A 57,671-nucleotide genomic window follows, 5' to 3' on the forward strand; every position below is an offset into this window, starting at 1 on the left:
GGTAATGACCATTGCCGATGTGTTTGAAGCGTTAACGGCTTCTGACAGGCCCTATAAAAAAGCCAAAACCCTGCACGAAACGTTTTCCATTATGCAACGCATGGTGCAGAACAACCACCTTGACCGTGATCTGTTTAACCTGTTCCTGGAGTCTGGTGTGTTTCTTGAATATGCCAGTACCAACCTGACACGGGCGCAACAGGATGTGGTGGATGTGACACCGTTTTTGGTGCCACCCAGTGAAGGTATGGGGGAAGAGGTGGCGGTGTAGGGGGGAAGGGGTTGTCGCGGAGTTTGATGGAAGAGGTGGTGGTGCGTAGGTTTTTGCGGCGTGCCGCCGCCTCAGCCTGTTGATTTTTGTTTTGTTTGCCGCTCCGCTTGGGTTAGGGGGCCCCTTGTGCGGCCCCCTGACCCAAGCGGAGCGGATAAATAATGAAAAACCACAAGCGTCTGCGGCGGCACGCCGCACTACCCTAAGCGGAGCGGCAAACAAAAGAAGAAAAGAAGAATGGTGAGGCGCTTGCGCCGTACTAAACTTCGTGCATTGCCAAACGGAATAAACCAATGTTCCCCAACAAACAGAACCCCGCCCTGCATAACTCATGCAGGGCGGGGTTCTTTCAAATCCAGCAAAAAAGGTCGTGGCGTTATTCCACTTTCATCCCTTTTTCTTTAAAGTAGCGGGCTGCACCGGGGTGCAGGGGCACTGTCAGGCCGTCCAGCGCGGTTTGCAGGGTAATTTCTTTCCCTTTGGCGTGGGAGGCATGAATGGTATCCAGGTTTTCAAACATCCCTTTGGTGAAGGCATAGATAACGTCGTCGGAAACGCCGTCATGGGTCAGCAGCACAGCCTTAACAGCCGGGGTTTTGATGTCTTTGTCAATGCCAGTGTAGGTTCCGGCAGGAATGGTGCTTATCACAAAGTAGGGGTGTTCTTTCACCAGTTTCGCCAGGTAGGCATCGTCAAAGCTTACCAGGGTTACGTCTTTGGAAGTAGCAAGGTCCATAATGGAAGCGGTGGGGAACCCGGCAACCACAAAGCCTGCGTCAATCTGGTTGTCTTTGAAGCGGTCAGTGGTGGCACCAAAGTCAAGAAAATCTACTTTCATTTGGTCGTAGGTAAGGCCTGCTACCTGGAACAGCGCGCGCACGTCGGCTTCAACGCCTGAACCGGGGGCACCCACGCCTACGCGCTTGCCTTTAAGGTCGGTAAGGGTGTTAACCTTGGAATCTTTCGTTACCAGAAGTTGCACGTGTTCCGGGTACAGGGCAGCCACGGCGCGCAGGTTTTTCATGGGGGCTTTGAACATCATTTCCCCATGGTAGGCCCAGTAAGAAATGTCGTTCTGGGCAAAGGCCACTTCAATGGCACCGCGGCCCAGCAGGTTGATGTTGGCAACAGAAGCGTTGCCAGTTTCAGCCGTGGCCTTAATGGCGGGGTTGTTGCTGGCTGCCTTGGCAATGGCCCCGCCAATGGGGTAGTAAGTGCCTGCGGTGCCGCCAGTGGCAATGGAAACATAGGCGGCCGCCCCGGCAAACGAGGCAGCGCCCAAAAGGCCAGCTAGTGCAGCAATACAAAGCAGGGAAGCGAATTTAAGTTTTTTCATCATCAAGCTCCCACAGAAGAGGTTAAGGGTTTTGCTTCATTACGCTTTTTGTACGTTTGAAATAAGTGGATAACAAGAAGAATAGTAAAACCTGCAACATCTGTCAAAGTTCCTGGGGTGAGCAGGCCCAGGGCACCTAACAAAGCAAGGCCGCGTAGGGCAAGGTTCAGGTGAGTGCGGTAAAAGCCAATGGTGGCCATGGCCAGCAGGAACACCCCGAGCATGGCGGTGCATACAGGCTGCACCATGTCCAGCATGGAATCTGCCCCAATGAACAGCAAAATGGGGTTGAATACGTAAATATACGGCACAATAAGCCCGGCCAGGGCCAGCTTGAAGGCAGTTATGCCCGTGCGCATTGGGTCTGCCCCGGCAATGCCCGCCCCGGCGTAAGAGGCAAGGGCCACAGGCGGGGTAAGGTCGGCGGCAATGCCAAAGTAGAACACAAACATGTAGGCCGCCAGGGGGGGCACACCCATTTGCAGCAAGGCAGGGGCTGCCATGGTGCTGGTAACAATAAAGTTTGCCGTGGTGGGCAGCCCGGTGCCCAGGGCAATGCTTGCCAGCATGGTCATTATCATGGTGGGCAGCAGCATACCGCCTGCCAGTTCAATAATGCCGTTGGCAATGCGCAGGCCAGCGCCCGTTAAGGTGCCCATGCCTACAATCATGCCCACGCAGGCACAGGCGCAGGCCACAGCCAGGGAACCGCGTGCGCCCATTTCAAAGGCTTCAAACATTTTTTTAGGGGTAAGGGCCGTTTCCTTGTTGAGGTAGGAAAGGGGAATACACACCAAAATGCCGTAAAAAGCCGCTTTGAGCGGAGTATAGCCAGCAAGCAGAAAGTAGATAATGGCAATAAGGGGAATAAGCAGAAAGCCCCGGGTGCGCAGCAGGTCCCAAATGTGGGGCAAGCGGTCTTTGGGCAGGCCCACAAGGCCAAGGCGCTGGGCTTCAAGGTGCACCTGAATGATAACGGAAGCATAGTACAGCAGGGCAGGAATAACCGCTGCCAGGGCCACCTGCAGGTAGCCAATGCCCAGAAACTGGGCCATAATGAACGCGCCGGAACCCATGATGGGGGGCATTATTTGCCCGCCAGTGGAGGCAACGGCTTCCACTGCGCCCGCAAAATAAGGGCGGTAGCCCACGCTTTTCATCAGAGGAATGGTGAACATGCCCGTGGTGCACACGTTGGCCACGGAAGAGCCGGAAACAGTGCCCATAAGCCCGGAAGCAACAACCGCCACCTTGGCAGGCCCGCCTGTGGACCACCCGGCCAGGGCCAGGGATAGGTCGATAATGAATTTGCCGATGCCGGTTTTGTCCAGCACGGCGCCAAACAGGATAAAGATAAATACGAAGGTGGAAGATACTTGCAGCGGTGTGCCAAAAAGCCCTTCCGTGCCCAGGTACATGTGGTTGATGATGCGCTCAATGCTGAAGCCCCGGTGGGCCATGGCTTCCGGTAAGGATTGCCCGAAATAACAGTAGAGCAGCGCAGCAATGGCCAATAGCGGGAGAATGGGATTGGAAATGCGGCGGGTAGCTTCCAGCACAAGGGCAATAAGCACAAAGCCCATTATGATGTCCATTTGGGTGGGCAGGCCTGCACGTTCCGTAAGGGCCATATAATTTACCACAAGGTAGCCACAGGCCGCTACCCCCGCAGCAGCCAGAAAAAAGTCGCTTATGGGAATGCTGTTGTTGCCGCGCTTGCGGTACATGGGGAAAAGCAGAATTGTCAGGGTAAGGGCAAACGCCAGGTGAATGGCCCCTTGCTGCTGAATGCTGAGCAGCCCGATGCCCGCCGTGGTAAAGTGGAAGGCCGCCATGGCAAAGGCCACAAGGCTGATGAATATTTTCTGCCATCCCCCCACAATGCGGAAGCGGGATTCAGAGTCGTATTTACGGATGAGCTCGTCAAAGTCAATGCCCTCTTTTTTGGGCTGCTCCGTGGGAGTTTGTACCTGTTCAGTCATAAGGCTTCCTTCAATAATAAAACGGTGAAACAAGGGAAATGCTGATTTATTCCGTTTGGCGGCGTTGCTTCACTTTTTCTGAAACAGTCGAGGACAGAAGAGTTGACTCGGCCCGTCCTGGGCCTCGGCCTTCGGCTCCCGCCCTTCGGGCGGTTTCCAATTCCGCTTTCATGCGGAATTGTCACTCCTGCTTCAAAAAAAGCTTGCGCACAGGGCCTGTGTCCCCGACCTTGCCAAACGAAATAACTGCGCGTTTCCCAAAGACCATTTAATCAGTGTTTCCTAAGAAAAACACTACGCATGTGTTGTCTCAAGGTATTCTTACGCAGTAAAAATATCAAATATTATTACTGTTTTTTTGGCTCCAGTCCTGCCAGAACATGCCACAAGGGGCGTTGTTGCACGGTTATGTGCAGCCGGGCCAGGGGCATGGTGCGGTAAAGCGCATGCCAGCCACCAGGGGAAACCCTGGCTTCATTTGTACCTAATTCTTCTGTACCTACCCGGTACCACACCTCTGGTTCTGCCCTTCTGCCACCTTGCAGAATCATCCAGGGGGGGGTGGAATAAAAGCGCCCCGGTGTGGGCAGGGCAAAAGGCAACCCTGCGTTATGCGATTGAATACGCGTGCGCCACGGCCACAGCAGCCCGTGCAGCGGTGCCAGAAATTCTTCCACCGGGGTGCGCTGCACAGAATGAATCATGCGGGTGTGCAACTCCTGCCCAAGGGGGGCAGGCAAGGAAAAGCCAAGGGCTTTTTGGTTGCTTGCCTGAATAACGGGAACAGGCCACAAAGCAAGGCACACACAAAGAAGCAGAAAAAATAGTGCCCCCTGGGCCAGAAAGACCAAGGGAAGCTTGTGGGGGGAGCACCGTTTACCCAAGCCCAGTCTTGTGCCATAACGGGGCATGCGGCTTTGTAGTGTTACGCCGTGGTTTTTTACATTGCCCAGGGGTGCTTGCATGCCGATGTTCTCTATTGTTCCTGCACTGGCGTATATGCTGCTTTTTTGTCAGGCAAACCGTTTGTTGGCACGTGGGTGCTCACAGTGCCTGAACCGGGCCTATAGCGTCAATTGTAGCATTTTGTACACCAAAACGCCACATCTATTTCAGCGCCATATTTCCCGTTTTTTCCATGCAGGGAAGAAAGCGCATTGGCATGCCCCGGCTGACCATGGCCTTGCCCCTGAGGCAGGCTGTGCCACGGTACAGGGCGGGCAGGGTGCCATAGGCTGTATTGTCCATGCTGCCTTATGCTTTGCCCTGCTGGCTGTGCCGGCAGGCAGTTTACCTGCCCTGTGGGCCTGGCCTTATGCAGGGGGAGTGTTGCTGGGTATACTGTTGTGGGCAGCAGTTTTGCAGCCGTACCCTAAAAGTGGCACGGCACGGGCTGGGGGTATGCCAGGGCTTGCAGGCAGGCCATTGCTGCTGGCCTTTGCAGGGCTGGTGCTGGTGTGGGGGGGGCTGGGGCTGTGCAGTTGGCACCGGGGGTTACCAGGCTATTTTTGGCACCTGGATGCATTTGTAGCGCACCCTTTGTGGTGTGAAGTTTCCCCACCTGGCAAGGTGAGCCTTGCCGTGGTTTTGGTCGGGCTGTGCAGCCTGCTACCCCGGTGGCCCAGGCAGGAGGAACAGACCGCAGTGCAGCCGTTGCCCGTGGCCTATGTTGCCTGGGTGGTGTTGTGGCAGGCTGTGGTGGTTTCCCTGTTGGTTCCGTTCACTCTTGGGCAATGGCTTGGGGGAAGCTGGTGGATTGTGGCAGATTTTTTCCTGTTTTGGGGCAAGGTGGGGGTTTTGGTATTTGTTGTTTCGCCGTGTTGCGTGCGCTGGCTGGGGCCGTGGGGTGGGGCTTGCCTGCTGGTGGCAGGGCTTGGGGGCATGTTGCTGTGGGGGCTTAGGTAATGTGCAGGTTCCATGGACCCTGCACGTTTGCATAATACACAAAGCGCCTGCTGGTTTCCCGGCAGGCGCTTTGTTTGTTATGATGGCTCGGCTCCGCTATTCAGGTGAACAGCGGAGCCGGGCAAGGGCGTGTTATTTTTGCAGGCGACCCAGCAAGGAGCGCAGTTCTTGCGCCATGCGGGAAACTTCCTGCACAGCAGAGGCAGATTCCACCATGCCTGAGGCAGTGTCTGTTGCAATGTTATTGATGGCGTCAATGGATGCGTTGATTTCTTCCGATGTGGCAGACTGTTCTTCTGCTGCCGTGGCAATGCTGGCAATAAGGGCAGAGGTGCCTTGGGCCAGGTGCAGAATTTCTTCCAGGGCTGTGCCGGAAACTCCGGCCCGTTCCGTGGCAGAAGCGGCAGCCCGTGCTGCTGCGCCCATGCGTTCAATGTTCACGGAGGTGGAATTCTGAATGCCACGAATGTTGCCGCCCACTTCAGTGGTGGCACTCATGGTTTTTTCAGCAAGCTTGCGCACTTCGTCGGCAACCACAGCAAACCCGCGGCCAGCTTCGCCAGCGCGTGCTGCTTCAATGGCAGCGTTCAGGGCCAGCAGGTTTGTTTGGTCGGCAATGTCGGAAATAACGTTCATAACGCCGCCAATGGATTCTGCCTGCCTGCCAAGCTCTTCCATGTTCTTTTGCATTTCCATGGCTGTGGTGTTCACTTCCTCAATGGCGGTGACCACCTGGTGTACCAGGTGTGCCCCTTCTTCAGCCTTGCCACGGGTGCTTTCAGCCTGCTGGCTGGCATCACTGGCGCTGCGGGCCACTTCCAGCACAGTGGCATTCATTTCTTCCATGGCTGTGGCGGTGGAGGCAGCCCTGTCGCGCTGCACGTCTGTTCCGTGGCTTACTTCTTCCACCTGGGCAGAAAGCTGTTCGGAAGCGGCGGCCATGCGGTTTGAAATGTCTGTGGCCTGGTTTGCCACATCAAGAATAACACGCTGGGTTTCTTTGATGGTTGTCAGGTCTGTAATTAAAAGCATCATGGCTGTAAGCTGGCCCTGCTTGTCTTGCAGGGGCAGGCTGGAATACTGCACATCCATGCGCTTGCCGCCGGGGTGGGCCACAGTTTCATTGGTGGCAGGCTTGTTGGTTCTGAAGGCCTTGTCCAGGGCGCTCTGGGCAGTGCCGTCGTCCTCGAGATTAAACATTTGCTTACAGGTTTTGTTGCGGTAGTCTGTGCCAGCAACATCCTGGGCGCCCTGGTTCATGAACAGTATTTTATGGTCCGGGTTCATAATGACCACAGGGGAGGGAATGCCGTTGATCATGCGGCAGAAGCGGTTGCAAATGCCATTGGTAGCCTGGATAAGCCCGGCGAATTCACCGTTGAGCTGGCTGGAGTCAGCCTGGGCAGTTATGTCGCCATTAATGATATTCGTTTCAATAGCGGCGTAGCTGTGGGTCACTTTTTGCAATTCAGCCGGAATGGTGCGCAGGGCATTGGCAAGCACGCCCAGTTCGTCTTTGCGGTTTACGGTAAAGACAGTGTCAAATTTTCCTGCTGCAATGTCTTCAGCAAAATTAACCCCTTGTTGCAGGGTGCGTACCACAGGGCGGATAAGCGCTATAATAACCAGCGCTCCCAAAATGGCAGAAATGGCAATAACCATGAGGGTATCGTTGCGCATAGCAACAAGAGGGGCAAAAATTTCGCTGGTAATGGCGCGAACAACCACTATAATGCCGGATTCTTCATCTTGGGCAAACACAAACAGGGAAAGGTTGTTGTTAATGTCCACCCCTTCCAGGCTACCCGTGCCTGTTTGGGCAATTTTTTGGTAGGTGGGGTGGGCAAAAATTCTTTGGTCAAAAACATATTTTGGGTCTTGGTGGGCCACCACGTTGCCGCGGTCGCTCAAGAGAAAGGCAGAACCACTTTCCCCAAGGCGAATGGGTTTGATGAAACGTTCAAAAATATCTGCAATGAAAACAGTACCCAAAACAACGCCCACTTTTCTGCCTTCATTCATTATGGGGGTGGAAATGGCAATAACTGTTTTACCAGTACTTTTGGTAACAAAGGGGTTGGTTGCCTTTGTTTCACCGCGCATGGCTGTTTGGAAATAATCGGCATCTCTGGAGTTTACGCCAACGTGGGTTGGGTCGGAGGCGGCAACAATGGTGCCGTCCATGTTGAGCACATCAATGGTGTCCATGTGTGGGTAGGATTCGGCCAGAACATCCAACAGTTTTGCGAGGTCTTGTTTGGCCTTGGCAGCGTTTTGGTCACCACTGAAGAATTGTGCCAGGCGCGAGTCTGTGGCAATGCGCAGCATGTCGGTTTTGCCGTCCACTATCATGCCAGATATGGCGCGTTTGGCTGCCTCGGCTTCCCCCCGCATGGCATCCAGGGTGTCTTCACGCATGGCAGCTTCCGAAGTGCGGTAAGAAAGGTACCCTGTTGTTCCCACCAAAAGCGTGACAAGCACAACAATGGGAAGAATGAGTTTTGATTGTAAGCCCATTATAATCCTCCAGAGAGAACGTTTAGACAGCAGGGGCATGCCCTTGATTTTCTGTTTTGGGAAAAAGAATGTGAAACGACCAGTTACAATATTATCGGCAAAAATCAGAATAATAAAGGGGGTAAGGAAAATATTTTTAACTTGGCAGCAATAATTATAGGAAGTCGCAAGCAAAGGCTTGCGTTACTTGAGGTAACCAAAAAACAAGCATGTTTTCCCTGACCTGGGGAAAACATGCTTGTTTTTTGGTTTGTTGTGGAAGCCAATGGAAGGTTCCCATATTATACCAAGCTGTTGGAGATGGTATCGAGGAAAAACTTAGTGCTTCCCTGTAGTATGCAATGCTTCCACCCCAAGGGCAACAGCTTTCAGGTTTACTTCCACCAGTTTGGCGGGCATGTACTTGCGAATGCCCGCTTCCAAAGCTTCAATGCTCACGGGAATAAGGCCGGAAGCGCAAGCCGCCGCAATAAGAGCCGTGTTGCCGCTTTGCTGGGAGCCAGCCTGCAACCCTATGGTTTTTATGGGGAAAAACCAGGCCTTTTCGGCCACTTCGGCAACGGATTTTTGAATGGATTCCATAGGGGGCAGCACAGCTTTGCCCGCACTGACACTGGGAGGCGGGGTGAATTCAGTGGAAGAAAACACAGCTCCCCCGGTGCGCAGGTAAGCCAGGCCACGCAGGGTTTCCAGCGGTTCAAAGCCAAGTAGAATGTCGACTTCACCAAGCTGAATGCTGGGGCTTTGCCACCCGCCAATGAGGATAGTGGATTCCACCACCCCGCCGCGCTGGGCCATGCCGTGAATTTCGCCAGCTACCACAGGCAGGTTTTGGTCAAGAATAATGCGGGTAAGCAGGGTAGTGGCGGTAAGGGTGCCTTGCCCACCTACTCCGGTAAGGTAAATCCGCAGCTTCTGGCTCATTCTGTACCTCTTTTGCGGGCTTTGAACGCCGGGGAAAGTTGCATGCACACCATGCATCCGGCACAGAGTTCTTCATCAACAGCCACACCTTCAGCGTTTTTGCAAAAGGCCTGGCAGGCAAATGTGGCAAGGCATTTTTCAGCTGCTTCGCCCTGTTCTGCCACAAAAGCCACCTGGGTGCGTGCTTTTTTCAGCGTACGGCGGGCAAACAGCACGCATGGTTCTTCCACAAGTAGCACACGCACACCGTTTTGGCCTTTCAGCTCTTCCAAAGTGCGCTGCAAGGCTTTTTGGTTGTAGCCACGTACTTTTTCCACACGGGCAACGCCCATGCTTTTTACGATGGCTTCAATGTCAAGGTGGGCGGCCTGTTCCCCAAGCACTTCGGCGCTTACCCCGGGGTTGGGCTGGTGGCCTGTCATGGCGGTGGTGCCGTTGTCCAGAATAACCACAAGCAGGTTGTGCCTGTTGAACACCGCGTTGGCAAGGCCCGTTAGGCCGGAGTGGAAGAAGGTGGAGTCGCCAATAAAAGCTACCACTGGCTTACCGGAAACATGGGCAAACCCGCTGCCGCTGGAAATGGAAGACCCCATGCAAAAGGCAAAGTCTGCCCCGGAAAGGGGGGGCAGCACACCCAGAGTATAGCAGCCGATGTCGCTGGAATACATGGCGTCATCACCAAAGATTTGGCGCACAGCGTAAAAGGCAGAGCGGTGGGCGCAACCAGCGCACAGGTTTGGCGGGCGTTGGGGCAATTCTTCACAGTGCAGGCCGCAGGCATTTTCCACCTTTTCATCTAATATGGCACCCAGGGCTTCTGCAATTTTTGTGGTGGAATATTCCCCAAGGCGGGTAAGGGGGTCATGCTTGCCATGAATGGCAAGGGGCAGCCCTTGTTTTTGGGCCAAGCAGCGCAATTCTGCTTCAACCAGGGGTTCCCCTTCTTCCAGCACGAGCAGGGCGTGTACCGAGCGCATGAAGAGTTCTATTTTTTGCTCGGGCAGGGGCCAGGTCATGCCCAGTTCCAGCACGCGCACTTTGCCTTCCCAACCATGGGCCATGAGTACGTCGTGCAGGTAGGCACGGGAAACGCCAGAAGCAATAACCCCAACCTTGGCATTGCCTGCCGTGGTGTTGAAGGGTGACTTTTCTGCTATAACGCGCATATCTTCCATGTGTTGTAGCAGCATGGGGTGGCGTGCCCTTGCTGTGGCAGGCACGGGCACAAAGCGGCGCACATTGCGGGAAAAAGGCACAATGGGGGCTGGTTCGCCAAGGGGGCCAAAGGTTACCGGGCCACGCATGTGGTTTATGCGGGTGGTGGTGCGCAGTAGCACGGGCTGTTGTGTTTCCCGCGCCAGCAGCAGGGCGGCTTTCGTCATGTCTTTGGCTTCCTGCGGGTTGGCAGGCTCAAAACAGGGCATGGAGGCAAAACGGGCATAATAACGATTGTCTTGCTCGTTTTGGCTGGCATGGCAGCCGGGGTCGTCTGCGGAAAGCAGTACAAGCCCGCCGGGCAAGCCTGTGTAGGTCATGGTCAGCAGGGGGTCTGCTGCCACGTTCACTCCCACATGCTTCATGGTAACCAGGGTCAGGGCACCTGCAAGGGCAGCGCCGCCGCCTACTTCCAGGGCCACTTTCTCGTTTACAGAGTATTCCAGGGTAAAGCGTTGGCAAGCCCGCAGCTTGTTCAAGGTGTCTGGCACTTCAGAAGAAGGGGTGCCAGGGTAGCAGGCAACCATGTTCACGCCTGCTTCCAGCGCGCCCCGCACAATGGCTTCGTTGCCAAGAAGCAGGTGGCGTTCACCAGCCTGACCGAGCAAAGGGTGGTTCATAGTGTTGTCCTTTTTGGAAATGGTACAAACGGAAAAACGGAATGCGTTAACGAGCCATGCCAGGGTGGCCTATTCTGCCATTGACTTTTTCAGGCCGGGTATTGCTGCCGCAGGTAGCCGTACATGGTACGGTAAGTGGCTTTTGTGGCAAAAACAGCGCCCACAGGGAAAAGCTGTGGGCACAGTGTTGATTCATTATTTCTGTAAACAGGGCACGCCAGGAATGTTATTTCATTTCACGGCTCAGGGAAGCAATTTTTTGCTCCCAAATCATATTTTTGGTGGGGTCTTTGGGCATGCTCAAAAGCTGTTTGTACGCTTCAACGGCGGCGGGCTTATTGCCAGCCAGTTCTGCCAAAATGCCTATGCGGTTATACAGGTAGGCCAAGGCCCCCTTGTTTTCCGGGGCATCTTTTTTGGCTGCCAGTTCAGCAGCGGTGGCTTGCAGCACTTGTACGGCTTCAGCCAGTTTATTTTGCCCGGCCAGGGCGCTTGCTTTGCCAAGGGCTGCTTCAAGGCCAAAAGAAGGTTGCAGTTTTGCAATGGCTTCCCATGCGGCCAGTACTTCTTCCTGCTTGTTTGCTTCCTGGGCTGTTTGCACCTGGGCAAGGTAGGCGTTAAAATGGAACTTGGCCGGGGTTTTGGCAATAAATGCCTTAATGGCATCCATGCGTTCCTGGCCCTGCTTGGTGGTTACAATATCGCCAAATTCTTTTTGTGTGGCCAGTTCATTGCGTTGGCGGTATGAATCGTACATCCAGTAGGCGCCAATAGCCAAAATAAAGCAGACAATGGCACCGGCTATCAGCCGCGAATGCTTGGTAATAACATGCAGGAAAGGGGAATTTTCTTTGCTTACTTCATGCTCCACCTCATTCAGAAGTGAAGAGGCATGGTGGTCCGGCTGCTGCGCCATGGTGTATGCTCCTTAATAATTCCGGCCCACGCCGTGGCGCACGGAAAAGTAGTGAAATAAAACTATTAAAAATAGTTTTGTGGCTAAGGCCATATTCTGCCTGCGCAGGCAGGGCGGAACATGATGAAAAAAGCACGCAAAACGCAATTGTGTATGGTTTTGCACAGGCAGGGGGATAAGTAAACTGCCTGCCGGAAAAAGTCAAAGGCCACGCAGGGCGAAACAGCGGGCCACAAAGGGGGCAGCGCCGCCCGTGGCCTGCGGGGGGGGCGCATAGCTGCTTCTTGCCAGTTTGCCCTGTTGTGGTATAGTCTTATCCGATAAAGCTCATGAAGACCATGCATTTTCCACTGTTTTTCATGGGGGCGAACTTGGCGCACCCTTGGTGCCATTATTGTGCCAGCCTTGTAACAAAAATTTGTGGTGCCTGTACCGCTGTTCTGGCGGTTTTTTATTGCCTGTGCAGCAAGTGCCATATGAGCGTTTCCCTGGCATAGGTTTTTAAGGAATGAATGACATGCCTTGTGCTTCTTTTTTTTCAGCAACAACCATGCTGCTTGGTGGCAGTTTTAACCCACTGCATGTGGGGCACTTGCGCATGGTGTTTGAAGTGGAACGTGCCTTGCGTCCTAAAGAAGTGGTGTTTATTCCTTGTGCTTCCCCCCCGCACAAGCGGGCGGAAGGTCTTTTGCCCTTTGCCCTGCGCCATGCCATGCTGGCCCAGGCAGTGGCCCTTCAGCCGCGTTGGCAGGTAAGTACCATTGAAGCGGAACGGGAAGGCCCTTCGTATACCTTTGATACCTTGCTCGCCCTCAGGGAAAAAACACAAAACCGGCCTGGCTTCATTTTTGGTAGTGGGGAATTGCGATTATTGCCGATATGGAAACGATGGCAGGAATTGCTGACCCTGACAGATTTTATTGTGCTGCCCCGGGGCGGAACACAGGCCATGTTTGCAGCGGATGTATGCAGCCTGTGGCCTGAAGCTACCCCAGCCCCCCCGCCGCCAGGGGTGGCATGTGCCTTTGCCGCAGGGGGCGGGCACCTGTATTTTGTGGAACAGCCGGAACTTGCCATTAGTGCTTCCCTTGTGCGGGAATACTGGCGGGCCAGAAATCCGCTGGACTATTTGGTGCCTGCCTGTGTGCAAACCATGCTGGAGCAGGAAGAGGCCGCTGCTGTGGCGGCATGGGGAGCGCGGGCTAGGAAACGCTGATGTATTCCGTTTCACTGCGTTACTCGTTTTTTTGTTGGAGGGACAGGGCCAAAGAGCCCGGCCCCCCCTCTAAAAAACTCGGGCCTTGTTAAACGAAAAACTGAGCGTTTTCAAAACACCAGCTACGCGGTGCTTTTTTGAGGCTATTCCCAAAACGCGCAAAATATAGTTTTGTAAGGGGTTTTCTTGTGGGCGGCGCGGGTTTATGTTGACCTGTACGGCCCGGCCTTTTATATACGTTGCAACAACTGGTTATGGGGCACAATGCGTACGAAGCATACAGCCCGGAACATGGGGAAGGATGAATGCGGTCCGGCTAAGAAGCCGGGAAGCATTAGAGCAATTTGGCTTGCAAAATTGCCTTGCGTAGCGTGTCGTTTGTTTTAACAATCACCTCTTTTTGCCTCTTGTTTTGGTGAAACGTTTGTACAAGAACAAAAAATAGTCGGATAGGATTAGGGAAGGATATATGGGGAGCCTTGTAGTACCACAAGACGTAACGCAAAACATTGCAAGGGCGAAAGCGCTGTTCCGGCGTGATGAAGTCCTGCGTGGTTTTGACGCCCTTATTCTTGCCCTGGACGCGTATGAGCCAGCAAAGCTCATGGGGCGTTCCCGTTTTGAAGTGGAAGTGCTTATTACGGAATGTATGCAGGAAGTGAACCGAAACCCTTCAGTGCGTAAAATACTGGAAGCGCTGACTAAGTCGCCCAAGGCGACTGTTCCGTATGCACCGGGGGGCGAGGCAAAACTCAAAGCTTTGTTGCCTGTACTGCGCAAGGCCATTGCCGAAACAGCCAACCAGAAAGAACAAAAAGAGCAGGAAGAACGTGACCTGCGTAAAAATACCTTGCGTGACAAAGGCATAGCCTACTTAAAGGCCAAAGACCTGCCCCGTGGCAAGGCAGCCCTGCGCCGCCTGGCAGATGAGTTTGGCGACGAGCAAGGCATTTATGTGCTGGTGGGGGGGCATCTTCTGGAAGCTGGTCTTTTTTATGATGCCGTTGAATTTCTGGAACTCTCCATAGAAAAGTTCCCACGGGACAGCAAGGCCTATGCCCTTGCCTCCAAATGCTACCTTGCCCTGCGGGAGTTTGGCAGCGCAGAAACGGTGTACGTAAAGGCCATAAAGACGTTTGGGAAACACCCGGTTACCCTGACCAACCTTGCCAAGCTTTACCTTGCCTGGAATAAAAAAGATAAGGCCTTTGAAGCGGCCCAGGCAGCCCTTGGGCTGGACGCCAACAATGCAGAGGCTAAGGCTATTTTTGAAAAGCTCTCTTAGGAAACGCTCATTTATTCCGTTTGGCGGCGTTGCTTCCTTTTTTGAGAAACAGTCGAGGACGGAAGAGTTGACTCGGCCCGTCCTGGGCCTCGGCCTTCGGCTCCCGCCTTTCAGGCGGTTCCCAATTCCGCTTTCCTGCGGAATGGTCACTCCTGCTTCCCAAAAAACTCGCGCCTTGCCAAACGAAATAACTGAGCGTTTCCCGAGTGCCTGTAATACTGTCTTTTCCTTCCTGTTTTTGCCAATGATCACCAACGCAAGGAGCATGTCATGAGCGATTTTACTGTGGTTTTTCATGTGGACAAAATTGACGGTTCCCTGGCGGTTGCAATGAACAACGCCATTAATTACGCCAATGCCCTGCCAGGGCAGGCCTACCACATGGTGTTAGTGGTCAATTCAGCCGCGGTGAAGGAATTGGTGGCAGAAAAGGCCGCGCTTTTGGAAAAGTTGCAACCAGCCTTGGCCCTTGGGTTGGAAGTACGTGCCTGCCAGAATGCCCTTGCCGCTACAGGCACAGCGGCTGAACAGCTTTTTGCCGGGTGCCAGGTGGTGCCTGCGGGCATTGTGGAACTGGTACGCCTGCAAAAAAAGGGCTATGCCTATATTAAGCCCTAGCCCCGTACTCTTGTTCATGCTTGATGGGGAACCGCTGCGTGCAGGGGTTCCCCATTTCTGTTGTTTGCCTTGGCTACACTTCCCGTTTATGCGTTAACCAGCCCCCAAACAACAGGGTTTGGTAAAAGCGCACCGGGGCGGTAAAGCCTGCGTCTTCCAGCAGGGCCAGTATGGTTTCTTCCGGGAGAAAAGCCACATCATTCTGCATATGCAAAAAGTCTTTGTGCATCTGCTCCGGGGCAAGGCCATGGGCGCAATAGCCCGTATGCCAGGCCGCAAACAATGCTTCGTGCTGCGGTGTGCCCGGCGTGCCGAACAGGTCTGCCACCACAAAGGGGGCACCCGGCTTCAAGCGGTGGGCAATATTTTGGAAGTAGGTCAGCCTGGCCTTGGGTTCTTTAATGAAATGGGCCACAAAAATAGAAGACGCTGCATCATACAGGTGCGGTGTTGTGCATTCTTGCAGAAAACCCTGAAAAAACGTGACGCGCTGCGCCATGCTGGCAGCAGTTACTTTTTTCTGGGCCAGGGCCAGCATTTCAGGGGAAAGGTCCACCGCCAGAAATTCCCAACCAGGGAATAGCCCCCCCAGAGTCACTACCTCCTCCCCTGTGCCTGCCCCTACAGAAAGAAACCGCGCCTGGGGCGGTAATTCCGGCGTGGCGCTTTGTAGCAGGCTGGGCAACATGCTGTGCAGGGCGTTATACCCTGGGCAGAACAGGCGAATGCGCTTTTCATAGCGGGTTGCCATGGAGTCGTCAAAATGCCGTACTGGGTTGAAGGGCTTGAATGGTTGCATGGTCTTTCCCTAATGGCCCTGCATGGAAAGCAACCTCTCCAGGACTTTTAACTCTGCGGAATAGAGCTCTGCTTCATGGCGGGTGAGGCGGGTGTATTCTTCTGCAAAGGCTGTGCTGAGGCGGCCCAGCAGTTCACGGCTTTTTTGGGCCAGGGCGTAGGCTTCGGTGTCCACTTCCGAGGCGGTGTGCAGGCGGGCGCACTCTTCAGCTACGCGCACAGCCGCAGTGCCATAGCGTTGCATAAAGCGCTCCATGGTGCCCAATTGGCTGGCATCTTTTTCCAGCACAGCCAGTATGTTGTGCATGCTGGCATGAATGCTGTCTACGTGCACCTGTTCACGCGGGGCAAGGCGGGTGCGTGTTTGCAGCAGTGTTGCCGCCATTTCCCAGTAAGGAACAAGGCGTTTTTCCTGTATGGTGCCTGCCAGGGGGGGGCTGGTGTTGCCAATGGGGGCTTTGCCCACCATAACCTTGGTAAGCTGGCTGTTAATATCTTCCATGCTGTCTAGCAGCCGTTGGCCTTTTTCGTCCCACTGTTCCGGGTTGGGCAGACGGGCCGTGTGGCTTACCCGGCGGGTGATGCTTTCCACCTGCACAATAAGGGGGGCATCTTCCGGTGCTGCGCCAAGCCTGTACTGGAGGGCAGTTTCACAATTCACCACCAGTGTTTTCAGGGCGTTGTCCAGCATAACCGGGTAGCGGCGTTGGGCTGTCAGGTGGTGTAATTCTTTCAGGCAGCGTTGTAGCATGCCCCGGTAAATGGGGGCGCTGCGCAGCTTTATGTAAATAAGTGTGGTGAGGTAGCTGGTAACGCCCGCCGCTGCCAGCACAAGGGCTGCCCGCCCGGCCAGGGGCGTATTCTGGCCCATAAGGCACAGGAGTAGCCAGGGCAGAGCCGCCCATTCCCACCCTATTTTTCCTTTGAATAGCAGTAAGCGCTGTACCCAGGTTTGGCACCCGCCCCACAGCAGGGCATAAGGCAGGGGCAGGCCAAGGGCAAGGCTTACCCCTACCTGGGCAATGCCTGCCAGCACGGGGAACAGCCAGCGCGGGTCTGCACCCATGCCCCGTGGCACAAGGCACACAACCCCCACATAACTGCTGAGGAATACTTTGACCCCGCCCATGAAGGAACCACCACCAGATTCCGGCTGGCTGGCAGAAAAAATGGCGGCAGCCACCAGGGCAGCCGTATGCACCACAAGGCGCATGCCCACGCCCTTGATAAATCGGGTAAGCCATTCAAGGTTCACACGTTACTCCTGTATCAAGATGATAAAGGGAAAATCCATTGGGGAGGCTCTGCCTCCCCATCCGCCACATTTTTTCGCTCGGGCTTCGTGGAGATGTGCGGGTCAGCAAAGCTGCCCGCACCCTCCGCCCTCACTCCACGGCTCGCTACGCTCGCGACTGCCGTCGGCTTAAAGGGCATGATTGACTCGGCCCCTCCTGGGGCTCGGCCTTCGGCTACCGCCCATTTGCGTTCAGCTTTTCGCTACGCGAAAAACTGAACGCAAATGGGGGTCAAGGGGAATCATTCCCCTTGCAGGGGGGGAGGGGGACAGCGTCCCCCTATTTAGTAATAGCGTCCTGCGGGCCGGAGGCCATGGCAATGGTGGCTTCAGTTTTTGCGGCAGCCAGGGAGGTGAGGCGCTCGCGCAGGGTGCGTTCCATCTCTTGCAGTTCTTGTTCTGCGGCGTGGCGTTTTTCGCTGCCTTCCTGGGAAATGCGCAGTGTTTCTTCAATGCTGGAAATGAGTCGCTTGTGTGTTTCGCGCAGTGTTTCCATATCTACCACCGGGCGTTCCGCTTCACGGGCGGTGCTTATGGTGGCTTCTTCCAGCATGGCGGAGTTTTTGCGCAAGAGCTCATTGGTGGTGTCTGCCACTTTGCGTTGCAGGGCGGCTGCCCCGCGCTGGCCGTGCAGGGAAAGGGCCAGTACCATCTGGCTTTTCCAAATGGGAATGGTGGTGAGCACGCTGGTTTGAATTTTTTCCGCCAGAGTCTGGTTGTTGCTTTGCATAAGTCGTATTTGGGGGGCTGTTTGCACAGTCACGGTGCGGGAAATTTCCAGGTCGTGAACGCGGCGTTCAAAGCGGTTCACCCGTTCGGCAAAGTCGCGCACCTGTTGGGCCAGCATGGTGTCGCCCGTTTTCTCGGCTTCTTCTTTCAGGCGGGGCAATTCCTGGGTGCGGGCTTCTTCCAGGCGCTGTTTGCCGGCGGCAATGGCCAGGGTGAGGTCGTTATAAAAGGCCTTGTTGTGCTGGTATAGTTGCTCCAGCACTTCAATATCTACCATGAGCCCCTGCATGGTGGCGTCAAGGGTGGTAGCCACGGTGTCTACCTGCTCTGACAGGGTGGAAAACCGGGCCAGGGTGCGTTCTGCTGTGGAAAAAAGGGAACCAATTACCGGCAGGCGTTCCAGCATGCCAGGTTCATGCCCAGCCAGGGCGGTCACATCCACGTCGTTTAGGTGGGCCATAAGGCCGGAAAGTGTTTGCCCTACGGGGCCTGCGTCTTTGGCCCGCACTTTTGCCAGTAAGCCGTCGGCAAAGCGGGCAATTTCTGTCATGGTTTCTGCACCGTAGGTAATGGAAAGAGAAGGGTCGGCAAAATTGATGGAAGCCGCAAGGCTGGCTACCTTTGCTTCAATCTCAGGCGTGTGGGCCTGGGCTTCGGGCAGAGTCTCGTTCAGGGCAGGTGTATTGGCAGGCTCAAGGGTAGACATAAGAGCTCCTTGGTGTGGCATGGGGAGTAAAGGATATAATGTAGCTATGCGGGTGAGGAAGTCAATAACAGGCTGAAATTCCCTGCCTGATCAAGCAAGCTCAGGGGTAAGGGCAAACGCCCCTGCCTGCTCCAGGGCTGCGGCGCACTCGTCCATTTCCGGGCCGTGGTCAAAACCTGCCAGGTGGGCCATGCCATGGGCCAGCAGGTGCAGGCAGTGTTCTGCTAGGGGCTGCCCATATAAAAACGCTTCCCGGCGCAGGGTGTGCACCCCCAGGGCAAGGGAACCCAGCAAAGGCGTTGCGGCAGTGGATTGTGGCGGCAAGGAGTGGGGCGTGCCCGCGGGAAAGGAAAGCACATTGGTGGGGCCGGGCAGGCCCATGGCTTCGTGGTTAAGCCGGGCCATGGCTGCGTCGGAAAGAACCAGCAGTTCCACGGCAGTGGGGGGCTCTGCCGTGGAATGCTGCATGGGTAGCAACACACCTGCCATGGCTTGCAGTACAAGGGAAATTTCCTTGTTACTTAGGGGCATGGCGTGCATAACCCCTGGCTGTGCATGAATAAGCACCCCAGGTTGCATGGCTATGCCTTTGGTGCAGGTGTGGCCGGGGTGGCCACTGGCATGCTGCCACTTTGGCTTGGGTAGGCAATGCGCTGGTGGAACATGCCCCGCAAGACTTTATGGAAGTTTTCGCCAATGATATCAATATCACGGAAGGTCAGGTCCGTTTCATCCAACTGGCCTTCGGCGTATACCTTTTTCAGCATGGTATCAATGTGCGCCCGCAGTTTGCCGTGGGTGGGGTCGTGCAGGGCGCGGCTTGAAGCTTCTGTGACGTCTGCCAGCATTACAATGCCCGCTTCTTTTGTTTGCGGCTTTGGCCCCGGGTAGCGGAAATCTTCCTCTGCCGGGGGAATGGCTTCATTCAGGGCCAGTGCTTTCTGGTAAAAATAGCGAATAACGCTGCTGCCGTGGTGCTGGCGGATAATTTCTGTCACTTCTGGGCCAAGCCTGTGCTGTATGCCAAGTTCTTCTCCCTGCTTGGTATGGGAAATAAGAATAAGGGCACTCATGGAAGGGGTGAGGCGGTCGTGGGGGTTGCTGGTGTTAAATTGGTTTTCAATAAAATACTGGGCTTTGGCAATTTTACCAATGTCGTGGTATAGGGCCGCCACTTTGCACAGCAGGCTGTTGGCCCCCACGGCTTCTGCCGCAGCTTCCACCATGTTGGCCACAATGAGGGAGTGGTGGTAGGTGCCCGGTGCGTTGAGCATCAGCTCACGCAGAATGGGCTGCTCCAGGTTCATAAGCTCCATAAGACGGAAACGGGTGGTGTAACCAAATACCGATTCCGCAATGGGGGCCAGGGCAAACAGCAGGGTCATGGCGAAAAATGAACCAATGCCAATGCAGAACGCTTCTGTTAAGAAGCGGTTGGAACTGCCCCCGTCCAGCAGGGTGGTGGCCAGCCACAGGGTGAACATGCCCAGGGTAAGGGGCACGAAGCTTTTCACAAAGGCCCGCCGGCTGGAGGTGTGCAGGGTGAGGGATGCGTTGAGCAGCCCCCCCAGAAGGTAGAAAATGAACAGCCCCACCCCGGCCTGGCTCATGACAGTGCAGAAAAAGGCCAGCATAAGGCCTGCCAGAATATGGCTGCGAATGGGGAGCACCAGGGCAAACAGGGCGGCGGCCCCTGCTGTGGGCACGGCATACACCAGGCTTTCAGGGGTAAAGGTAGGGGAAACGGCGGTGAGCTTGTTGCTTACCACCATAATGGCCAAAGGCAACAGGGAGAAAAAGAAGAGCACTGCGCCAATAAAAATAAAGTCGCGCCGGGTAACCGGGGGCAATTGCAGGCGGCAGGGGGAAACCAACAACCCAAGGGAAAGCAGGGTGCCGCACATGGCAATGCCCAGAAAACGCGGGGTATCAAACCGTTTTTTCTGCTCTTTCAGCAGGGCCTGCATTTTAATTTGCTGTTCTCTGGTAACCTTTTGCCCTTGGCGAATAATCAGTTCCCCGCGTTGCACAAGGTGCATAACCGGTTCACTGCTTTGTTCCAGTTGCTCAATGCTCTTGTTGGTAATGTCATAGTTGGGGGCAATGGTGGGGCGCAAATAGCGCGAAACAGCCAGGGCAAACAGCTTTTTGGCAGGGTTGGGAACAGGCAGTTCCTTAATGGCCCGGCTAATGGAAAGTTCCAGTGCCTTTAAGTCGGGCACAGAATATACGTCTTGCAGCACGCGTTCTTCACCGCTGGTGATGGAGCGAATAATGAGGCCACCCTCTTTATAGGGCAGCACCATGCGCATGTCTGGCAGCACGCCTTCACGCAGTTGCTGTTCAATGTTCGGCATAACCCGGTTTAAAAACAGGTCTTGCACCCGTGGCTCTGCCAGGGCGGTTATGCTTTCCATGGGAATGTCTTCATTGAGGGTTTCCAACAGGTGCTGGCGCAAGGCCTGCCTGTCTTCTTCGGTAGCTGCTTTATTGATATCAATAAAGAGCTGGCGTACTTCCCTGTGGAATAATTCTTCCGGTGCCACAATTTGGTCGCAAATAAGCGGGTGGCTTTGGCGCAGGGCTTTTTTGCGTGCGGCAGTGGCGGCTTTGTCTTCAAACAGAAAGCTTTGTTCTGCCACCACGTCGCGCGGGGCAATTTCCCCTGCCAGAATAACGCTGGAAGGGGCGGAAAAGTTAATGCTGCCAAGGGCAGAAAGGGCCACAACAACCAGCAGCAAAAAGGCATAGCCCCTGTCTGGCAGGCGTGTAAAAACACGCCGCCACACAAGCTGCATGGGGGAGGGTGCCTTATCGGGTATGGGACTTTTCGTACTGCTCATAGGCGTGGATTATGCGGCCAACCAAAGGGTGACGGATAACATCTTCATGGTGGAAACGAACCTGGGCTACCCCTTCCACATTGTTCAAAACGTCAAGAATTTGCACAAGGCCGGAATGTGTTTTTCTGCCATTTTCAGGCAGGTCAATTTGGGTTGTGTCGCCAGTAATAACAGCGCGTGAACCGTAGCCAAGGCGGGTAACAAACATTTTCATTTGTTCCACCGTGGTGTTTTGGGCTTCATCCAGAATAATAAAGGCGTTGCTTAAGGTGCGGCCCCGCATAAACGCCAGGGGGGCAATTTCAATAACGCCCGTTTCCATCATTTCCGTTACCCGGTCAAAGTCCAGCATGTCGTGCAGGGCGTCGTACAGGGGGCGTAAATAGGGGTTCACTTTCTGGGCCATGTCGCCGGGCAGGAAGCCAAGGCGCTCCCCCGCTTCCACTGCCGGGCGCGTAAGCACAATGCGGCGCACCCGTTTAGCCACCAGCATGGAAAGGCCAATGGCCACGGCAAGGTAGGTTTTGCCTGTGCCTGCCGGGCCTTCCGCAATGGTCAGGTCGTGGTTACGCACCGCGTCTACATAAAGCCGCTGGCTAAGGGTTTTTGGGGCAATGGTTTTGCGGGGCGAGGCAATAAACACCGACTCCAGGAAGACTTTTTTTATGTCTGTTCCCGGTGCGCGCCGCAAGGCACCCCAGGCGTGGCGTATGTCTTGCGGGGAAAACGTGGCCCCGCTTTTGGCAAGGGCATACAGTTGCAGCAGCAGGTTTTTGGCTGTTTGCAGGGCGTCTTCTTCACCCCGCAACACAAGGGTGGTGCCTGTGGTTGCAAGCTCCAAGCCTGAAAGCTCTGCCAAAAGGGAAATATGGCTGTTTTGTGGGCCGAACAGTTGATTCGCCAGGGGGGCTTCATCAAACTGCAAGGTGTTTTCGGTGGTATCTATTAGTTACTCCTGGGCAAGCCGGGTGCAGTGTAACAAAATTTTGACACAAAGTGTGGGTGCCATGGGCTGTTTAGCCCTTCTGTTACTGTGTGAGGCTGGCATGATAATGCCAAATATGCTGTGCGTCCATAGCTATTTTGCAAAATACTCATTAACGAATTAACTATGCATACTATTTTGCTAGTTGGCACAGTGTATGCATAGTTTTTTACATTCCGAGTGCTCTCAGGCGTTTTCCCTGCGCTCATCCATTTCCACCAGGTGCAAATGGCTGCCCCCCTTGGCAGCGTATACGGTTTTCCGTACGGAGTGTTGCTTTGGCTGGTGGTTCACTTTTATTGCCCAGGTTTGCTGTGGGAGCAGGCGTGGGCTGTTTGAAGGAGAATGCTATGTCACCCGTTAACGGTATAACTCAGACCCCGTATGCGCTGCTTGACGCCTATACCCCCCTTGCCGACAGTGCCAATGCCCCAGGGCAAGATTCACTGGCTAAGGCACGCGCCCAGCTTGAAGCTGCCCAGAACAAAGTGCAGGGCAAGTCCAGCAAAGCCTACACGCGTGAAATTGGGCAGGCAGCCCTGCACAGGGCTTTGGAAGAAATGTCGGACTCTGTGCCGCCCCCTATTACCGGAGCAAAAGTGCGCCAGTACCAAAAAGATCTGGAAGAATCCTTTGCAATAAAGGTGCGCCTGGATGTGATGAAGCTGGGCGTTTCCAAGGAAACGAAATTTAGCATAACCCAGTCGCCGGAAGGGACTATTCAGGTGACGTGCACGGACCCTGCCGCCAAAGGCGTTATTGAAGACTATTTGCAGGAAAACACCAAAGTGGGTGAAACCTTTGGCTATATTCAGGCCCTTGCCAACTACGACAAGGCCAGGCAAAACCCCATGGCCCAGCAGTGGGGGGAACTGAAGGACCTGAAAACCCAAATTCAGACCACGGCCATTGAAACCTTTTTTGGTGACGCCCTGAATTCCTTTGCCAGCTACAGTTCCCTTACTGCCGGGTTCGGGCAGGATGGCACGGCCAATTATTTTACCGGGCTTAATTATACGGTGTAGCCGCTTTCATGCCATGCAGGGTTGGGAAACGGCCGATGTAATGGCACTTGGGAAACGCTCAGATATTTCGTTTGGCAAGGCGCGAGCGTTTCCTTTATCCGCTCGGGCTTCGTGGAGATGTGCGGGGCAGCAAAGCTGCCCGCACCCTCCGCCCTCGCTCCACGGCTCGCTACGCTCGCGACTGCCGTCGGCTTTAGGGTATGACGTAGCCAAACGGAAAGAATGAGCTTTTCCCCTGGCGTTGCTTTTTTAGCTGATAAATGGCATGAGTGGCCCATGAACGCCCCATTGCGAATAATTCAAGTGGTGAACGTGCGCTGGTTTAATGCCACGGCATGGTACGCCCTGTTTCTTTCCCGGCTTATGAAAGAAGCCGGGCATGAGGTGCTTGTGCTGGGCCTGCCGGGTACTGCTTCATTTGCCAAAGCGCAGGAATGGGGGCTTTGCCCCGTGCCCCTTGATTTGAACGCCAAAACACCTGTAGGGCTTGCCCGCCTGCATGAAGCCCTGGCAGGGATTGTACGTAATTTTGCACCCCATGTGGTGAACTGCCACAGGGGGGAAAACTTTTTTTTATGGTGTTTGCTGCGGCGTTCATTTCCTTTTGCCCTGGTACGTACCCGCGGTGACCAGCGCCCCCCCAAGGGGGGAGTGGTAAACCGCCTGCTGTATACCCGGTGGTGCGACAGGCACATTGCCACCAATTCAGCCACTGCCTTTGACCTGACCCACGCCCTGCACTGCGAAAACACCATGGTAGACCTTGTACTGGGCGGGGGCGACACCAATGTGTTCCGCTTTGATGCCGAGGGGCGTGAACGGGTGCGCAGCGAGTTTGGCTTTACCCCGCAGCAGTGCGTGCTTGGTTTTTTGGGGCGCTTTGACCCGGTAAAGGGCGTGCGGGAGTTGCTGTTTGCCACAGGGGCCGCCCTTGCCCGGCGCTTTTCCCTGCCGCAAGGTGCTCCTGTGCCTGATGTGCGCGTGCTGCTGGCGGGCTTCCCTTCCCTTATCAGTGAAGCAAAAGTGCTGGAATGGAGCCGGGAGGCTGGCCTTGAAGGCCGGGTGGTTATTACCGGCAAGCGGCCTGATGTGGCGGCGTGCATAAGCGCCATGGACATTGGCGTTGCCCCCTCACAAGGGTCGGAAACCATTGCCAGGGCAGCCTTTGAAATTATGAGCTGTGGTGTGCCCCTTTTGGCCTGCCGGGTGGGCGTTATGCCTGATTTATTGCCGCCCTGGGCGCTCAGCCCCCCTGCCGACCATGTGGGCCTGACCCATTTGCTGGAGCAGGCCATAGCCGATTCCGCATTTGTGGCCCGGTTGCGGGAGGAAGGGTTGAAGCGGGTGGCAACCCTTTCGGAAAGTGACTTTGTGCGGCAAACTCTTGAGGCGTATGCTGGTGCCATGCAGCACCGAAAAGTGTAGGGTTCTGTAACGTTCACATACAGCCGTCATTTTGGCGGCTGTATGTATATTTTAGTCCTCAGGCAATGTGATTTATGCGCTTTCGCTTGCCTTTGGTTTCGGAGAGCGCTAAATTCATTTCGTTAATGATCCATGCTTCACGGTCAATTGGCTTTCTGCCAGCGCACCCTGCATCCTTAGGGGCTGTTACCCGTACTGGGGAACTAGCCCGGCAGGCGCACTGCATGGCATAAGCCAACCGCCAGGCAAACCAACATTTCTCCTTGTGCCGTTGTGTTCAATGCGTTGAGGCAACCACAAGCCGTTGAAAGGAGCTATTGCATTGCTATGAAATCTTTTGCCAGTGATAATATTTCCGCAGCGCACCCTGCGGTAATGCAGGCCATGGAGCGGGCCAACCACGGGTCTGCCAAGCCTTATGGGCAGGACGAGTGGACTGAAAAAGCCCTTGCCGCTTTGCAACAAACGTTTGGGGAAACGGCCCGTCCTTCTTTTGTCATGTTGGGCACTGCTGCCAACGTGCTGGGGCTGAAAAGCATGTTGCAGTCGCACCAGGCTATTTTGTGCTCGGATTCTTCCCATATTCATGTAGATGAATGCGGTGCCCCGGAAGCCATAATCGGCTGCAAGATCATCACCACCCCTTCCGTCAACGGCAAGATATGCCTTGAAACTTGCCGGGCCCGTCTTTCTATGCGTGAAGCGGTGCACCATTCGTACCCCAAGGTACTCAGCATTACCCAGCAAACGGAAAGCGGCACCATTTATACCATTGCGGAATTGCAGGAAATAGGCCGCTTCTGCCGGGAAAACAAGCTGTATTTCCATATGGATGGAGCCCGCCTTGCCAACGCGGCTGCGGCCCTGAATGTTTCCCTGAAAGCCATAACCGCAGACGTGGGGGTTGATGTGCTCTCCTTTGGCGGCACCAAAAATGGTTTGCTCATGGGGGAAGCCGTTATTTTCTTTAACCCGGAACTGGGGCAAGAGTTCCATTACCTGCGCAAGCAGCACATGCAGCTTACCTCCAAAATGCGCTATATTGCGGCCCAATTTTTGGCCTACTTGGAAAACGACCTGTGGCGTACCAACGCCCAGGCGGCTAACAGCACGGCAGCCCTGCTTGCCCAGGAACTTGGCACGCTGGACCATGTGCGCTTTGCCTTCCCGGTAGAGGGTAACGCCCTGTTTGTGCGTATGCCCAAAGCAAGCCTGGAACGCCTGGCCAAAGACTACTACTTCTATATCTTTGATGAAGAAGACGGCCCCGGCTTCCCGGCCGGGTGGGCCATGGCGCGTTTTCTTACCGCCTTTGATACAACCAAGGAAGAAGTGCTGGCCTTTGCCAAGGCCATTGCACTTTGTAAGTAGAGAGTATTGCACAATGAATTTTATTGACTTTTATTGGGGGACAGCCTCCACAAGGAAAGTGCAATAATTTTATTGTGCAATGACCTCAAGTAATGCAGGTGTTTCCCTCATTCCCCATAAGGAGAGTGCTACTATGTCCATATTGCGTATGTCTGCACTGGATTTGCGTGGAAAGCGCGTTCTTATTCGCGAAGACCTGAACGTGCCCGTAAAAGAAGGGCGTGTAAAAAGCGACGCCCGCCTGCTGGCTGCCCTGCCCACCATTCGGGCAGCGCGTGATGCTGGTGCCCGTGTTATGCTGCTTTCCCACCTGGGCAGGCCTGTGGAAGGTGAATATAGCGAAGAAAATTCCCTGGCCCCTGTGGCCGTGCGCCTTGCCGAACTTTTAGGTTCCCCGGTGCGTTTTGCCAAAGACTACCTGCAAGGCCTTACCGTGGCCGAAGGCGAAGTGGTGCTGTGCGAAAACGTGCGCTTTAACAAGGGGGAAAAGAAAGATGATGCAACCCTTGGCAAGCAATACGCCGCCCTGTGCGATGTGTTTGTCATGGACGCCTTTGCCACAGCCCACCGGGCCCAGGCTTCCACCAGTGCTGTGGCCCGCTTTGCCCCTGTGGCCTGCGCTGGCCCCCTGCTGGCGGCTGAACTGGAAGCGTTGCAGCGTTCCTTTGAAAATGCCCAGCACCCCCTGCTTGCCATTATTGGCGGCTCCAAGGTTTCCACCAAGCTTACTGTGCTGGAAAGCCTGACCAAAAAGGTAGACCAGCTTATTGTGGGCGGCGGTATTGCCAACAACTTTTTGAAGGCCGCCGGGTTTGAAGTGGGCCGCTCTCTGTTTGAACCAGAACTTGTGGAAGAAGCCCGCAGGCTTATGGAAGCAGCCACTGCCCGTGGCAGTGCCATTCCCCTGCCTGTGGACGTGGTGGTGGGCACGGAATTTTCCGAAACTAGCCCTGCTACCATTAAAAAAGTGGCAGATGTGACTGCAGAAGACATGATTCTGGACATTGGGCCAGAAACCGCAGCCCTGTACGATACGCTTATTCGCAAGGCCAAAACCATTATCTGGAACGGGCCTGTGGGCGCGTTTGAAGTGGCGGCGTTTTCTAAGGGCACAGAAGCCTTGTGCCATTCCGTGGCTGGCAGTAGCGCTTTTTCCATTGCAGGGGGGGGCGACACCCTGGCAGCTGTGGAAAAGTATGGTGTTTCTGATCAGATTTCCTACCTTTCCACCGGGGGCGGGGCGTTTCTGGAGTTTTTGGAAGGGAAGGTGCTGCCTGCTGTGGCAGTGCTGGAGAAACGCTGAACAACTTGTATTTGGGAAACGCTCAGTTATTTTGTTTGGCAAGGCACGAGCTTATTTTGAAGCAGGAGTGACAATTCCGCAGGAAAGCGGAATTGGGAACCGCCTGAAAGGCGGGAGCCGAAGGGCGAGGCCCAGGACGGGCCGAGTCAACTCTTCTGTCCTCGACTGTTTCAAAATAAGCGAAGTAACGCCGCCAAACGGAATAAATTAGCGTTTCCCGGCTCAATGAGGCACTATGGATACTAACACCCCACCCACCACCCCTGCCGCAGCTGGTTCTGCCCCGGCGGGTTCCGGCGACAAAGCTGGAGCAGGGGCCGCGACGCTGAGTCAAAATACGCAAGGCGTTGCCTGGCCCAAGGACGACAAGCCCAAAGACCCCCAAGGCAAAGGCACCCAGCCCCGCGCCGGGCGGCACCTGTTGCGCCCAAAGCGGCCTGCCCAGGCGCAGCCTTGCACCGCAAGGAATGCCACCGGGCCTGCTTCCACGAACATGGGCTGCCCATTACTGGCGGCAGGTGTTGTGTTGCCCAAACCTTCCTGGCGCAAGCGCCACCCGTTTTTATTCTGGGGTGGTGTTCTTTTGCTGGTGGTGCTGTTTGCCAATGCGGGTAAGCTGCAAGACTACATGGCCCGTATGCAGGGGCCCATGCTGGGTGTGGTGAACATTGAAGGGGTTATTTTATCTTCAGACGCCACAGTGAACTGGATTGATACCCTGGTGAAGGACAAAAACGTACACGGTATTCTTGTGCGCGTGAATTCCCCTGGTGGGGCTGTTGGCCCTTCGCAGGAAATGTATGCCGCGTTGAAGCGAGCTGCCACAAAGAAGCCGGTGGTGGTTTCCATGGGGGCCATGGCGGCTTCTGGTGGTTATTACCTGGCCCTTGCCGGGCATGAGGTATTCGCTTCCCCTTCCACACTTACGGCCAGTATTGGTGTTATTATGGAAGTGCCCAATTTTGAAGGCCTTATGAGCATGCTGGGTATTTCCAACAAAACTCTGGCCACTGGGGCGTTGAAGGGGGCTGGCTCTACCACCCGCCCCATGACGGAAGAAGAAGAGGCTTATTTCCGGCAGCTTATTGGCGACATGCACGAGCAGTTTATTGCCACGGTGGCGGAAAACCGGCGTATTCCCCTGGAACAGGTGCGTACCTTGGCAGACGGACGCGCCATGACAGGCAGGCAGGCCCATGCCTACAAGCTGGTGGACACCCTGGGTGATATGACGGAAGCCCGCAGCCGCCTGCGGGAGCTAAGCGGCTTGCCCGCGACTGGGGAATTACGCCTGCTGGAAGGCCCGCCCAAAAAAGAACGATGGCTGGACGACATGGTGGGTTCGGTGCTTCGTATAGGCATGGAGCAACAAACAGAACTGGAACAACCACGTTTTTGGTACAGATAACAACGAGCGGCGCATGGTCAAAAACATGCGCCGTTTTTATTGTTCAGGAGGTAAAGCATGCGTTCCTTGGGTGTTCTTTTACACATTTCCTCACTCCCCTCTGCCTTTGGCATTGGGGATTTGGGGCCAGAAGCATTCCGGTTTGCCTGCCTTTTGCACCAGTGTGGGGCAAAGCTGTGGCAAGTGTTGCCCCTGAACCCCACTACCCCTTCCTTGGGCAATTCCCCCTATGCCAGCCCTTCCGCCTTTGCGGGCAACCCCTTGTTTATAAGCCCTGAACTGTTAGTGCAGCAGGGGTGGCTTGCCAAGGGTGACCTAAGTGCAGCCCTGGGCTGCCTGGAAGATGCGAAATGCTTTGGGCTGGAGGAACGGGTGAACTTTCCTCAGGTGCATGCTTACCGCGACCATTTGTATTCATTGGTGTTTGAAAAAAATGTTCACCGCTTGGCGGAACATGAAGGCTATGCCCGGTTTTGTGCGGAGCATGCCTGGTGGCTGCATGAGTATGCCCGGTTTGAGTGCATAAAGGCAGAACAGGGCGGCGCGGCCTGGGTGCATTGGCCAAAGCCCCTGGCCCAGCGCCAGCCAGAAGCACTGGCCGCATTTGATGCGCGTAGCTGGCGGGCGCTGGAACGCATAAAATTCATACAATATCTTTTTTTCGCCCAGTGGCAGCAGTTGCGCGCCCATTGTGCGGGGCTGGGCATTGCCTTGCTGGGGGATGTTCCCATTTACGTGACCCACGACAGTGCCGATGTATGGGCCAACCCCAATTTGTTTGTATTGGACGACCAGGGCAACCCCGTGGAGGTTGCCGGGGTGCCGCCAGATTATTTTAGTGAAACAGGTCAGCGTTGGGGCAACCCCTTATACCGTTGGGATAGGCTGGAAACCACAGGGTTTGACTGGTGGAAAAAGCGGCTTTCTCATGCGCTCTTGTTTACAGACAGGGTACGCCTTGACCATTTTCGCGGGTTTTGCGGCTATTGGGCTATTCCGGCAACGGAAGCAACGGGCCAACTGGGGCAATGGCGGCAGGCACCGGGGCAGGCCTTTTTGCAGGCCATGCACGACCATTTAGGGGGGCTGCCCCTGGTGGCGGAAGATTTGGGTATTATCACCCAGGACGTGAAGGACCTGATGCACACCTGGAATTTGCCGGGTATGCGGGTGTTGCAGTTTGGGTTTGGGGGGGAGAATTTGGTACACAACCCCAATGTACCTTTTTGCTACCCCCGGCGTAGTGTGGTGTATACAGGTACCCACGACAACGCCACCACCCGGCAATGGTTTTTTATGGCTGGGGAAGGGGAAAAGGCGGCCTTGGCCCGCTATACCGGGCGTGACATTACCGAGCACAACGTTATTGATGTGCTGCTGCGCCTGGCCTTTGGCAGTGTGGCAGACCTGGTTGTTGTGCCTGCCCAGGACGTGCTGGGGCTTGGGGCAGAAGGGCGCATGAACACACCTGGCACCACGGAAGGCAACTGGGGGTGGCGCATGCGCGGGGAAGAGGCACAGCCCCACCGCTTTATGTACCTGAAAGACTTAGCCGCCTTGTTCGGCAGGCTGGGGTAAGGTTGAGTATACGGTAGAGTAGTACTACTATCTGTATGCCTGCTTTGTTTTTGGTTTTGGGCGTGGCACGTTGGTAAAACTAGTCTTTTTCGCGCATACTGCGTTGGCGGCGCATTTTCCTTCGGGGCAGACCTTGAGGTCAGCCCGCTTGAAAAATTCACCGCCGCCTTGTCTGCACAAAAAATTCTATCTTTTCACCAACGCCCCGCCCAAGCACAGCCCCCCTGCGGGGCCTTATGGTTGACGGCAGTGGCGAGCGTAGCGAACCGTGGAGCGACAAGCTGGGGCGCAGGCGGCTGTGCCGGCGAAGCATATACCCCGCCGAGGGCGCGGAGGAAAGTGAAGGAATACCGCCAAACGGAATAAATCAGCGTTTCACTATGTGCTGTAATAATTCATCCAGCCCATGGGCCAGGAAGGTGGGGTTTTCCTGGTGCAGGCGTTCATAGGGGGCTTCCCCTGTGCTGAGCCCTGCGGTGCGGGTGCCTGCGTTTTTCCCGGTAATAATATCCATGGGGTGGTCCCCCACCATCAGGGCGTATTCCGGTGCAACGCCAAGTCGCTTCAGGGCGTGCAGCAGGTGGCCGGGGTGGGGTTTTACGTTGGGCACATCGTGCCGGGTAAGCAGGCAGCCTGTATACAGGTGAATAGCCGGGAACACCGTAAGCACAGCGTTGCGGCAGTTGCGGGTAATAACCCCGGCAGCAATGCCGTTAGCACGCAATGTGACCAGCATGGGCACAGTGGCGGGAAACAGGCGGGAGCGTACGGCTGCTTCCACTTCCACATCTTCAATGGCCTGCATGGCAGCGGCGCGGGCGGTTTTGGCAGCCGTGGGGGGCAGGGCTGCACACACCTTTTCAATATGTTCCAGGGCTGGCAAAGGCGTGGGGCTTGCCCCTGCCGCAGCCCCGTGCGCTGGGCTTATGAACGGAACCAGGGCCAGCTCCACCCGCTGGCGCATCAGGCCAAAGTCCAGGGTGGGCACAGCAAGGGTGCCATCAAAGTCGAACACAACGGCTTTTATGGGCTGGGTGTTTGGGGTATGTGGTGTCACATTATTCCTTGTGCAGCAACAGCCCCAGGCGTTCATGCAGCAAAGCAGCCTTGGCCTTGCCCACGCCGGGCACGTTACGTAGTTCTTGTTCAGTGGCTTTTGCCATGGCGGGTAATGAGCCAAAGTGCTGGAACAGCTCCTTGGCCAGGTGCGGGCCAACACCGGGCAGGCGGGTGAGTTCCCCCGCCAACGTGGCAGCGGCACGGGCCTGGCGATGGCGGCCTATAACAAAGTCGTGGGCAGCGTCGCGCACCCGTTGCAGGTAGAGCAGTTCCGGGCAGCCGGGGGGCATGTTCACAGGGTTGCTGCGCCCGGCAAGAAAAATGCGGTCGCTGGTGTTGCCTGCCCGCCTGTCTTGCTTGCCTTCTTCCGTGCGGGCCTTGGCAATGGAGGCCAGCACAAATTCTTCCAGCACTCCGGCTTCTTTAAAGGCCCGCTCCACAGCGGCAAGCTGGCCTTTGCCGCCATCTACCAGCACAAGGTCGGCCCAAGGTGCCCCTGCCCGTGCCCGGCGGGTGGCCCAGGCAGCCAGGGCGGCGTAATCGTCCCCTGCTTCGGCCCCGGCCTCGGTCAGGTTGTCGTCCAGGCTGTACACGCGGTAGTCGCTTTTGCACGGTTCTTCATCAATAAACACCACCATGCCCGCACGGGTTTGTTGCCCGCTGGTGTGGGAAATATCTACCATTTCAATGCGGCGCACCGGGCGCGGGCTGTGCAGGCGCCCGGCCAGGGCCCCTGCCAGTTCCGGCGACTTTTTGGTTTTTACCGCTTCACGGGCGTTGGTGGCAGCCAGGGCGGCAAGGCGGTCTTCATGGGTATTGCGAGGCATGGCCAGGGTTACGGCACTGCCTTTGGCTTCTGCCAGGGCCAGTTGCAGGTCGGTAAAGCGCTCTTCCCAGTCTGCCAGCAGGTCGCCCGCATCAATGGTGGGGGTGGCTGCCGGGGGAAAGGCCGATTCTGGCGCAGAGGGCGCGTCTTCAACAGGTTTCTCTGCTTTTGCCTTAGTGTGTTGAGTGGCTATAGACTGGCCGCTGGATTCTAAGTCCAGTGGTTGTAGCTGGCCCGTTTGGCCCGTTTGGCCTGTTACTGCCTTGGGCAGCCATGGCAGCACAATGCGGGGCGGGGTGGGGGCAGCGCCCGTAAGGTAAAACTGGCACAGAAAGCTATAGAGCAGTTCCGGCGTGTCTTCCATGCTCAGGGCAGGCCAGAAAAAGGAACTGCCGTCTATGAGCAGGCCGTCGCGCACAAACACCACCCCAAGGGCCAGGCCTTCCGGGGTTTGGGCCACGCCAATAAGGTCAAGCTCTGTGCCGGGGGCCAGCACCACGCTTTGGCGCTCCACCGTGTTTTCAATGGCCTTTATCTGGTCGCGGAACAGGGCTGCTTCTTCATAGTGCATGGCTTCTGCCGCAGCGCTCATATCCGCATGTAAGCGTTCCAGCAGTTCACGCGAGCGCCCGGAAAGAAACAGCCCCACCTTGTGCAGCATGGCGTTGTATTCTTCGCGCGGCACAGGCAGCGTGCAGGGGCCAAGGCACTGCCCTATGGAATGGTACAGGCAGGGCCGGGTGCGGTTTTTAAAGGCCGTGTCGCGGCAGCGGCGCAGGGGGAAAAAGCGGTGAATAAGCTTCCAGGTTTCCCGCGCGGCAGTACCGGAAGAAAAGGGGCCGTACACGGTGTCGCCGCGTTCGCGCTTACGGGAGGTGTGGCGGATAACCTCCACCCGCGGGTAGGGGTGGCGGTGGCTGATGCGGAATAGCAGGTAGGCTTTGTCGTCGCGCAGCACAATGTTGTAGCGCGGGCGGTGCTTTTTAATAAGGCTGGATTCCAGCAGCAGGGCTTCTTTTTCCGTGGCGGTGTTAAGAATGTCCAGGCTGCGGGCTAAGTGCAGCATGGCGCGGGTTTTGGAAGGCAGGGCGGCTTCGGGCCGAAAGTACGACGCAAGGCGGCGGCGCAGGCGGCGTGCCTTGCCCACGTAGATAATTTTGCCGCTGGCGTCTTTGTATAAGTATACGCCAGGGGTGTCGGGGTAGAGTGAGAGGTCGGGTTTTTCCATGGAGTTTTTTGGTGGGAGTGCTGGAGAGTAGTGCGGCGTGCCGCCGCGTCAGCCTGTTATTTCTAGTTTTGTTTGCCGCTCCGCTAAGGGCTGGAAACACGAAGTTTTTTTCGTTTAGCAAGGCGCGATGTATTTTTGCAAGGGCGGGCTGGGCTCTTCGGCCCTGCCCCCGTTGCAAAAATGCAAGCAACGCCGCAAAACGGAAAAAATCCGTGTTTCCATAGGGGGCCCGATGTGCGGCGCCCCACAACCCCTCGCACACGGGGTTGCACCCCGTGACCCCGCTAGGCTTCGACCCGCGCTCAGTAGATTTGTTCCGCTCACTCGAAGACTCGTACGCTGCACAAATATATTCGCGCGGTAAGTGCACCACGCCCAGCATGGGCGAGGGGGCATGTATCAATACTCTACTTGTTATAAGGGCATCGTCCTACAAGTCAATTGCTTTGTTGCCGGGGAGTGCTACAGAGAATACTGCACTGCGCATGAGTGAGTGCGCGGGCAAATCCGCATGGCAGCAGGTGGGAACGCAGAGATTCCTTGGGGCTGTGGTGGCTTGGGGGGAAGGGTTATGGCGCGGTGCCTTCTTCCTTGCTCGGCTCCACAAAGTTGATGAACTTTTCAAGCTGCTTGCGCCAAAGGTTGGTTGAGAAGAACAGAGTACTATAATGGGTCTTGCCCTTGCTTGGCCTTACACCAAAACAAGGCGCACAGCCAGAAGAATAAAGATAACACCCATGGCTTGATTAAGGAAGGTGGCGGCGCGGGAGTGGCGTAAAAAATGGCCCAGAATTTTGTCAGCAAACAGCACCAGCAGGGCTTCCCATATAATGGCAATAAGAATAACCACTGTGCCAAGGGCAATAAAGGTGGTGGTTCGGCTGGGGGCATTGTGCGACACAAATTGCGGCAAGAACGCCAGAAAAAATAACGCCACCTTGGGGTTGAGCACGTCCACCAGCACCCCTTGCTTGAACAGGCCAGCAAGGGACATGGGCGTGGCGGCGGGTTCGCTCAACTGCAAGGCAGGCGTGCGAAAAACCTGAATACCCAGCCAACCAAGATAGGCGGCTCCGCCATACTGGAGCAGAGCATAGGCAACGGGAGAACTTTGCACAATGGCGGCAAACCCGAATGCCGCAGCCAAAACATGCACCAACGCGCCCGTGCACACACCAAGGCTTGAAATAAACCCGGCCCGCTGCCCCTGGGCCAGAGTGCGCCCAAGAATGTACACATGGTCAGGCCCTGGCGAAACGTTTAACACCAACGCCGCAGTGAGGAATAGGGGCAGGTTTTCAATCATTGGGGGGGGCCTTCTTCTTTGCTCGGCTCCACAAAATTGATGAACTCTTCAAGCTGCTTGCGCCAGAGGGTTCCATACTTGTTATTTGCAATCCATTGGTATTCTGGTCTTTCATTAAGGCGAGATTGTTCAGTGTTTATGATAAGGAGACAAAAACTTTTCCCATTGCGCATCAAGCAAGAGTTATTTGCTTGTGTAGTTGTGTGTAGTTCTAAAAAAGTGTCACGGAGTGAGCTTTGTCCAGAGGAGTTTTTTCCCTGTATTAAGGCAGAGAAAATATTATTATATTGTAAATTAGCGTTTGACGGGAAAAAATGTTGAGAGGGATTTAACGGAGAATAAGAATCGGGAATCAAGGCATTCTCTACCGCTTGTGAAATAGAACAGTTTTTTTCTGCCCGATAGCTCATGGCTCTAGCACACGCCAAGAGAGAGACAAAATCCATATCTTTCCGATGGGACAAAACAGACACTTGATTCATGACCTGGAGTGCTTCACGACACGAGGGAAGGATTTCATATGTTATTGCTGCAATCCAGCCGGGAAGATATAATGAGTACGTTGCTAACTCATCATCGATTTTTTGGTCAATTCCCAATGTAAACTGCGGTTCCTCAAATTTCTGGCAAATAAACGAATGCTTGTCTATTGCAGGCAGGTGAATGTCCATGTCGATGAATTTATGCAGGTAGGCTCTGGCTCCGGCTCTATTTAGCCCATACGTTTTGGCAATACAGTTGGCAATTTGTGTAGGCTCTATGGCAAGCACAAACACCGTATTTTTTACACAAAAAAGGTGTTTTATGGTTTCCAGCACAGCCACTGCAAAGCTTGGCTTGCAGCGGTCGAGTTCATCCACCATGATGATAAGGGGCATCTTGTAGGCTTCTTGAACCGCTTCTCCAAATTTTTGCATTGCAATTTTTATGGCTTCACGGTTGATTTTGTCTTCTGCAAGCCATTCTTCGGCTTTTTCTTCAAAGGCTTTCAGTGATTCATCCGTGACAGTGCCGAAAAATTCTGCTGTTGTCTCGTCTGCTCCTTGTTGCTGTGCCGCTGTGTTTGCCATAGCACTGGCAAGGCGGCGTAGTATGGGCATGCCTTTGCGAATGCCCACTTTGGCAAGAAGACCAAATAATGTTTTAGCTTTAGCTTTAAGTTCTGCTGCAAGTGTTGTTGGATTCTCTTTAATAAACGCTTGCAGCGCCGTAGCAAAAGCCAGAAAAGGGTCTTGGGTGTAGTCATATTCCCAGGCATTGAACCGGAAGCAAAGTCCTTGCGGTTTTCCCGGCTCATTGTGCAGCCAGTGCTGCCAGCGTTCCAGAAAGTCGCTTTTACCTGTTCCCCAGCCGGAGGAAATGGAAAGCACGTAGGGGCCGCCAGAGGTCTGAAACTTCTGGGTGAGTGTTTTTGCAAGAATTTCCCTGTCAGGTACAAGGTTGTCAGCCCAAGGGTCACTCTTCTCTTTTATGTTAGACGTATCAAATCGTACCAGTTTATTGGAATTATCGGGAGTGTCTGACATAGTGCGGCCCTTTATATAGGATTCTTTGCGGCGGTAGCCGCACCTTACAGGTAATTCTTTGAGTTTCCCCTACCCAATGTGCGCTTTGCTGCGCCCGCCCACTCATGCAGGGTGCGGTTGTTTTTGTTCTGATTGCCGACTTTGTAGCAATTACTTTGTGTGGCAGAGTTTTTATTGAGAGCAAGTAACCGATAACTGCCCATTACTCATGCCTAGCACGGTGGCCTCCCCGCGCGGTTATATTTGTTCGCGTACGAGTCTTCGAGTTAGCAGAACAAATATCCTAAGCGTGGGCCGTAACCTAAACGGGGTCTTGGGGCAGAGCCCCAAGCGTGTAGGGTTGTTAGGGAGCCGCACGAGGGCTCCCTAACCCAAGCGGAGCGGATGAATGAAGAGAAAAGAGGAATGGTGTGGCGCTTGCGCCGCACTATCTCTCTCTATCCCTCTCCCTCCCTCTCCCTCCCTCTCTCTAAACCCCCAACGCCTCTATCAAATTCTTAATGGTATCAATCTCCATCTGAATCCTCGCCTCTTTTGCGTAAGACCCAATATGCGGGGTCAGCACCACATTGGGCAATGCACACAATCCCCCTGTGTACGGCTCCTTAGCATATACGTCCAACGCCGCGCCAGAAAGTTTGCCTTCTTTCAATGCTGTATACAGCGCTTCTTCATCAATCAGCCCGCCGCGTGCGGCGTTTATCACCCATGCACCGGGCTTCATGGCCGCAATGGCGGCAGCGTCCAGCACGGGTTTGCCGTCTTTGGGTTTGGAGCAGTGCAATGTCACAATATCGGCACTGGCCAGCAAGCTTTGCATAGTATCATGACGGGGGAACGTGCTTTCCCCGGTGCTGAACGGGTCGTACCATTCCGGCTTGGCACCCATGTGGGCAAAGGCTTGCCCCACGGCACGGCCAATGCGCCCAAAGCCGATAATGCCCACGGTTTTACCAAACAGCAGGTTGCCCATGCGCTTTTTCCATACGCCTTGGCGCATTTCAGCATCCATGCGGGTGACTTGGCGCATCAAATCCAGGGCGTAGCCAAGGGTCAGTTCCACCACGGCTCTTGTGGGGCCATCTGGCGTGCAGCGCACGGCAATGCCTCGGGCCTTGGCGGCTTCCTGGTCTACGCTGTCCATACCCACGCCGCAGCGGGAAACGACTTTCAGTTCCGGCAGGCTGGCGAACACACGCTCGGTGAGTGGCTCTGTGCCAGCGGCAACGGCAACACAGCCTTGCAGCACGGCAATGGCTTCATCTTCTGTCAGCGCCCGGCCGTGCGGGTTCAGCACCGGGGTAAGGCCTTTTTCCGCCAGCAGGCGCAGGGGTTCTTCACTGAATTGGGCGAAGCTGGAGGTGGTTATGGCTACTTTCATAGTACAATCCTTTATTGGGCGAAACGCTGAGTTATTCCGTTTGGCTGCGTTACTCGCCTTTTTTGCGGCGGGGCAGGGCCAAAGAGCCCAGCACCCACCTTAAAAAAGACTCGTGTCTTGCCAAACGAAAAACTGAGCGTTTCCAATACGGTTTTAAAAAAGTTATTCTTTGGAATTAGGTTTGTTATTCGCGAAACCGCAATATCTTGGCCGGAATCCCCCCCACCACGGCATTTTGGGGAACATCCTTGGTTACCACGGCCCCGGCCCCTATGACAGCCCCGCTGGCAATGTGCACGCCGGGCAGAATGGTGCAGTGTGCGGCTATCCACACATCGTCTTCAATGGTTACAGTGGCGGGAATATGCCCCTGCTGCACAATGGGAATATCGAGCCTGTCCATGGCGTGGTTGGCCCCCTGAATAAGGGTCATGGGGCCAATGGCCACATTATTGCCAATGGTTACGGTGGCGTCGTTGGCGTTGATGGAGGAAAAATCTCCCAGAAACACGTTGTTGCCCAAAGTAATGGTGCCCCGCGCGGCATACAACGAGGAAAGGCGGTTCAGCCCCACATTGTTGCCTATGCGGATGTTGCGAAAGCCCTGCACCACAACGCCTATTCCTGTGCGCAGGCCCTTGCCTGCCCGGCCAAACAGGGGGGAATAGAGCAAACGCCGGGTACCAGTGCCCGGTCCGCCCGGAATCCAGCCCCACAGGCCGCGCCAAAGTTCTTCAAACTGGAGGTTAATGCGTTCTTTTGTAGTCATAATAATGGGGGTGTTGTTTGCGGGGGAGGGAACCACAAGGGCTTCAAGTCCTTGTGGTTCCCTCCCCCAAAACTCTCTCCTTACGAATATTGCTTCCTCAATGTATCCTGCTCCATCATGGCAATCACGCGGGCGTGGTCTTCGGGGGTGTCCACGCTAAGGGTGCGTTCCGTAATGGACACCATGCGTACTTTTTCGCCATTTTCCAGAATGCGCATCATGTCAACAGATTCGATAATCTCCAGGGGTGTTTCCGGCAGGCTGTTGAATTCCAAAAGGTATTCGCGGCGGAAGGGAATAATGCACACCTGCTTTTTCATGGGCACATGGGGGGTGCCTTTTTTGCGGGAAGGAATGGGCTCGCGGGAGAAGTACAGGGCGTTGCCGTGCAGGTCTGTGACCACCTTCACTTCGCTGGGGTCTTCAAATTCCGTTTCATTGGCCAGGTCTGCCATAAGGTTTACCACTTTCAGGGTGGGGTCTTGCAGCATGGGTTCAATGGCGGCATCAATCATTTCCGGGGTCACCATGGGCTCGTCGCCCTGCACCATAACCACAATATCAATGGTAATGCCCAAGGCCTTTTCAATGTGCAGCATGGCTTCTGCGGTGCGGTCTGTGCAACGGGTGTACGTGTCTTTGGTCATAACGGCGTTAAGCCCGGCTTTTTCCGCATACTGCATAATCACGTCATCGCAGGTGGCAATGTAAGTGGCAGTAAGGCGTTTGCACATGGCAGTACGGAAGGCAACGTGCCCCACCATGGGGACACCGTGAATGTCTGCAAGGGGTTTGCCGGGGTAACGGGAAGACCCCATGCGGGCGGGAATAATGGCAACTATGTTCATGGCAGCTCCTTACTTGTTTTCATCCTGAATAAGATACCCCATGCTGGTTTTCATGCCGGGGTGCAGTTCCTGGTGCACTTCTTCGATCACGTGCAAAATGCCCTGCCCGAGGTCGGTAATAAGGCGCGGGGCCATTTTTTTGCCCACCTGGGGGCTGAAGGAATAGGGCGTAATTTCATAATGCCCGCTTTTGCCGTCGCCCATAAAGGAAAATTCCACAGGCTTGCCCAGCATTTCGGCAATCATCTTCAGCAGGTCGCCCACGCGCATGGGCTGGGTGCCGGAAAGAATGATGTTTGTGTTGGCGTACTGCGGTTCCAGCACTTCCACACTGCACAGGGCGGCGTCTTCCACATGCACGTATTCGCGCAGGGCCGTGGGCAGGCCGTAATATTCAATGCAGCCTTTTTCCAGGGCTTCACGCACAAAGCGGTAAATGGCGTTGCGGTTGTCGGCCCGTGGGCCGTAGAGGGAACCGTAGCGCAAAATGGTGTATTCCAGCCCGTATACCTGACGGTAGTTTTCAATGTACAGCTCGCTGGCTTGCTTGCTGCACCGGTAAAAACCGCCTTCCTTGCTGTATACATACAGGGAGCTGGCAAATACAAACCGCTTTACCCCGGCCTTGCGGCAGGCTTCCAGGGTAATGACGTTGCCAAGAATGTTGTACTTGGCGGTGTCCACAGGGCGGCCCCCGGCCTCGCCAATGTCGGCAATGCCGGCAAAGTTATACACGGCCTGAGCCCCGTTTACGGCAGCCTGCACGGCGTCTTCATCCAGAATATTGCCCACAATCATGGTCTGGTCGGGGCGCAGCCAGCGGGAAGGGGCAATGTCGAAAATGGTCACTTCGTGCCCTGCTCCAGAAAGCTTGTCGCACACATGGGAACCAAGAAACCCGGCTCCACCAAAAACAGTTATTTTCATGGGTTATGGCCTTTTGGCTTGTTGAAGGAAAAGGGAATCTATTCCATAGGCAAGGAATGTGTACCCCTGGTCAATTTTTTCTTGCAGGGCGGCAGGTTGTGGTGCCACCACATGAAAGCCCTTAGGTATGTTGTGGGCGGCGGCTTTTTGTTCAATAACAGCCAGCGCCATTTTAAAATCCGGGTGGTCAAACTGCCCTGTAAGCCCCATGGAAGCGGAAAGGTCGTAGGGGCCAATCATGTAAGCATCCAGCCGGGGGTGGCTGAAAATGGCGTTCAGCTCTGGCAGGGCGTTTACATGTTCAATTTGGGCTACCAGCACCACTTCCTGGGCTTCGCCTTCCGGCCCGGTGTGGGCGGGAAAGTCCATGCCGTACAGGTTGCTGCGCGAAAAACCCACCCCACGCTTGCCACCAGGGAACTCTTTGCCGCCGGGGAACAGCGACCAGGCAATGGCGTCGTCCAGTTGGCTGCGGTTTTCTATCATGGGGAAGATAAGGCCCCGTGCGCCACTGTCCAGGGCCGCTTTAATGGTGCGCATGCTGGCTTCTGCCACGCGGGCAAAAGGCAGGGTCCCCCAGCGTTCCAGGGCGCGGAAAATGTCTGGCAGGGCGCAGCGCGACATGGCCCCGTGTTCCATGTCCACGGCGGCATAATCGTAACCGAGGCGGGCAATAATTTCAGCGGTATCGGCTGAGGGCAACTGAAGCCACGTGCCAACAACCGGCTGTTTGTTTTTAAGCTTTTGGCGAATTTCTGCGCTGGTGGGCATATGCGTCCTTTCAACCATTCATTTACAAGGGTAGGTCTGTGTAGGTAACTCTATGGAAGTGCTGATTAAATCGCACTTTGGAAACGCGCAGTTATTTCGTTTGGCAAGGCGCGAGCTTTTTTTGAAGCAGGAGTGGACTCTTTTGTCCTCGACTGTTTCAGAAACAGCAAAGCAACGCCGCCAAACGGAATAAATCAGCGTTTCCCTATGCACAGGCGAAATTGCCATAAATCATACGCTTGCCCCTCAAAATACGCAAGGGGGCGGCTTTCTTCACGCCAAAACTCTTTGTTACTGGCGGCGTACTTTGCGCAGGGCAAGGGTAATGAAGCCGCCGAGGTCTGCACGGGTAAGCCCCACCAGCGCGGGAAGCGCCAGCACCAGCACTGCCGTGAGGGCTGCGTAAGCCATGCCGGAAACAATAAAGCGCAGGAACCCGGCAGGTTCCCCCAGGTGCAGGGCCAGGGTGGCATTGCGTGTGGCAAAGGCAACTGCGGCAAAGGCGGCAGGGCACACCAGTTGGTGCAGCAGGTTGCGCCCGTAATTGAAGGGGATGATGCGGCGACACACAATGAGAAACATGTTCACGGAAAAAAACTGCACACCCACGGTTTTTATGGCCAGGCCCGTGGCCCCCATGTTCAAGCCATACAGGTGGGTTGGGGCCAGCAGCACCCAGGCCACCACAAGGCCCGCAGCCAGGGAAAGGATGTTCAGGTTACGCAGGGTGCGTGTTTGCCCTGTGGCATAAAACACGGAAGAGGCCACTTGCCCGTAGGTTTGGTGAATGGCATATAGGGTCATGACCTGTACGGTAATAAGGGCCCCGGCAAAATCGCTGCCCCCAAACAGGCGCACCATGGCTTCGCCTTCAATAGCAGTGAAGCAGGAAAACCAAGCTGCCACAGCATATACCAGGGGGGCAAGGCTTTCCATAAGGCGGCGCATGCGTTCAAGGTTGTTTTGCCCGTGGGCAACAGCCAGTTCACGCATGACCAGGGGGGTAACGGCACTGACAAATAAAAAGCAGGCCATGCTGGCTTTTTGGGCCAGGGAAAAATAGCCTTGCTGCACACTACCATCGAAAAATTGCAGCATCCAGCGTTCTAAAAACAGGGCCAGGGTGGAGCAAATGGTGACGGTAAGGAGCGGGCCGCAATACACGCGAAAGCTGGTGGCATATGTGCGCCACTGTTCCCGCGTAAGGTGCCAGTTGCGGGGTTGCCAGCGGTGGCGCAGCAGCCAGCAAAAGACCACTGAAAGGGCTGCCAGAGTAAGGTTTTGTTGAGCCATAAGCCCGGCAATAGGCAGGGCATTGGCAAAAAATAATGCCACCAGAATAAGGGCGGAGCCCACATTCACCGTAATGCGGGCAATTTCGCTGGAAGTGGTCACCCCCAAGGCATCGTTAGTGGAACGGGTAACGCGCCCCAGCCAGGTGAGGTAGGCCCACAGGGCTGCGGGGAAAATAATCCAGGCAGGCACATTGGGCAGCAGGGTGCCTGCCATGGGCACAAAGGCTACGCCAAATGCCCCGAGGGTAATGCACAGAAAAATGAGCCCGACAAACCGGGTATAAAACGCCACCAGTGCAAACTCTTTGGGCTTTTGGGCAAGAGCAGTGCTGAACCAGAGGGGGGACCCCATGTCAAACAGGCTGATGAACTGGGTGAAAAAGTTGCAGGCAAAGTTGTAGTTGCCATACTGCACCGGGCCAAGCACGCGGGGCAACACGGCTTCCATAACAAAGAACAGGGGAATGGTGGCCACGTTGGAGGCCAGTTTATAGAAGGAACGCTTTTTCAGGGAATCTTCAGGCACAGGGGTATTCACAGGGGCGCTCTCGGGGGTTCTTAGCATTGGCGCAAGGCTTTGTTCCATTGGGAAAACAGCCCCAGCAGGCCCCCTTTGGGTGGGGTGTGCTGGGCATAATGGCTGCACCACATGGTGCGGGCCGCCTGTACCGGGGCGCTGTGCCACCACGCAGCAGGGTTTTGCCAAATGCGTTCTACAGCTTCTGCCGCTTCTTGCGCGGTGTGGTGGTAAATGCCTGCGCTGTGCAGGGCTTCCAAAATGGAGGCACTTTGTGGTTCCATGCCCCAGTGGTCAGGGTTCCAAAAAAGCAGAGTGGGTATGTTGGCGGCAAAGGCTGTGTGCAGGGTGGTGCCGTAGTGGTCCAGCACCAGCAGGCGGCAGCCGAGCATCTGTTGGGTAAGGTCGCCTTTACACAAGGGCACATCAGGGAATTCCTGCTGAATATACGGGCCGTCTTCCAGCCCGCCCGGCGTGGTGGGGTAGGGGCGGTAAGTTAGGTGCTGGCGGGCGGCCTGTGGCAATGCCTGAATAAACTCTTTTTTGGCCTCCCGGTAGCTTACAAGGCTGTGGGCATAGGGCCGGGTTTTTAAGCGGTAGGCCAGGGTGCTCATTTCCGACCCCACCAGAATGAGGGCGTCGCTTTGCTGCTTATAGGTGTTGTTACGCTGGCACAAGGCAGGGGAAGGCATGGGAATGGCATGCACCGGGTAGGGCGGGTGAGCCGTGAACCCCCAGGAAAAAAACGCATGTTGCCCGTATTCAAAGGCAATAACCCCTACGGAGGCAAGGTTGCCGTAGTTGGCCCCGTGTTGCAGGCAGAATAGCTTGCCGCCCCCTTCACGCCATGCGGCAAGGGGCAGGCGGTAAGCGTCGTCCTGGCTGAAGGCCGGACCCATGCCCCGCAGTTTGCCTTGGCTGTGGGGCACCTGGGGCAGCGGGTAGGCAACAAGGGAAAGGGGCACCAGTTGCTGCACCATGGTGAACAGGGGGAATTGCCAGTGTATGCCTTCACCTTCTTCCTGCCCATACTGGGCAAAGGGGGTGCTGTTGTCCCGGGGATTTTTGTTGGCCAGTACAGCAGTGGAAAGGCCAAGGCTCATCCATAGGGGAAAGCCCTTGTGCCGGGGAAAGGGAAGGCGCAGGAGCAGGGCCGTGGAGGCTTCCTTGCCCATGTTTTTAAGGGCTGCCAACGGGCTGCGCGAAGACGGTGGGAAATTGTTCCTGCTAATGGCGGCTACGCCTTGTGCAACAGGCAGCGCGGTGTTAACGCTTGCAGCCCCCAGCGGGGGCAAAATGCCCACAGCACCAAGGGGTTGTTCCTTGCCCCACGGGTATTCCAGTTGCCACGCCGGGGGGGCCATGTGTTCCAGCATACGGGAAAGCAGGTAGTGGGTGCAGGCCACGTCCAGCACCCCGTGCACCATGAAATTATGGGAGTTTGTGAATACGGGCACCGGGTATTTGGGGAGCAGGGGCACCCGCAAAGGCGTTTCCCCATGGGTGGCAATAAGCCCTTCCAGCCGGGTTTGCCGTTCATACAGCATGTGCACGCATAGCAGCAGCCAGGGGCCAAGGGCCATTTCCCAAAACACGGAAGAGCGGGTAACACCCCGTTGCTGGTTCATGGCTTCCCCCAGCAGGGGCAGCAGGCGGGCTGTTTCTGCATTGGCAGCCAGGCACGCTGTGGTGGTGCCCCCTGGGGTGGGGAAGGGGTCTTGCGGCAACAGGGGGCCAAATTGATGTGCTTCCCACCACTGGGGGAAGTGCTGTTCCACGCCGCTAAAGCACCAAATGCCCGCAGGAATATGGGTCTGCGGGGTAGCGCCGTGGGGCATGGTTCCCAGCACAAGTGTTTTCATGGGGCTACTCCAGGTGGCTCCATAACAGCACGGTGTCTTCCGGAATGTCGCACCGGGCATGCATGCCCAGCACCACATTGTAGTTGCGCGGGCTAATGCCGTGGGCAGGGCGCTTCCAGGTGAGGTCGGTTTCCGTAATAACAGCGCCTTTGGCAATGTTGCGGGCTGCTACCAAGCTGCGGCGGGCGTTCTGGCGGGCTGGTTCTTCCGAAGGCAGGGACGTAACCGTGGGCAGGCCAATCATTCTTTGGATGCGTTCCATGGAAATGACAAACCGTTTCAGGTCTTCTTTGTCCATGGCGTGGTAGTGGTCGTTGCCGGGCAGGGTTTTGTCGTGGGTAAAGTGCTTTTCCACAATGCGAGCCCCCAGCAGGGCTGCCGTTTCCAGCACCTGCATGTCGTCGGGCATGGTGTGGTCGGAATAGCCAATAATGTACTGCGGGAACAGGGTTGCCAGGGAAGGGATCATGCCAAGGCCCGCGTTTTGGTCCATGGTGGGGTAGTTCAGTACGCAGTGCAGCAGGGCAAGGGGCACATTAAAGGGCGTTATCCAGGAAACCGCTTCCATAATTTCATAGGTGAAGGCTGCGCCCGTGGAAAGAATAATAGGCTTGTTAAATTTGCACAGGTATTGAATGAACGGCTGGTTGGTTATGTCGGAGGAAGAAATTTTAAACACGTCCATGAGGTCGTTGAGGAACTGGGCAGATTCCACGTCAAACGGGGTGGACATGAATTCAATGCCAGCGGCGTCGCAATGCAGTTTGAGGTTCTCAAACTCGCCCTTCCAGAACTTGTCGTGTTTTTTAAACAGTTCATACTGGCTGGTGGTGGGTTCTTTGGTTGTGTCCCAGTAGGCAGGGGAGTTTTTTGAAGCCAGTGTGGCGGCTTTGTATGTTTGAAACTTGATGGCATGGGCCCCGCCTTCCTTGGCTTCATCAATCAGGCGCTTGGCAATGTCCATGCTGCCTTCATGGTTTACCCCTGCTTCGGCAATAATGTAGGGGGGCTGGAAGCCGTTGGCAGAAACAATGGCCTTGTCGGAAAATGCGGGGTTGGTAAATACTTCACGCAGCAGCATGGAACGCTCCTTGGTATGAAAACGGCAAACTTGACGTGCCGGAGAGGGTATAATGGGCTGGGCCAGCGTTATCTGCTTGGGCCACAGTAGGGCATATTAGCGCCAGTTATCGTAAAGGGCAATAATTTCGTGCGGGGGCATGGCCTGGGTAAGGGGCATGGTGGCAAGGCGGCGGTAGTCTTCCTGGGTGTCCATGTCCAGGCGCACGTCTGGGCGGTGCAGGGCTTTGTCTGCCGGGCTGAAGGTGTGCATGGCAAACTGCTCTTTATTGTCCCAAATGTAGGAAAGGCAGTGCTCCCGGTGGGCAGGCAGGGTGGCTTCTTTATGCAGCCGCTCCAGCAGGGCATAGGAAACAAGTTCTGCCCCCAGGCCGTCCGGGTACTCGTTGCCACGGGGAATGTGGTTGTAGGCATAATCACACCCCTGTTCCTGCCGGGCAAGGTAGGCCTCAATAAGGGCGTCAATTTCCGGCCCCCAAATAAGGGGGTTGTCTGCACAAATACGCACCACATGGGTGGCTTTGGCCTGGGTGGCTGCCTCATAAAAACGGCCCAGCACGTCCTGTTCCGAACCGCGGAACACGGCTGTGCCTGTACGATGCAGGTGGTACGCAAGGGGGTCGTTGTTTGTTTCGGTGGAGGTGGCCACCACCACCTGATGCAGCTTTTTGGCAAGGCGGGTGCGGTGCACCACCCAGTCAATAACCGGGGCGCCATGCAGGGAAAGCAAGGTCTTGCACGGCAGGCGCGTGGAGCCCATGCGGGCCTGGATAATAGCAACTATATTCATAGTAACTCTTTTTGCGAAACGCTGAGTTGTTCCGTTTGGACTACATTGGGGGACGCTGTCCCCCATACCCCCTGCAAGGGACGTGACGCCCCTTGACCCCCATTTGCGTTCAGCTTTTCGCAATGCGAAAAGCTGAACGCTGATGCGGGTTCCAAGGGCATCATGCCCTTGGCGGAGGGGTTGGGGAGGCAGAGCCTCCCCAAAAAACTATTCGCCTATGCTGCCGTTGCCTAGCAGGCTGGTAATGGCGTGTACCACCCGTGTTTTGTTGCGTGTAAAGTCGAAGCGGCTCATGCGCTGGAACAGTTCGTGCCGTTCATTGGTGGTGCACAGGCGGTGCAGGGCTTTTTGCATGGCGGGTGCATTATAATGTTCCATAATGCCAAGGTACAGGAAGCCGTTGGCGGGGCGGGCAAAGGTGTGCATGTCTTCGCGTTCATGGTGTGAAATAACGATGGCAGGAATGCGCATGTGGGCCAGTTCATACACGGTGCGCCCGGCAGAGCTTATGGCAATGTCTGTGTTTTCCATCATGCGCGACATAACGTTGGTGGCATGGGTGAACACAATGGGCGGGGCTTGGCCCTGGCTGTTGAGACGTTCCACATGGGCGGTAAGATTTTCTTTATGGGCGTAGCCCGGCCCGGTGACGACTACAATTTCCAGCCCCTGTGCGTTGCAGGTTTCCAGTACAGCGTCCAGGGTTTGGCGGGTATAGTCGGAATGGTCCGTGCCACCAAAGGTAATAAGCAGGCGTTTTGGGCTGGGGCGAAATGTGTTGCGCGTGGCATACACAAATTCGTCGCGCAGGCAGAAGTTGGTGTAGCCGTATAGTACCCGTGGGTCTTCTTCTGCCGGGGCTTCATACAGGGCATTCACCACAAGGTCGGCACAGGCGGCACCGGGGCCTTCATCTTCAAAGTTCACCACAGGAATGCCGGCATTTTTCAACTGCTGGATGTAGGCGGCCTCGGTATCCAAAATGTCGTTTACCACTAGGTGGGGGCGCAGGGCCAGCACGTCCTGGGCAAGGTCTTCATGCTGCTGGATGCGGGTGCGGTAGTCGCGGGCGGCAATGTTGGAGGCAGCCAGTTCACTTTCCTTGGTGCATAAAAACGTCACGCGGTGGTCGGCAATTTCATGGGCCAGCATCAGGGCCCGGTAAATATGCCCCATGCCAATGGCGGCGTAGCCTGCCACCACAAACACAATGTGCTTGCTTTGCAGGATTTTTTCGCAAATCCACCAGTCCTGGTAACTGTTTATCTCAATACTGCGGTCGTTTAAAAAGTAGGGGATAATCTTCAGGGGCGGGGTGTTTTTGCCTTGGGGGGCTATGTGGGAAAGGGCATTGGCCTGTAACATGAACAACGCCTTTGTTTCAATGTAGGCGTGGTCCCCCTCGTCTTGAAACAGCAGGCTGCTCAGGTCGCTTTCACTGCCTTGCCACATGCGGTAGGCAACACTTTTCAGGGTGACCAGGCAGTCAGCCCCGGCAGCGGTGAAGCGGCCATAGGCATCTTCAATGTCTTGCGGGGTAATAAGGGGGGAACTGGCCCGATAAATAATGATGTGTTGGTATAAATCGGCCAGGGTTTGCAACTTTTCCCGCAGGGCTTGCACAATGTTCAGGGAAGCAATGCGCAGGTTGGGGTCGTGCATGGTGCGCACGCCTGCGCGTTCACAGATAAGGCGAATTTCGTCGCTGTCTGTAATAACCCACACATGCTCTGGGGCCACCACGCCTTTGGCGGTGGTAATGGCCCGTTGAATGAGGGTTTCCCCGGCCAGACGCTTAATGAGCTGGTCTGGAATAACTGCATTTTTTTTAATAGCAGGAATGACAACACAGCGCGAAGGCTGGTTGGCAGGGCAGGCAAGGGGGCAGGGGGTAGGCATAGGTGTTTACTGATGAATAATTGTGCAGAGCCATAAAGCTGGGGGGGGGAAGCCCCCCCCAGAAACGTGTAGTGACTACTTCCAGTCCTGCTCCCGCTGGGCGGTGAGCACTGTTTTGGCCGCATCCAGCATGTGGGCGAACTCTTGTTCGGTGAGGCTGTGCTGGAAGGGGAAGGAGATCATGTGGTCATAAAAAGCGTCTGCATTGGGGCAGTTGGCCGTGCCATACCCAAGGCGCTGGTACAGGGGGTAGCGGTTGAGCGGGTAATACTGCACCACGCACTTTACCCCGTGTTCGTAGAACATGCGGCGAATAAAGTCGTCGCGCCGGGCCTGGGGGGCCACCATGCGGGCAGCCAGCAGGTGGTAGTTGTGGCGGGTGGAATCTTCCCGCTGGAATTCCAGTTCCGGGAAATCTGCCAGGGCGTCAATAAAGGCCAGGGCTGTGGTGCGTTTTTGCTGGTTAATGGCGTCTATGCGTTCCAACTGCTTGGTACCCAGGGCGCATTCAATTTCCCCCAGGCAGTAGTTGTTGGGCCACAGGGCCTCGCCTTCCAGTTCCGGAAAGTCCAGGTTGCCCATGGCAGGCACCCAGTAGTCGGGGCGTTCGCCCGTGTAGGCGCAATGCCCGTTGTGGCGCAGCATGGGAATGGCCTTGGCATAGGCTTCATTATGCACCGTGAGCATGCCCCCTTCGCCAAGGGTTGTCATGTTCTTGTGGGAGTGGAAGGAGAACAGGCCGAAGTCGCCGAAGTTGCCTGCCTTTACCCCGTTAATGTCTGTGCCAATGGCCTGGCAGGCATCTTCAATAACCAGAATATTGTGCTTTCTGGCTACTTCCATAATGGCGGGCATGTCTGCCAGGTAGCCATACAGGTGCACCACTACCACGGCTTTGGTACGGGGGGTAATGGCGTTTTGGAAGGTTTCTGCCGTAAGCACACGTGTTTTCAGGTCAATGTCTGCCCACACCAGGGTGGCCCCTTTCTTGGCAAAGGGGTAGGCCGAAGAAGTAAAGGTGTGCAGGGGCACAATCACTTCATCGCCAGGGGCAAAGCAGCACAACTGGGCTGTCATTTCCAGGGCACAGGTGGCGTTGCAGGTGGCAAATGAATACGGTGCGCCGTTGAATTCAGAGAATTTTTGCTGAAATGCCGCAAGGTATTTGCCTTGGGTCAGGGTTTCAGCATGGCGCATGGCGTCTACTACCACGGCAATTTCTTCTTCTGTGTAACTTAAGGCACGGCCACTAAAGTTAACTTTGATATTCATCGGTTTTTCCTTGCACAGCAGGTGCGTTGAAAGCGGAAAAATGTTGTTGTTGAAGCAGAGTGGCAACGCCTTTTGAAAAGGGTTATCCAAACCGGATGGTTGAGGAAACGCTCAGTTTTTCGTTTGGCAAGGCACAAGTGTTTTTTAGAAACAGGAGTTACCGCTTTTGACCTTGACTGTTTCCCTAAAGCTGACGGCGGTCGCGAGCATAGCGAGCCGTGGAGCGAGGGCGGAGGGTGCGGGAAGCTTTGCTGCCCGCACATCTCCACGTAGTCCGAGCGGGAAACATGAAGTAACGCGGCCAAACGGAACAACTCAGCGTTTCCTTTACATATTAGCGAACAGGCTGAGCACCTTCTCGCGCGTAAGGATTTTTTTGAAATCTTCACCCAGGGCGTTGATAAGGGGCTTTTCATGCACAATGGAGCCCTGGTACAGCCCATCAAGCTGTTCGTCTGTAAGATTTTTGCAAATGCCCTTGGGCAGGCTCACCTTTTGGCGGGCCATCATTTCAGTGAACTGGGCGTGTTCTTCGGGGTAAAATTCACCCAGCACGGAAAGAGCATAGCAGTTGGCAATGCCATGGGGCATGTGCAGCACAATGGAAAGCCCGGCGGAAACAGGGTGAATAATGCCCACGTTGCCAGCCGCCATGCCGCCAATGTAGGAAGCCACCATCATTTTTTCCAGGTTTTCCTCATCCATCATGTCTTTATCGCCCAGGAAAATTTCTTCAGACATGGCAATGGCTGTGCGGGAAAGGGAATCAACAATAACGTTGCGGTAGCTGCCACGAATGGATTCCACACAATGCATGAAAGTGTCGAGGCCGGTGTAGAAATACTGGTCGCGGGGAACAGAGCGGGTAAGTTCCGGGTCCAGCAGAAGCTGGTCGTATACGGTAAAGTCGCTGTTCATGCCCAGTTTCAGCTTGCGGCGCATGTTGGTAAGCACGCATGTGCGTGAACATTCTGCCCCGGTGCCGGAAAGGGTGGGCACACCAATTTTGTAGGGTGCCGGGTGCTTAACCAGTTCCCACCCTTGATATTCTTCCGCAAGGCCGGGGTTTGTAAGCAGGTTGGCCACGGCTTTTGCCATGTCCAGCACCGCGCCGCCACCAATGCCTGTAACGCAGCATGGCTGTGCGCCATTCAAAAAGGCCTTGGCGGTAGAGGCAAAGGCATCCACCACTTCAACGGTGGGTTCTGCGCTGGTATTGACAAAAAAGACCCTGTCGCCAGCAATGGCAGGCACGCGGGCAGCCAGGGGTTTGTTCTGGAAATAATGGTCCACAAAGAACAGCGCTGGCCCGGTGGCGGCCCGGCGGCGTTCATCTACAAGGGATTCAAGCTGGTCAAAGGCACCAGCGCCAAGCAGGTAATAGGGCACGTTTTTGGTATTGCGGGTAATGGCCATGGTGCATCCATTCCTAGTGTCCGCCAGGGCGTGGCGGGTGGTTGTGTGTACCGCAGGGGCCAAAACTGTTCTGGCCCTGCGGGTGTTGGGGGAATAACAAAACTTCGGCGCAGTATACCGCGTTGTGAGAAAAGAGTAAATACGGGGGTAGGGCCACACGGTTTGCTGTGCTGTATCTTGTTGTTTCTTCTTCACCTGTGCCTGTTTTGCTGTGCCTTGCCGCAGGGCATGGGGGTAAAAGAGTATGAAAATAGTATTTTTTTATGCGGCACCCCACAGGGCCATACACTTTCAGGCAACAGGGGGGGAATGCCCTAAGGTGGGCTTACGTGTTTGACAACCCTGCTCCTTTCATGGCAAGAATAATTCTTGCCTTTCCTTTATATGGTATTATTCCTGTGAGCCACTTTCAATGAAGGTGGCCCCCTGTGCACTGCATGTACGTATATCTGGCTTTGTGCTTGCAAGGGAACCCTGTTCATGTAACCTATACTAGATAGGTCTGGAATGCGGATACTTTGGCAGGCAGTACCATGCAGTATAAGCCAAAACCTTGGGAAATGCGTTTATTAATCCTGCATTTAAGGAGCGTTCTTATGTACGGAAAAACTTGGTTGGGCATTGTGGCTGTTGCTGTTCTCACCTTTTCTTCCATGCACGGTGCCTTTGCGGCGGAAACCATTCGCCTTGGTGTGCCTGGGGCCCATTCCGGCGACCTTGCCGGCTATGGTGTGCCTGCCTATAACGCAGCGCAGCTTGTGGTGGATGAAGTGAACGCCAAGGGCGGCATTAATGGCAAGAAAATTGAAATTATTGCCCAAGATGACCAGTGCAAGCCTGAGCTTGGCACCAACGCCGCCACAAAATTGCTGGCAGACAATGTGGACGTGGTTATGGGGCATACTTGCTCCGGCGCTACTAAAGCTGCCCTGCCCCTTTACACAGACAAGAAAATCGTGGTGGTTTCCCCTTCTGCCACTAGCCCTGAACTGACCCAAAGCGGCAGCTTTCCGCTGTTCTTCCGCACTACCCCTTCTGACGACGCCCAAGGCAAGCTTGGGGCCGATTTTGTGGTACAGCATTTGAAGGCAAAGAAAGTGGCCATTCTGCACGATAAAGGCGATTACGGTAAAGGCTATGCCCAGTTCGTAAAAGAATTTATTGAAAAAAGCGGTACAGACACAAAAATTGTGTTTTTCGATGGCCTTACCCCTGGCGGGGTGGACTACACCCCCATTATTCAGAAAATTGCCCGCAGCGGGGCGGATACCATTGTGTTTGGTGGCTACTACCCTGAAGCTTCCAAGCTGGTAACCATTATGCAATCCCGCAAAATGAAGGTGAACTTTGTTTCTGAAGACGGCGTGAAAACAGAAGCCTTTTTAAAGCTGGCAGGCAAAGCGGGTGAAGGCGTATACGCTTCCAGCTCCCGCGACTATTCCGACCTGCCCATGACCAAGGCTGCTGTTGCCGCCCATGAAAAGAAGTTTAGCTCGGCCCCTGGCCAGTTCTTTATGCAGGCCTATGCCGCAACCCAGGCTATTGTGAATGCCCTTGAAAAAACTGGCAGCACAGACAGCCAGGCCATTGCCAAGGCTTTGCGCACAGAATATGTAGACACCACCATCGGGAAAATTCGCTTTGATGAAAAAGGCGACACCGTGGGTGCCGAGTTTGTTATGTTCCAGGTAGTAAACGGCAAGTTTGTTGAAGTGCCGTTCAAGCGCGCCCAGTAGCAATAAACAGGTATACATGCGCGGGCTGGTTTACTGGCCCGCGCTTTTACCGTAAACAGGGCTGGCACGCAGCGCCTTCCTGGGGTGGCTACCGCCAAGGGTGAACAACGAGAAAGGCGTTCTTCCTGCAACGTATTTTTTTGCCTTTCTCCCCGGCTAACATGAGGTTTTTGTGGCTGATATCGACTGGCATTATTTTCTTGAACTGCTTGTGAGCGGGGTAACCAAGGGCTGCATTTATGCACTTATTGCCCTGGGGTACACTATGGTTTACGGCATTATTGAGCTGATTAACTTTGCCCACGGCGAAGTGTATATGCTTGGTGCCTTTACCGGCCTTATTGTGGCCGGTGTGCTTGGGGTTATGGGCTTTCCGGAAACAGGTATTTTGCTTATTGGCGGTGTGGTGGCGGTTATTTACTGTTCTGCCTACGGGTTTACGGTGGAGAAAATTGCCTATAAGCCGCTGCGCAACGCAACGCGCCTTTCTCCACTTATCAGCGCCATTGGTATGAGCATTTTTTTGCAGAACTATGTGCGCATCGCCCAAACACAAGATTTTTTGCGCTACCCCAACCTTATTCCCGACTTTGCCTTCCTTGAGCCCATAAGCGATATTTTGCGCCCCTCCGGCTTTGTCATTATTGTCACCAGTTCTCTGGTTATGGCGGTGCTTACCCTGTTCATTAAGTACACCCGCCTTGGCAAAGCCATGCGGGCCACCGCCCAAAATCGTAAAATGGCCATGCTGCTGGGCATTGATTCAGACCGCATCATTTCCGCCACCTTCATTATTGGTTCTGCCCTGGCTGCTGTGGGCGGGGTGCTTATTGCTTCCCACACCCAGCAAATCAATTTTAACATTGGTTTTCTTGCGGGCATTAAGGCCTTTACCGCAGCCGTGCTTGGCGGCATTGGTTCCATTCCCGGGGCCATGCTTGGTGGCATTGTGCTTGGTTGTTGTGAAAGTTTCGCGGCGGGGTACCTTTCTTCAGACTATGAAGATATGTTCGCCTTCGCTATTCTTATTCTTATTCTTATTTTTCGTCCTTCCGGTTTGCTTGGCAAAGCCAAAGTGCAAAAGGTGTAGCGTATGCGCGGCGTAGTACGTTCTTTTCTCGTCAGCCTGTGGTTCATGGCGCTTACCTTTCCAATTGTGGTTATCAAGGTATCTTCCCTCGATGGCTCCATAGGCTGGCGCTGGGAAAATGCTGTGGGCATTGGCATTGGTGTTTTTGTGGTGTCCTTCATTTGGCGCGCTCTGCTGGTGCGCCGTGGGGCCATGACCCCGCGGGAAGCCGACCTTGAATGGCTGTTTACCTGGCTGGAGGTGGAGCGCAACCAGCGCATTGCCAAGGCCGTTGGGCTGTTTATCGGGTGCAACGTGCCGGTTCTTTTCCTGGTTTCTGTGGGAGGCTGGAAAGGCTTTCTCACCAGCTTGCACGCCCTTGAAGTGGGCACTGTTGCTGCCCTGGTGCTTGCCCACTTTGGCATGATTCTTGGCGGCGGTGCCTTGCGCGGCAAGCAGCGCGGCGCAGTTGCGGTGCAGTGGGTGCGGCAAACAGCCGCTTCCCCCCTTGGGCGCAAAGGGGCTGTGGTGGCCCTTATGGCATTCGTCTTGCCCTTGCCCTTTTTTATGGACATGTACCAGGTGAACATTATTTCCTCTGCCTTAATCTGGATTATGCTTGGCCTGGGGCTGAACATAGTGGTAGGGCAGGCAGGGCTTTTGGTGCTGGGCTATGTGGCGTTTTACGCCGTGGGTGCCTACACCTATGCCATTGGGAACCTACACTTTGGTAATGAATACATTGGCTTTTGGACCTTCCTGCCCATTGGCGGGCTGCTTGCCATGCTGGCGGGCGTGCTGCTTAGTTTTCCGGTGCTGCGCCTGAGGGGCGACTACCTTGCCATTGTAACCCTTGGTTTTGGCGAAATTGTGCGGGTTGTGCTGGAAGGCGGCAGCCTTTCCTTGAACCCCATTTTGTCGCTGTTGCCCACCAGTGTGGTGCAGGCCTTGCCCGCAAGCTTCCAAAATACGCTTGATTTGGGCGGCCCTGCTGGCATTGGCGGCATTCCGTACCCCGGTTTTTTCGGCATGAAGCTTTCCATGGACGACAGCATTCGCCTTGTGTACTTTGTGGCCCTTGGCCTGACCATCATTACCATTATTGCTGTTTCCCGCCTGCGCGATTCGCGCCTGGGCCGTTCCTGGGCAGCCCTGCGTGAAGATGAAATTGCCTGTGAAGCCATGGGCATAAACAAGGTGACTGCAAAACTCAGTGCTTTTGCCCTTGGGGCCTGCTGGGCCGGGTTTGGCGGGGTGCTGTTTGCCGCAAAAACATCGTTCATCAACCCTTCCAGCTTCACCTTCATGGAATCGGCCCTTATCCTTTCCGTGGTGGTGCTTGGCGGGCTTGATTCCATTATTGGCGTGGCCCTTGGGGCCTGCGTGCTTATTTTGCTGCCGGAATATTTGCGTTCCCTCAACGAATACCGCATGCTTATTTTTGGTGCCAGCATGGTGCTTATGATGGTGTTCCGCCCGCAGGGGCTTTTGCCCGCCAAAGCCATAAAACGCACAATGCCTGTGGTAACGGAACCACCCATGAATGAAAAGGCGGGTGCCGCATGATGCAAGCTGCCTCTTCCACAGCCGCACTTCCTGTGCTTGAAGTGCGCGACCTGAGCAAACGCTTTGGTGGTTTGCTGGCTCTTTCCGACGTGAACCTGAACATTCACCAGGGCGAGGTGGTGGCCCTTATTGGCCCCAACGGTGCCGGAAAAACAACCCTGTTCAACTGCATTACCAGCATTTACACCCCTTCTGAAGGGCAGGTGGTGCTGCGCAGGCCACAGGGTGAAGAATGCATTCTGAATACCCATAAACCCCATGAAGTAACGCGCCTTGGCATGGCCCGCACCTTCCAGAACATACGCCTGTTTCAGGGCATGACAGTGCTGGAAAATGTCATGATTGCCCGGCACTGCCGCACGCGGGCAGGGGTGTTTGGGGCCTTGCTGCGCCCGGCCTGGGTACGCAGGGAAGAGCGGGCCATTGAGGAAAAAAGCTACACCCTGCTGCAATACATGGGGCTTGAAAGCCTGTATGCCGAAGAAGCCCGCAACCTTTCTTACGGGCAGCAGCGCCGCCTGGAAATTGCCCGCGCCCTTGCCACGGAACCTTTCCTGCTGTTGCTGGACGAACCCGCCGCAGGCATGAACCCGCAGGAAACCCTGGAACTGAAAGAAATGGTGCTGGACATACGCAAGGCATTCAACCTTTCCGTATTGCTTATTGAACACGATATGAGCATGGTAATGTCGCTTTCCGACCGTATTTACGTTATGGAATACGGGTGCAACATTGCTTCCGGCACGCCGGATGAAGTGCGGCACAACAAGCAGGTGATTAAGGCATACCTTGGAGAAGACGATGCTTGAGTTAAAAGGTGTGTGCACCTATTACGGCAACATTCAAGCCCTGTGGGACGTGAACCTGACCATTAACCAGGGGGAAATTGTCACCCTGGTGGGGGCCAACGGGGCGGGAAAAAGCACCACGCTTATGTCCATTTGCGGGGCCGCTGCCCTGCGCCGCGGGGAAATTTTATTTGAAGGCCAGCCCATTCACACCATGCGGCCGGATAAAATTGTGCGCCTTGGCATTAGTCAGGTGCCGGAAGGACGCCTGATTTTTCCCGACATGACGGTGCAGGAAAACCTGGACCTTGGGGCGTACCTGCGGCGCGACACGCGCAACATTGCCCGCGACCAGGAAATGATTTTTGACATGTTCCCCATTCTTGCCAAACGCCGCACCCAGGCCGGGGGCACCCTTTCCGGCGGGGAACAGCAAATGCTGGCCATTTCCCGTGCGCTTATGGCAAAGCCCCGGCTCCTTTTGCTGGATGAACCTTCCCTGGGCCTGGCCCCCATTATTATCCGCCAAATATTTGATATTATCCGCCAGGTGAACAAGGAAGGCATGACCGTGTTTCTGGTGGAGCAAAACGCCAACCAGGCCCTGCGCGTGGCCAACAGGGGCTATGTTATGGAAACAGGCCGCATAACCCTTTCCGGCCCCAGCGACGAACTGATGGCTAATCCGGAAGTCCGCAAAGCCTACCTTGGGGTGTAGGGAAACGCTGATTTATTCCGTTTGGCGGCGTTGCTTCATTTTTTTGAAACAGTCGAGGACGGAAGAGTTGACTCGGCCCGTCCTGGGCCTCGGCCTTCGGCTCCCGCCCTGCGGGCGGTTCCCAATTCCGCTTTCCTGCGGAATTGTCACTCCTGCTTCAAAAAAAACTTGCGCCTTGCCAAACAAAATAACTGCGCGTTTCCAAAATGCTATGTAATTAGTGCTTCCCTAGGGGTGCATGCTTTCCACTGGCAATAATAATGCAGCCCCGGCAGGACACATTCGTCTTGCCGGGGCTTTGTTTATGCAGCGTTACTAAAAGGGTGCGTTACTCCCCTTTTGCTTTCAGCCACGCCCTGTACGCAATAATTTCATTCAATTGTGCCTGGGCAATACTGTTGGCCAGTGTCACTACTTTTTCGTCTTGCGAGGCAAGCACAGCCGCCACACTTATTTCCACGGCGCTGGCATGGTGGCCAATCATCATGGCCACAAAGTTCTTGTCTGCATCCGGGTACATGGGGGTGGTCATCATGCTGTGCATGGAGTCCTGCATCATGCTGGCGGCCTGGTCGTCGTTGCCACCAAGGGCTTTCAGCCATGCCTGCATTTGAGTTATTTCAGCATTCTGGGCCGCAATAACGCCTTCTGCCCATTGCTTCACCTGTGGGTCTTTGCCGTCTTTCAGCACTGCCTTTGCCATTTCCACCGCTGCTTCGTGGTGGGGGATCATGGCAGACAAAAACGCCTTG

Annotated in this window: 46 protein-coding genes (2 of these 46 cut by a window edge); 16 read left to right on the forward strand and 30 right to left on the reverse strand. The window is 55.2% G+C overall.

Translation table 11 applies throughout. The annotated features are described in order from the left end of the window. A protein-coding gene (locus G497_RS18315; RefSeq protein WP_169727010.1) for an HD domain-containing phosphohydrolase crosses the window boundary here: on the forward strand, positions 1-271 show its final stretch. It extends 2,507 nt beyond the left edge of the window; the window shows 271 of its 2,778 coding nt (coding positions 2,508-2,778); its start codon lies off the left edge, out of view; it ends in the stop codon at positions 269-271. Between the two features lie 376 nt (positions 272-647). Here the strand turns inward: G497_RS18315 and G497_RS0113460 are convergent, their stop codons facing one another. From G497_RS0113460 to G497_RS20495, 3 genes are all read right to left on the reverse strand, one after another. Beyond that, on the reverse strand, positions 648-1,610 hold the full coding sequence (locus tag G497_RS0113460) for a TAXI family TRAP transporter solute-binding subunit (RefSeq protein ID WP_156908125.1): 963 nt from the start codon (positions 1,608-1,610) through the stop codon (positions 648-650). Next, entirely contained in the window at positions 1,610-3,589 is a 1,980-nt protein-coding gene (locus G497_RS0113465; protein WP_027188534.1) for a TRAP transporter permease, read from the reverse strand. The genes G497_RS0113460 and G497_RS0113465 overlap by 1 nt, the downstream gene beginning before the upstream one ends. A gap of 347 nt (positions 3,590-3,936) precedes the next feature. After that, on the reverse strand, positions 3,937-4,554 hold the full coding sequence (locus tag G497_RS20495) for a DUF1850 domain-containing protein (RefSeq protein ID WP_051258140.1): 618 nt from the start codon (positions 4,552-4,554) through the stop codon (positions 3,937-3,939). On the opposite strand from G497_RS20495, the gene G497_RS0113480 reads away from it, so the two are divergent. Then, the gene (locus G497_RS0113480; RefSeq protein WP_027188535.1) at positions 4,553-5,494 is read left to right on the forward strand and encodes a hypothetical protein; all 942 of its coding nucleotides are present in this window, start codon (positions 4,553-4,555) and stop codon (positions 5,492-5,494) included. The two genes, G497_RS20495 and G497_RS0113480, sit on opposite strands and share 2 nt — an antisense overlap. A 132-nt stretch (positions 5,495-5,626) precedes the next feature. Here G497_RS0113480 and G497_RS19390 read toward each other — a convergent pair whose 3' ends face one another. From G497_RS19390 to G497_RS0113505, 4 genes are all read right to left on the reverse strand, one after another. Continuing rightward, positions 5,627-8,011: a methyl-accepting chemotaxis protein gene (locus tag G497_RS19390; RefSeq protein ID WP_051258141.1), complete on the reverse strand. Its 2,385-nt coding sequence runs from the start codon at positions 8,009-8,011 to the stop codon at positions 5,627-5,629. A gap of 318 nt (positions 8,012-8,329) precedes the next feature. Then, positions 8,330-8,935, reverse strand: a complete 606-nt coding sequence (locus tag G497_RS0113490) for a 2-oxoacid:acceptor oxidoreductase family protein (protein ID WP_027188536.1) — start codon at positions 8,933-8,935, stop codon at positions 8,330-8,332. Beyond that, complete coding sequence (gene iorA, locus G497_RS0113495; protein WP_027188537.1) at positions 8,932-10,770, reverse strand: indolepyruvate ferredoxin oxidoreductase subunit alpha; 1,839 nt, start codon at positions 10,768-10,770, stop codon at positions 8,932-8,934. Before iorA ends, G497_RS0113490 begins: the two co-directional genes overlap by 4 nt. 226 nt (positions 10,771-10,996) lie before the next feature. Continuing rightward, on the reverse strand, positions 10,997-11,686 hold the full coding sequence (locus tag G497_RS0113505; protein ID WP_027188538.1) for a hypothetical protein: 690 nt from the start codon (positions 11,684-11,686) through the stop codon (positions 10,997-10,999). 517 nt (positions 11,687-12,203) lie between these two features. On the opposite strand from G497_RS0113505, the gene nadD reads away from it, so the two are divergent. The 3 genes from nadD to G497_RS0113525 all read left to right on the forward strand — a co-directional run bounded on the left by nadD (position 12,204) and on the right by G497_RS0113525 (position 14,805). Continuing rightward, the gene (gene nadD, locus G497_RS18330) at positions 12,204-12,902 is read left to right on the forward strand and encodes a nicotinate (nicotinamide) nucleotide adenylyltransferase (protein WP_051258142.1); all 699 of its coding nucleotides are present in this window, start codon (positions 12,204-12,206) and stop codon (positions 12,900-12,902) included. 469 nt (positions 12,903-13,371) lie between these two features. Beyond that, positions 13,372-14,187: a tetratricopeptide repeat protein gene (locus G497_RS0113520; protein ID WP_027188540.1), complete on the forward strand. Its 816-nt coding sequence runs from the start codon at positions 13,372-13,374 to the stop codon at positions 14,185-14,187. Between the two features lie 270 nt (positions 14,188-14,457). Continuing rightward, positions 14,458-14,805 (forward strand): DsrE family protein, encoded by a 348-nt coding sequence (locus G497_RS0113525; protein WP_027188541.1) that lies wholly within the window; start codon positions 14,458-14,460, stop codon positions 14,803-14,805. 73 nt (positions 14,806-14,878) lie between these two features. Here G497_RS0113525 and G497_RS0113530 read toward each other — a convergent pair whose 3' ends face one another. The 6 genes from G497_RS0113530 to G497_RS0113560 form a co-directional block, all read right to left on the reverse strand. Beyond that, the gene (locus G497_RS0113530) at positions 14,879-15,604 is read right to left on the reverse strand and encodes a class I SAM-dependent methyltransferase (protein WP_027188542.1); all 726 of its coding nucleotides are present in this window, start codon (positions 15,602-15,604) and stop codon (positions 14,879-14,881) included. A 9-nt stretch (positions 15,605-15,613) separates the two neighbouring features. Next, a complete protein-coding gene (locus tag G497_RS0113535) occupies positions 15,614-16,858 on the reverse strand; it encodes a hypothetical protein (RefSeq protein ID WP_027188543.1) in 1,245 nt (414 codons plus the stop codon). A gap of 319 nt (positions 16,859-17,177) precedes the next feature. Continuing rightward, positions 17,178-18,332 carry a toxic anion resistance protein gene (locus tag G497_RS0113545; RefSeq protein ID WP_084516315.1) on the reverse strand — a complete coding sequence of 385 codons (1,155 nt, stop codon included), beginning with the start codon at positions 18,330-18,332 and terminating at the stop codon, positions 17,178-17,180. A gap of 90 nt (positions 18,333-18,422) precedes the next feature. Continuing rightward, positions 18,423-18,872 carry an rRNA maturation RNase YbeY gene (gene ybeY, locus G497_RS18335; RefSeq protein ID WP_084516328.1) on the reverse strand — a complete coding sequence of 150 codons (450 nt, stop codon included), beginning with the start codon at positions 18,870-18,872 and terminating at the stop codon, positions 18,423-18,425. A gap of 41 nt (positions 18,873-18,913) precedes the next feature. Beyond that, the gene (locus tag G497_RS18340) at positions 18,914-21,130 is read right to left on the reverse strand and encodes an HD family phosphohydrolase (protein ID WP_051258144.1); all 2,217 of its coding nucleotides are present in this window, start codon (positions 21,128-21,130) and stop codon (positions 18,914-18,916) included. Positions 21,131-21,143: 13 nt separating this feature from the next. Beyond that, positions 21,144-22,100 carry a PhoH family protein gene (locus G497_RS0113560; RefSeq protein WP_245576396.1) on the reverse strand — a complete coding sequence of 319 codons (957 nt, stop codon included), beginning with the start codon at positions 22,098-22,100 and terminating at the stop codon, positions 21,144-21,146. A gap of 410 nt (positions 22,101-22,510) precedes the next feature. On the opposite strand from G497_RS0113560, the gene G497_RS0113570 reads away from it, so the two are divergent. The 6 genes from G497_RS0113570 to malQ all read left to right on the forward strand — a co-directional run bounded on the left by G497_RS0113570 (position 22,511) and on the right by malQ (position 30,270). Further along, the gene (locus tag G497_RS0113570) at positions 22,511-23,185 is read left to right on the forward strand and encodes a hypothetical protein (RefSeq protein WP_027188546.1); all 675 of its coding nucleotides are present in this window, start codon (positions 22,511-22,513) and stop codon (positions 23,183-23,185) included. Positions 23,186-23,407: 222 nt separating this feature from the next. Further along, positions 23,408-24,610 carry a glycosyltransferase family 4 protein gene (locus G497_RS0113575; protein ID WP_245576397.1) on the forward strand — a complete coding sequence of 401 codons (1,203 nt, stop codon included), beginning with the start codon at positions 23,408-23,410 and terminating at the stop codon, positions 24,608-24,610. Positions 24,611-24,937: 327 nt separating this feature from the next. Further along, on the forward strand, positions 24,938-25,981 hold the full coding sequence (locus G497_RS0113580; RefSeq protein WP_027188548.1) for a threonine aldolase family protein: 1,044 nt from the start codon (positions 24,938-24,940) through the stop codon (positions 25,979-25,981). A 133-nt stretch (positions 25,982-26,114) separates the two neighbouring features. Then, on the forward strand, positions 26,115-27,284 hold the full coding sequence (locus G497_RS0113585) for a phosphoglycerate kinase (protein WP_027188549.1): 1,170 nt from the start codon (positions 26,115-26,117) through the stop codon (positions 27,282-27,284). Positions 27,285-27,519: 235 nt separating this feature from the next. Further along, a complete protein-coding gene (gene sppA, locus G497_RS0113590; protein ID WP_051258145.1) occupies positions 27,520-28,692 on the forward strand; it encodes a signal peptide peptidase SppA in 1,173 nt (390 codons plus the stop codon). Positions 28,693-28,749: 57 nt separating this feature from the next. Then, the gene (gene malQ, locus G497_RS0113595) at positions 28,750-30,270 is read left to right on the forward strand and encodes a 4-alpha-glucanotransferase (RefSeq protein ID WP_027188551.1); all 1,521 of its coding nucleotides are present in this window, start codon (positions 28,750-28,752) and stop codon (positions 30,268-30,270) included. Between the two features lie 367 nt (positions 30,271-30,637). Here malQ and G497_RS0113600 read toward each other — a convergent pair whose 3' ends face one another. From G497_RS0113600 to G497_RS0113680, 16 genes are all read right to left on the reverse strand, one after another. After that, the gene (locus tag G497_RS0113600) at positions 30,638-31,327 is read right to left on the reverse strand and encodes an HAD family hydrolase (protein ID WP_027188552.1); all 690 of its coding nucleotides are present in this window, start codon (positions 31,325-31,327) and stop codon (positions 30,638-30,640) included. A 1-nt stretch (position 31,328) separates the two neighbouring features. Beyond that, the gene (gene uvrC, locus G497_RS0113605; RefSeq protein ID WP_027188553.1) at positions 31,329-33,383 is read right to left on the reverse strand and encodes an excinuclease ABC subunit UvrC; all 2,055 of its coding nucleotides are present in this window, start codon (positions 33,381-33,383) and stop codon (positions 31,329-31,331) included. A 691-nt stretch (positions 33,384-34,074) separates the two neighbouring features. Further along, a complete protein-coding gene (locus G497_RS0113615; protein ID WP_027188555.1) occupies positions 34,075-34,689 on the reverse strand; it encodes a LysE family translocator in 615 nt (204 codons plus the stop codon). After that, the gene (locus G497_RS0113620) at positions 34,686-36,215 is read right to left on the reverse strand and encodes a KAP family P-loop NTPase fold protein (protein WP_027188556.1); all 1,530 of its coding nucleotides are present in this window, start codon (positions 36,213-36,215) and stop codon (positions 34,686-34,688) included. Before G497_RS0113620 ends, G497_RS0113615 begins: the two co-directional genes overlap by 4 nt. A 469-nt stretch (positions 36,216-36,684) precedes the next feature. Beyond that, positions 36,685-37,596 (reverse strand): phosphoglycerate dehydrogenase, encoded by a 912-nt coding sequence (locus G497_RS0113625; RefSeq protein WP_027188557.1) that lies wholly within the window; start codon positions 37,594-37,596, stop codon positions 36,685-36,687. Between the two features lie 184 nt (positions 37,597-37,780). After that, positions 37,781-38,401 carry an acyltransferase gene (locus tag G497_RS20715; protein ID WP_051258146.1) on the reverse strand — a complete coding sequence of 207 codons (621 nt, stop codon included), beginning with the start codon at positions 38,399-38,401 and terminating at the stop codon, positions 37,781-37,783. A gap of 44 nt (positions 38,402-38,445) precedes the next feature. After that, a complete protein-coding gene (locus G497_RS0113635) occupies positions 38,446-39,213 on the reverse strand; it encodes a 3-deoxy-manno-octulosonate cytidylyltransferase (RefSeq protein WP_027188559.1) in 768 nt (255 codons plus the stop codon). 9 nt (positions 39,214-39,222) lie between these two features. Continuing rightward, positions 39,223-40,140 (reverse strand): NAD-dependent epimerase/dehydratase family protein, encoded by a 918-nt coding sequence (locus tag G497_RS0113640; protein ID WP_027188560.1) that lies wholly within the window; start codon positions 40,138-40,140, stop codon positions 39,223-39,225. 3 nt (positions 40,141-40,143) lie between these two features. Further along, entirely contained in the window at positions 40,144-40,911 is a 768-nt protein-coding gene (locus tag G497_RS0113645; RefSeq protein ID WP_027188561.1) for an HpcH/HpaI aldolase family protein, read from the reverse strand. 291 nt (positions 40,912-41,202) lie between these two features. Continuing rightward, on the reverse strand, positions 41,203-42,771 hold the full coding sequence (locus G497_RS0113650; protein ID WP_051258163.1) for a lipopolysaccharide biosynthesis protein: 1,569 nt from the start codon (positions 42,769-42,771) through the stop codon (positions 41,203-41,205). After that, positions 42,765-44,585 (reverse strand): LIC12162 family transferase, encoded by a 1,821-nt coding sequence (locus tag G497_RS0113655; RefSeq protein WP_027188563.1) that lies wholly within the window; start codon positions 44,583-44,585, stop codon positions 42,765-42,767. The genes G497_RS0113650 and G497_RS0113655 overlap by 7 nt, the downstream gene beginning before the upstream one ends. Positions 44,586-44,589: 4 nt before the next feature. Then, positions 44,590-45,666 (reverse strand): N-acetylneuraminate synthase family protein, encoded by a 1,077-nt coding sequence (locus G497_RS0113660; protein ID WP_027188564.1) that lies wholly within the window; start codon positions 45,664-45,666, stop codon positions 44,590-44,592. Between the two features lie 96 nt (positions 45,667-45,762). After that, entirely contained in the window at positions 45,763-46,455 is a 693-nt protein-coding gene (locus G497_RS0113665; RefSeq protein WP_027188565.1) for a cytidylyltransferase domain-containing protein, read from the reverse strand. Positions 46,456-46,662: 207 nt separating this feature from the next. Beyond that, positions 46,663-48,354: a cytidylyltransferase domain-containing protein gene (locus tag G497_RS0113670; RefSeq protein WP_051258147.1), complete on the reverse strand. Its 1,692-nt coding sequence runs from the start codon at positions 48,352-48,354 to the stop codon at positions 46,663-46,665. A 75-nt stretch (positions 48,355-48,429) separates the two neighbouring features. Next, on the reverse strand, positions 48,430-49,626 hold the full coding sequence (locus G497_RS0113675; protein ID WP_027188567.1) for a DegT/DnrJ/EryC1/StrS family aminotransferase: 1,197 nt from the start codon (positions 49,624-49,626) through the stop codon (positions 48,430-48,432). A gap of 327 nt (positions 49,627-49,953) precedes the next feature. Continuing rightward, on the reverse strand, positions 49,954-51,237 hold the full coding sequence (locus tag G497_RS0113680; protein ID WP_342663674.1) for an iron-containing alcohol dehydrogenase family protein: 1,284 nt from the start codon (positions 51,235-51,237) through the stop codon (positions 49,954-49,956). Positions 51,238-51,638: 401 nt separating this feature from the next. Here G497_RS0113680 and G497_RS0113695 point away from each other — a divergent pair, with 401 nt between their 5' ends. From G497_RS0113695 to G497_RS0113715, 5 genes are all read left to right on the forward strand, one after another. Next, positions 51,639-52,778, forward strand: a complete 1,140-nt coding sequence (locus tag G497_RS0113695) for a branched-chain amino acid ABC transporter substrate-binding protein (RefSeq protein ID WP_027188569.1) — start codon at positions 51,639-51,641, stop codon at positions 52,776-52,778. Positions 52,779-52,959: 181 nt separating this feature from the next. Beyond that, on the forward strand, positions 52,960-53,868 hold the full coding sequence (locus tag G497_RS0113700; protein WP_027188570.1) for a branched-chain amino acid ABC transporter permease: 909 nt from the start codon (positions 52,960-52,962) through the stop codon (positions 53,866-53,868). Between the two features lie 3 nt (positions 53,869-53,871). Beyond that, complete coding sequence (locus tag G497_RS18345) at positions 53,872-55,413, forward strand: ABC transporter permease subunit (RefSeq protein WP_051258148.1); 1,542 nt, start codon at positions 53,872-53,874, stop codon at positions 55,411-55,413. Further along, positions 55,413-56,222 carry an ABC transporter ATP-binding protein gene (locus G497_RS0113710; protein ID WP_034638089.1) on the forward strand — a complete coding sequence of 270 codons (810 nt, stop codon included), beginning with the start codon at positions 55,413-55,415 and terminating at the stop codon, positions 56,220-56,222. The genes G497_RS18345 and G497_RS0113710 overlap by 1 nt, the downstream gene beginning before the upstream one ends. Beyond that, positions 56,215-56,919, forward strand: coding sequence for an ABC transporter ATP-binding protein (locus tag G497_RS0113715; RefSeq protein WP_027188572.1), 705 nt, complete (start codon positions 56,215-56,217; stop codon positions 56,917-56,919). Before G497_RS0113710 ends, G497_RS0113715 begins: the two co-directional genes overlap by 8 nt. Before the next feature lie 328 nt (positions 56,920-57,247). Here G497_RS0113715 and G497_RS19395 read toward each other — a convergent pair whose 3' ends face one another. Continuing rightward, positions 57,248-57,671, reverse strand: partial view of a DUF305 domain-containing protein gene (locus G497_RS19395; RefSeq protein ID WP_051258149.1) — the 3' portion only. 410 nt of this gene lie beyond the right edge of the window; 424 of the gene's 834 nt are visible here — the last part of the coding sequence; its start codon lies off the right edge, out of view; it ends in the stop codon at positions 57,248-57,250.

This window comes from Desulfovibrio cuneatus DSM 11391 (genome assembly GCF_000430005.1).
Classification (GTDB): Bacteria; Desulfobacterota; Desulfovibrionia; order Desulfovibrionales; family Desulfovibrionaceae; genus Frigididesulfovibrio; species Frigididesulfovibrio cuneatus.

What these genes read in the sequence shown, in the direction of transcription:
- G497_RS0113460 (WP_156908125.1), bottom strand. Translation starts at nt 1,610, where the DNA reads ATGATGAAAAAACTTAAATTCGCTTCCCTGCTTTGTATTGCTGCACTA.
- G497_RS0113465 (WP_027188534.1), bottom strand. Translation starts at nt 3,589, where the DNA reads ATGACTGAACAGGTACAAACTCCCACGGAGCAGCCCAAAAAAGAGGGC.
- G497_RS0113480 (WP_027188535.1), top strand. Translation starts at nt 4,553, where the DNA reads ATGCCGATGTTCTCTATTGTTCCTGCACTGGCGTATATGCTGCTTTTT.
- G497_RS20495 (WP_051258140.1), bottom strand. Translation starts at nt 4,554, where the DNA reads ATGCAAGCACCCCTGGGCAATGTAAAAAACCACGGCGTAACACTACAA.
- G497_RS19390 (WP_051258141.1), bottom strand. Translation starts at nt 8,011, where the DNA reads ATGGGCTTACAATCAAAACTCATTCTTCCCATTGTTGTGCTTGTCACG.
- G497_RS0113490 (WP_027188536.1), bottom strand. Translation starts at nt 8,935, where the DNA reads ATGAGCCAGAAGCTGCGGATTTACCTTACCGGAGTAGGTGGGCAAGGC.
- iorA (WP_027188537.1), bottom strand. Translation starts at nt 10,770, where the DNA reads ATGAACCACCCTTTGCTCGGTCAGGCTGGTGAACGCCACCTGCTTCTT.
- G497_RS0113505 (WP_027188538.1), bottom strand. Translation starts at nt 11,686, where the DNA reads ATGGCGCAGCAGCCGGACCACCATGCCTCTTCACTTCTGAATGAGGTG.
- nadD (WP_051258142.1), top strand. Translation starts at nt 12,204, where the DNA reads ATGCCTTGTGCTTCTTTTTTTTCAGCAACAACCATGCTGCTTGGTGGC.
- G497_RS0113520 (WP_027188540.1), top strand. Translation starts at nt 13,372, where the DNA reads ATGGGGAGCCTTGTAGTACCACAAGACGTAACGCAAAACATTGCAAGG.
- G497_RS0113525 (WP_027188541.1), top strand. Translation starts at nt 14,458, where the DNA reads ATGAGCGATTTTACTGTGGTTTTTCATGTGGACAAAATTGACGGTTCC.
- G497_RS0113530 (WP_027188542.1), bottom strand. Translation starts at nt 15,604, where the DNA reads ATGCAACCATTCAAGCCCTTCAACCCAGTACGGCATTTTGACGACTCC.
- G497_RS0113545 (WP_084516315.1), bottom strand. Translation starts at nt 18,332, where the DNA reads ATGTCTACCCTTGAGCCTGCCAATACACCTGCCCTGAACGAGACTCTG.
- ybeY (WP_084516328.1), bottom strand. Translation starts at nt 18,872, where the DNA reads ATGCACGCCATGCCCCTAAGTAACAAGGAAATTTCCCTTGTACTGCAA.
- G497_RS18340 (WP_051258144.1), bottom strand. Translation starts at nt 21,130, where the DNA reads ATGCAGCTTGTGTGGCGGCGTGTTTTTACACGCCTGCCAGACAGGGGC.
- G497_RS0113570 (WP_027188546.1), top strand. Translation starts at nt 22,511, where the DNA reads ATGTCACCCGTTAACGGTATAACTCAGACCCCGTATGCGCTGCTTGAC.
- G497_RS0113575 (WP_245576397.1), top strand. Translation starts at nt 23,408, where the DNA reads ATGAGCTTTTCCCCTGGCGTTGCTTTTTTAGCTGATAAATGGCATGAG.
- G497_RS0113580 (WP_027188548.1), top strand. Translation starts at nt 24,938, where the DNA reads ATGAAATCTTTTGCCAGTGATAATATTTCCGCAGCGCACCCTGCGGTA.
- G497_RS0113585 (WP_027188549.1), top strand. Translation starts at nt 26,115, where the DNA reads ATGTCCATATTGCGTATGTCTGCACTGGATTTGCGTGGAAAGCGCGTT.
- sppA (WP_051258145.1), top strand. Translation starts at nt 27,520, where the DNA reads ATGGATACTAACACCCCACCCACCACCCCTGCCGCAGCTGGTTCTGCC.
- malQ (WP_027188551.1), top strand. Translation starts at nt 28,750, where the DNA reads ATGCGTTCCTTGGGTGTTCTTTTACACATTTCCTCACTCCCCTCTGCC.
- uvrC (WP_027188553.1), bottom strand. Translation starts at nt 33,383, where the DNA reads ATGGAAAAACCCGACCTCTCACTCTACCCCGACACCCCTGGCGTATAC.
- G497_RS0113615 (WP_027188555.1), bottom strand. Translation starts at nt 34,689, where the DNA reads ATGATTGAAAACCTGCCCCTATTCCTCACTGCGGCGTTGGTGTTAAAC.
- G497_RS0113620 (WP_027188556.1), bottom strand. Translation starts at nt 36,215, where the DNA reads ATGTCAGACACTCCCGATAATTCCAATAAACTGGTACGATTTGATACG.
- G497_RS0113625 (WP_027188557.1), bottom strand. Translation starts at nt 37,596, where the DNA reads ATGAAAGTAGCCATAACCACCTCCAGCTTCGCCCAATTCAGTGAAGAA.
- G497_RS0113635 (WP_027188559.1), bottom strand. Translation starts at nt 39,213, where the DNA reads ATGAACATAGTTGCCATTATTCCCGCCCGCATGGGGTCTTCCCGTTAC.
- G497_RS0113640 (WP_027188560.1), bottom strand. Translation starts at nt 40,140, where the DNA reads ATGAAAATAACTGTTTTTGGTGGAGCCGGGTTTCTTGGTTCCCATGTG.
- G497_RS0113645 (WP_027188561.1), bottom strand. Translation starts at nt 40,911, where the DNA reads ATGCCCACCAGCGCAGAAATTCGCCAAAAGCTTAAAAACAAACAGCCG.
- G497_RS0113650 (WP_051258163.1), bottom strand. Translation starts at nt 42,771, where the DNA reads ATGCTAAGAACCCCCGAGAGCGCCCCTGTGAATACCCCTGTGCCTGAA.
- G497_RS0113655 (WP_027188563.1), bottom strand. Translation starts at nt 44,585, where the DNA reads ATGAAAACACTTGTGCTGGGAACCATGCCCCACGGCGCTACCCCGCAG.
- G497_RS0113660 (WP_027188564.1), bottom strand. Translation starts at nt 45,666, where the DNA reads ATGCTGCTGCGTGAAGTATTTACCAACCCCGCATTTTCCGACAAGGCC.
- G497_RS0113665 (WP_027188565.1), bottom strand. Translation starts at nt 46,455, where the DNA reads ATGAATATAGTTGCTATTATCCAGGCCCGCATGGGCTCCACGCGCCTG.
- G497_RS0113670 (WP_051258147.1), bottom strand. Translation starts at nt 48,354, where the DNA reads ATGCCTACCCCCTGCCCCCTTGCCTGCCCTGCCAACCAGCCTTCGCGC.
- G497_RS0113675 (WP_027188567.1), bottom strand. Translation starts at nt 49,626, where the DNA reads ATGAATATCAAAGTTAACTTTAGTGGCCGTGCCTTAAGTTACACAGAA.
- G497_RS0113695 (WP_027188569.1), top strand. Translation starts at nt 51,639, where the DNA reads ATGTACGGAAAAACTTGGTTGGGCATTGTGGCTGTTGCTGTTCTCACC.
- G497_RS18345 (WP_051258148.1), top strand. Translation starts at nt 53,872, where the DNA reads ATGCGCGGCGTAGTACGTTCTTTTCTCGTCAGCCTGTGGTTCATGGCG.
- G497_RS0113710 (WP_034638089.1), top strand. Translation starts at nt 55,413, where the DNA reads ATGCAAGCTGCCTCTTCCACAGCCGCACTTCCTGTGCTTGAAGTGCGC.
- G497_RS0113715 (WP_027188572.1), top strand. Translation starts at nt 56,215, where the DNA reads ATGCTTGAGTTAAAAGGTGTGTGCACCTATTACGGCAACATTCAAGCC.